The sequence below is a fragment of the Streptomyces sp. NPDC057249 genome, from assembly GCF_042669245.1.
In the GTDB taxonomy this organism is placed as follows: domain Bacteria; phylum Actinomycetota; class Actinomycetes; order Streptomycetales; family Streptomycetaceae; genus Streptomyces.
The window spans coordinates 1-56,154 of the sequence record NZ_JBHUXS010000011.1 but is presented as its reverse complement, the minus strand read 5'-3'; the positions used below and the strand labels follow the sequence as shown (position 1 = coordinate 56,154).

Below are 56,154 nucleotides of genomic sequence, written 5' to 3'. Positions count from 1 at the left end.
AGTTGGACCACCGGCAACAGATCAGGAGTTCCCACGATGACGAGGAGAATCCGCAGCACGACCGGTGCCGCGATCGGCTTGTGCGTCGCACTCGCCGCTGCCGGCTGCGCGGGCGGCGGCGACGACGGCAGCGGTACGTCCGACGGGCACGCCACGGTGACCGTCTGGACGAATGCCATGGAGGGCCGGGGGGCCAAGTACTGGAAGGACGCCGCGAAGGCGTACCAGGCCCTGCACAAGGACGTGACGGTCAAGATCCAGTCGGTCCAGAACGAGGACCTCGACGGCAAGCTGCAGAACGCGCTGAACTCGAACTCCGCGCCGAGCATCTTCCTCCAGCGCGGCGGCGGGAAGATGCAGGCCATGGTCGACGCCGGGCAGATCCGGGCCCTGGACCTGACGGACGCCGACCGGGCGAATGTGGGCGAGGCGGCCCTGCAAGGCGTATCGATCGACGGCAAGGTCTACGCGATGCCGCTCGACACGCAGCCCGAAGGCATCTACTACAGCAAGGACCTGTTCAAGAAGGCCGGCATCACCGCGCCGCCCACGACGATGGACGAGCTCACGGACGCCATCGCCAAGCTGAAGACGGTCAAGGTCGCGCCGATCGCCGTCGGCGCCAAGGACGCCTGGCCGGCCGCCCACTGGTACTACAACTTCGTTCTGCGTGAGTGCAGCCAGGAGACCATGCAGGAGGCCGCCAAGTCGCTCACGTTCGACGACCCGTGCTGGAACAAGGCCGGCGAGGACCTGGCAGGTCTGCTGGGGCACGCCCCCTTCCAAAAGGGCTTCCTGACGGCGACGTCGCAGCAGGGAGCCGGATCGTCGGCCGGCATGCTCGCCAACCGCAAGGCCGCCATGGAGCTCATGGGCAACTGGGACCCCGGTGTGATCGCCGACCTGACGCCCGACAAGAAGCAGCTGCCCGATCTGGGATGGTTCCCCTTCCCCTCGGTCCCCGGCGGCAAGGGCGACCCGACCGCCATCATGGGCGGCGCCGGGGGCTACTCCCTCGCCAAGAACGCGCCGAAGGCGGCAGCGGACTTCCTCCGGTTCGTCGTGACCAAGGAGCAGCAGGAAGCGTACGGGAAGGCGTTCGACACCATTCCGGTGAACAAGGCCGCCCAGGGGGTCGTCACCGAGACGTACAACATCTCGGCGCTGCAGGCGTTCAACAAGGCGGCGTACTCCATGCAGTTCCTCGACACCGTGTACGGCCAGAACGTCGGCAACGCCATGAACATCGCCGTCGTGAACCTGATGGCGGGCAAGGGCACGGCCGACGACATCGTGAAGGACGTCAAAGCCGCCGCCGAGAAGGGCTGAGTAAGCAGACATGAGCGACACCCTGGGCGCTGACCCGGCCCACGGCCGGCAGTCGCAGGGCTCGCGAGGAGCCAGGGGTGTGGCGAAGTCCGCGACCCCGGCTCCGCCGCGAGCGGCTGCCCGCCGCCGAGGCCGTGCCAGGATGCGACTGGAGATCACGGTCCTGTCCGCGCCGGCGATCATCATGTTCCTGGCGTTCGTGATCTTCCCGATCGTGCTCGCCGCGTACTACGGGTTCTACCGGTGGAAGGGCTACGGAGACCCCACCGACTGGGTCGGCATGGGCAACTACAAGCTGATCCTCACCGATCCCGCGTTCCACGACGTCCTGTGGCACAACGGTCTGCTGCTCGTCCTGTCCCTGGTCATCCAGGGCCCGATAGCGATCGCCCTCGCGCTGCTGCTCAACCAGAAGATCCGCGGCCGCTCGGCGATCCGCGTCCTGATCTTCGTGCCCTACATCGTGTCCGAGATCATCGTCGGCATCGGCTGGGGCCTGATCCTGCAGAGCAACGGAGCCGCCAACGGCCTGCTGGAACGGATCGGCCTGGGCTCCCTGGCGGCCGACTGGATCGCCGACCCGGACCTGGCCATCTGGACGCTGATCGCCATCATCACGTGGAAGTACATCGGGTTCGCGGTGATCCTGATGCTGGCCGGCCTCCAGTCGATCCCCGAGGAGATCTTCGAGGCCGCACAGATCGACGGTGCCACCTACTGGCAGATCCAACGCCGCATCACGCTGCCGCTGCTGGGGCCGACGATCCGCATCTGGGCCTTCCTGTCGATCATCGGCTCACTGCAGTTGTTCGACCTCGTCTACATCATCTGGGGTCCGTACGTCTCGGGCACGACCGGCACCTCGACGATGGCGATCTACATGCTCGCCCAGGGCCGCAACGCGGGCAACTACGGCTACGGCAGCGCCGTCGCGGTGGTCATGTTCGTCATCTCGCTCGTCGTCGCCCTGATCTACCAGCGCTTCGTCCTGCGCCGCGACCTCCGGGGCGCCGTCACCGAAGGGACCGTGTGATGAGCGTGACGACCACCGTCTCCCGGACGTCCTCCGCGCCGGAGCCGGCGGCACCCGCCGGCCGCCGCGACGCCCCGCAGAAGTGGGGCAGCCCCGTCGTCTACTTCGTCGCACTGCTCTTCGTCGGCGTCTGCGTCGCACCGGTGCTCTACATCGTGCTGGGCGGATTCCGCTCCAACTCGCAGATCACCACGGACCCGGCCGGCCTGCCGAACCCCTGGGTGATCGGCAACTACACCGGCATCCTCACGTCGAACGTCTTCTGGGGCGAGTTCGCCAACTCCCTCATCGTCGCGATCGCCAGCACCGTCGGCATCGTCGCCGCGGGGATGATGGTGAGCTTCGTCATCGCCCGCTACGACTTCAAGCTCAAGGGGGCGATGTACTCCCTGTTCGCCGCCGGCTTGATGTTCCCCATGGTCATCGCGATCACTCCGCTGTACCTCGTCATCAAGGACCTCGGACTCGTCGACAGCCTGCTCGGCGTGATCATCCCGCAGATCGCCTTCGGCCTGCCGACGACCGTCATCATCCTCGTGCCGTTCCTCAGGGCCATCCCCAACGAGATCGAGGAGGCCGCCGCGATCGACGGGCTGGGCCGGCTCGGTTTCTTCTTCCGCATGGTGCTGCCGCTCTCGCTGCCCGGGGTGGTGACCGTCGGCATCCTCGGATTCGTCGGCAGCTGGAACAACTACATCCTGCCCCTGTACATCCTCAACACGCAGGCGAACTACACCCTGCCGCTCGGCGTCCAGGTCTTCACCTCCCAGTACTCCACGGACACCGCGAAGGTCCTCGCCTTCACCTCACTCGCCATGCTGCCCGCACTGATCTTCTTCTCGGTATTCGAGAGGCGCATCGTCGGTGGCCTCACCGGCGCCGTGAAGGGCTGACGCGGGCATCCGGCACGCCGGACCCTCCCCCTGCCCTGCCCCTGCCGCACATCCCGGCGGGGGCGGGCCGCTGCCCGATGCCGACGCCCGGCACGCGCCATCACCGCGAAAGGACCGCCGCATTGCCCCGCGCCCACATCGAACTCGACAGGCAGGCCGTCGTCGCCCCTGTCCAGCGCCGCACCTTCGGCTCGTTCGTCGAGCACCTCGGCCGTTGTGTGTACACCGGTCTCTACGAACCGGGTCACCCGAGCGCGAACGCGGACGGGTTCCGCATGGACGTCGTCGATCTCGTCCGGGAACTCGGCAGCACGACCATCCGCTACCCGGGCGGCAACTTCGTCTCCGGGTTCCGCTGGGAGGACTCGGTCGGCCCGCGCGAGAAGCGGCCGGTGCGCCGCGACCTGGCCTGGCGTTCACTCGAATCCAACCAGGTGGGTCTGGACGAGTTCGCCCGATGGCTCAGGCTCACCGGCTCCGAGCTGATGCTGGCGGTCAACGTCGCCACCCGGGGCATCCTGCCCGCACTCGACCTGCTGGAGTACGCCAACCACCCGTCCGGCACGACGTTGTCGGACCTGCGCGTCGCCCATGGCACTCCGGAACCGCACGGCGTACGCATGTGGTGCCTCGGCAACGAGATGGACGGGCCCTGGCAGACCGGGTTCATGACGGCGGACGACTACGGCAAGCTGGCCGCCCGCACCGCCGCCGCCATGAAGCGGGCCGACAAGGACCTCGAACTCGTCGTCTGCGGCTCCTCCGGATCGGCCATGCCGACCTTCGGCGACTGGGAGCGCACCGTACTGGAGCACGCCTACGACCACGTCGACTACGTCTCCTGCCACGCGTACTACCAGGAGCACGACGGCGACCTCGGCTCCTTCCTCGCCTCGGCGACCGACATGGACTACTTCATCGACACCGTCGTCGCGACCGCCGACCACGTGGGGCACAAGAAGCGCTCGTCCAAGAAGATCGGCGTGTCCTTCGACGAGTGGAACGTCTGGTACCTCAAGGAGCACCAGGAATCCGACAGGATCCAGGAGGAGTGGCAGCACGCACCCCGTCTCCTGGAGGACACCTACACCGTGGCGGACGCCGTGGTCGTCGGCAACCTGCTGATGACACTTCTGCGCCGCAGCGACCGCGTCACCTCGGCGTCCCTGGCCCAGCTCGTCAACGTGATCGCACCGATCATGACGGAACCCGGCGGCCCGGCCTGGCGGCAGACCACCTTCTATCCGTTCTCGATCACGAGCCGGCTGGCCACCGGCGAGGTGCTCCGCCCCCTGATCGACGCGCCGACGTACGAAACGGCCCGCTACGGTGAGGCGCCCGTCGTCGACGCCGTCGCGACCGCCGGCGAGGACCGGGCCGCGATCTTCCTCGTCAACCGCGACATCGCGGAGGCGGCCCAGGTCACGGTGAACGTGCGCGGCCTCGGCCACTCACGCGTCACCGAGGCGGTGACCCTCGCCGACTCCGACGTGTACGCGAGGAACACGCTCGCCCACCCGGACCGCGTGACCCCGGTCGCGAACACCGGCGCGGCGCTCGCCGACGGCCTGCTCACCATCGAGCTGCCGCCGACCTCCTGGACGGCGGTCGCCCTGCGGTGAGCGACGGCACGAGCGCGGCTCGGGGGCGGACCGGTCCCCGGGACAGCGGCCCCGCGGACGAGCCGGCGGGCCGGATCGCCGAACGCCGCGAGACGACTTGCACGTTGCGCGACGGGACGCGTCTGCGCACCCTGCTGCTCGTCCCGCACGGACCTGGGCCGTGGCCCGCTCTGCTGACCCGTCACCCGTACGACGTCGGCCGCGAGGAACGCGACGGAATGCTCGACGTCGGGCGACTCGTCGCGGCCGGATACCTCGTGGCGCTCCAGGACGTCCGGGGCCGCTTCGGCTCCGAGGGGGTGTTCGTCCCCTGTGCGCAGGAGGTGGACGACGGCGCGGACGCCGTGGCGTGGCTCGCGGCGCTTCCCGAATGCGACGGCACCGTCGGGATGTGGGGCGCCTCCTACGCCTCGGACACCCAGTTCGCCGCCCTGCTCGGCGGCGCACCGGCGCTGCGGGCGGTCGCCCCGGCCATGACACCGGCGCTGTCGGCGCTCGACGGTTTCCGGTTCCGCGGCGGGGTGCCGGAGATCGGCAGCACCCTGGCGTGGACCCACTACGCGATCGCCCCGGACCTGATCGCGCGCATCGGTTCCGTACCGGAGCGGGCAGCCGAGACCGAGCGGTGGGAGGCCACCGAGCGGGCGCTCACGGACCGTTCGGCGTTCCGGGCCGGGGCCCCGCACGCCGGGCAGGACGCCGAGGCGATCGTCGCGTGGGGCCTGGAGCTGCTGCGGGAGCCGCTCGGGTCGGAGCGTCATCGGGAGGGGAAGGTCGTCGACCGGATCGACGCGGTCGACGTACCGGTCCTCCTGATCGGCGGATGGTTCGACGTCTTCCTCGGCCCGACCCTCGAACTCCACCGGCGCCTGCTGCGCCGCGCGAAGGACACCGGCGGGCCGGCCCCCCGCCTGCTGGTCGGCCCCTGGACGCACGACGACTTCTCGGGCCGGGCCGCCGGAGCGGACTTCGGACCGGGGGCGTCCGCCGACGATCTCGGCGGCCACGGGGACCTCACCACCCAGCACGTGCTGTGGTTCGACGCCACTCTGCGCGCTGCCACGGCGGACGTGCCGCCGGTGCGGGTGTTCCTCATGGGCACGAACCGGTGGATCGGGCTGGAGGAGTTCCCTCCGCCCGGCACCCGGACGCTGGAGCTGTACCTGAACGCGGAAGGCACGCTGACGACGGAGGCGGCGGCCGGGTCCGGCGAACGGCGGCTGACGAGCGACCCGGCGTCCCCCGTGCCCACGTGCGGCGGACCGGTGCTCCTCTTCGGGCCGTTCGGAGCCGGGCCCGCCGATCAGACGGCGATCGAGGCGCGGGAGGACGTGCTCTCCTGGCGCACCGCACCGCTCACCGGAGAGCTCACCGTGATGGGCGCGGTCCGCGCCGTCGTGCACCTCACGACCACGGGGAATGACGCGGACGTGGTCGTACGACTGTGCGACGAGGGCCCGGACGGGGTCAGCCGCGTCGTCGCCGACGGGGTGCAGCGCGGGTCGGCACGGTCCGTGGACCCGGTCACGGGCGTGGGCGAGAGACGGCCGTTGGAGCCGGGCCGGGATCACGAGTTCGTCATCGATCTCTGGTCCACGGCGCACACGTTCTCGCCGGGCCACCGGGTGCGCGTCGATGTCGCACCGAGTTCGTCACCGCGCTGGGGCGTCGGAGGAAACGTCTTCGATCCGGCCGGGCGGGCGGAGCCCGTCGTCGCGGTGTACACGATCCGTCATGGCGCGGCCCGTCCGAGCCGCCTCGTCCTCCAGGTCGTGCTGCCTGCACCGTCCTGAGCGGACGGGGACGTGGACGGGGACGCGCGCCGGACCCGGCTGCCCGTCCGGGTCAGCGGGGCGACGGCGCGACGGCCGGGACGGGACCGGTGGAGGCCCGGACGACCAGCTCCGTGGCCAGCTCCATGCGTGCCGGTGATCGCGCGCCCCCGTCCTCGCCCCGGGAGAGCTCGATGAGCAGCTTCACGGCTGCGGCGCCCAATGCGGTACTCGGCTGCCGGACGGTCGTCAGGCCCGGGGTGATGTACTGCGCCTCGGGCAGGTCGTCGAAGCCGATGACGCTGATGTCCTCCGGGATGCGCAGACCACGGGCCGCCAGTGCGTCGTAGACGCCGAGTGCCATGGAGTCGGCGCAGGCGAAGATCCCGGTGATCCCCGGGTCGCCGTCGAGCAGGGCATGGGTGGCGGTCGCCGCCTTCGCCCGGTTCCACGCACCGTGGGCCACCGAGACCGTGGCACTGCCGGCGGTGGTGGTGTCGGCGGCGGCGCGGAAACCGTCGACGCGCGCCCTGCTGAAGAGATGGCGGGCATGGCCGGCGACCACGCCCATCCGCTCGTGCCCGAGCGACAGGAGGTGTTCGCCCGCCATGCGGCCACCTTCCCAGTTGGCCACTCCGACACTCGCCACCCCGGAGGGGGGTGTGCTCATGGGATCGATCAGTACGACCGGAACGCCTGCGGCGAAGAGTGCGCCGAACTGCTGGGACGCGGGGTCGACCAGCGTCCCGATCACTCCGATGGTGCGCCTTCGCAGCAGCCGTGACACCCAGTCGCCCTGCGGCTGCGCGAGGGTCAGGACGACGTCGAGCCCCGCTGCCGCCGCCTCCCGTCCGACACCGGCGATCAGCAGGTTCGCCCACGATCCCTCGAAGTGGGTGACCACCAGGTCGAGTACGTGGGACAGACCGCCGCTGTCGTCCCGCCCCTTCTCGCTCTTGGACCCGGCCCGGCGGGTGTAGCCGACGGCCCGCACGGCCTCCATGACCTTCGCGCGGGTCTCCGCCGAGACGTCCGTGCCGCCTCGCAGCACCTTGGACACCGTCGGGACGCTCGTACCGGCGGTCTTGGCCACCGAGGCCAGGGTGGGGCGCGATCCGGCTGGTCGAGGCGGCATGGGAAAAGGTTAGCCCAACCCGCCCGGGGGTCCTCGGCGGGCCGAAGGCCGCTGCGGGCGGCGCGCGGGGCTCATGCGGACGGCGGCGGGTCCGGGACGTACTCGTACCAGTCGAAGGCGACCGAGCCCCGGGTGGCGTACATGCCGATCACCCGGCCGGTGAAACCGCAGGCGACCTCGGTGGACAGGTAGCGCCCGTCCAGTTCGGCGAGCGGCCGGGCGTCCGGCGCTTCGGGATCGCCGAGCCAGAAGGCGATGGTGTCGGGGCCCGTGGTGCCGCCGTCCGTGAGGTGGGGCGACGCGGGAACGAGGTCGTGGGTACGGATCGTCACGGTGAGGGGCAGTGGCCCGGCGGCGGGCCTGCGGGCCAGGGTCTGGCGCAGGGGTCCGATGCGGGCGATGACGGAGACCTCGCCGTCGCCGGCCTCCACCTCGTAGTGGTGGGCCTCGTCCAGGCGCACGCAGAGACCGCCACGGCCGGTGCCGGGGTCGATCAGGGCGGTGACCCGGCAGTCGTGGTGCTGCTGGCGACGGCCCACGAAGGTGTACCCGGGGCGGTCGAGGGTGGGGCCGGTGGCCCTGAGGACGAGCAGGCCGGGGCGCTCGGCGAGGGACCAGGACGCCTGGGGGCGGGCGAACGGCGAGATCCAGTGGGGTGCCAGAGCGGGCCCGTCGAAGTCGTCGCGGGCGGGCGGGGGCGGGACGGGGTGCCAGGCGCCGGCCGGGGCCGCGTGGCTCTCCGGGACGGGGGCGACCACGGGCCAGCCCTCGTCGTCCCACTCCACGGGCGTCAGGTACGTCTCGCGGCCGAGCACGTGCACGTCGGGGGTGAAGCCACGTGGGCGGACGCCGAGCAGCACCATCCACCAACTGCCGTCCGGAGCCTCCACCAGGTCCCCGTGGCCGGTGTTCTGAATGGCGCGGGCGGTCCCGCTGTGGGACAGCAGCGGGTTGGCGGGTGCGCCCTCCCAGGGGCCGCGCGGCGAGCGGCTGCGGGCGACGGACACGCTGTGGCCGCGTTCCGTGCCGCCTTCCGCGATCAGCAGGTACCACCAGTCGCCGATGCGGTAGAGGTGCGGTGCCTCGGGGAACTTGAGCCCGCTGCCCGACCAGGTGGGGAAGGGCCCCTCCAGCACCTCGCCCGTGACCGGGTCGACGCGGGCCATGTTGATGCCCCCGGCGGGGCCGGAGAAGGCGCACCAGCAGGTGCCGTCCTCCTCCCACGCGAGGTCGGGGTCGATCCCGGTCAGGTCCATCCACACCGGGTCGCTCCACGGCCCCTCGGGCCGCTGCGCGGAGACGACGAAGTTGCCGCCGCCGTCGATGTTGGTGTTGACGACCCAGTAGCGGCCCCCGTGGTGCCGGATGGTGGGGGCGTACAGGCCGCCGGACGCCTTGGCTCCGGGGAGGGGCAACGGGAGTTGACCGGGCCGGTCGAGGACGTTGCCGATGTGCTCCCAGTGCACCAGGTCCTTGCTGTGGTGGAGCGGCAGCCCGGGGAAGTACTCGAAGCTGGAACACACCAGGTAGTAGTCGTCGCCGACCCGGCAGACGCTCGGATCGGGGTGGAACCCGCTGATGACCGGGTTGTGGTACGTGTGCACGTGCGAGGTCTTCCCTTCGACCGCTCCGGAGCCGTGCGCGGGCCGCCGCCGAGACGGCGGCGGCCCTCTGGACGGTCAGCGCTGTCCCGGCCGGGGAGGAGGACAGCGGCGGACCGGGTCAGGACGACAGCGTCCAGCGCTGGTTGCTGCCGTTCGCGCAGGAGTAGAGCTGGAGCTGCGTACCGTTGGCGGTGCCGGCGCCCACGGCGTCGAGGCAGAGTCCGGACTGCACGCCGACGATGGTCCCGTCGGAGTTGAGGCGCCACTTCTGGTTGTCGCCGCCCCAGCAGCTGTAGATCTGGATCTTGGCACCGTTGCCGCTGCCCGCGGCGTCCAGGCACTTGTTGCCGTAGACCCGCAGCTCACCGGCGGAGGTGCGCTCCCACTTCTGGTTGGTGGCGTTGTGGCAGTCGTAGAGCTGGACCGTGGTGCCGTCCGACGTACTGGAGTTGGGCACGTCCACGCAGCGGCCGGAGCCGACGCCCTTGAGCTGTCCGCTCTGCCCGCCCTCTTCGCCGCCGTCACCGTCGCCGTCGCCGTCACCGGGGTCGGTGGACGAGCCGCTGTTGAGTGCGTTCAGGACGGAGGTGTAGGCGGCCTTCTTGCTGCCGTCGTTGTTGAACAGCAGCGGGGTGTCGCCGGACCGCCAGGAGTCGCTGTCGCGTACGCCCCAGACGGTGATGCCGAGGCAGCGCGAGACGGCCAGGCAGTCGTTGACGACGCTGGCGTAGGTCGAACCCGAGGCTCCCTGGATGTCGAGTTCGGTGATGGCGACGTCCACGCCGAGGGCGGCGAAGTTCTGCAGGGTGGTGCGGAAGTTGCTGTTGTACGGGCTGCCGCTGTTGAAGTGCGACTGGAAGCCGACGCAGTCGATCGGCACGCCGCGCTGCTTGAAGTCCTTGACCATGTTGTACATCGCCTGGGTCTTCGCCCAGGTCCAGTTCTCGACGTTGTAGTCGTTGTAACAGAGCTTGGCGCTCGGGTCGGCGGCGCGCGCGGCGCGGAAGGCCACCTCGATCCAGTCGTTGCCGGTGCGCTGGAGGTTGGAGTCCCGGCGGGCGCCCGAACTGCCGTCGGCGAACGCCTCGTTCACGACGTCCCACTGGGCGATCTTGCCCTTGTAGTGGCCCATCACACCGTTGATGTGGTCGACCATCGCCTGGCGCAGGGTGCTGCCGCTGAGGCTCTGCATCCAGCCGGGCTGCTGGGAGTGCCAGGCCAGGGTGTGGCCGCGCACCTTCTTGCCGTTCTGCACCGCCCAGTTGTACACGCGGTCGGCCGAGCTGAAGTTGAACTGACCCCGCTGGGGCTCGGTCGCGTCGATCTTCATCTCGTTCTCGGCGGTCACCATGTTGAACTCGCGGGAGGCGATGGAGGTGTACGCCGAGTCGCCGAGCTTGCCCGAGGCGATGGCGGTGCCGAAGTAGCGCCCGCTCTGCGCAGCGGCGGCACCGAGCGTGTTCTCGGCGGCGTGCGCGTCCGACGGTGCGACCAGCGCGGCGGACGCGCCCAGGACGCCGACGAGCAGTGCCGGGAGCAGTGCGCGGAGTGGCCGGCTGAGAGCGGATCTCGGAAGGGCGTAGGAGCCCATGGCTGTGCCTCCTCGGTAGGGGAAACGCGGAAGGACCGGAGCGCGGCGGACCGCATGGCCCGCTCAGGAACGGATGATTGAGGGTTTGACAGTGGATCGTCAATACCTCGCACCAAGAATGTTTCTGAGGAACGATCGAAATATTTCGAAAGCGACGAAGTCGATTTCCTGGCGAGAGAATCCGCCGAACACCTTGACTGTGAGCGTTAACATTTCTAGCTTGTGGCACCACGCACAGGGCCATGTTCGAAATGTTTCGGCGCTGCCCTGCGCTCTCGCATCCCTGCTCCCAGGAGGTCCCCCAGATGCGGTTCCGCCTTCCCTTCCCCTTCCGTCGAGGACGCCTCCTGGCCGTCCTGGCACCCTTGTTGCTCGTCGCCACCTTCATCGGCGCCGAGCCGGCGGCCGCCGCGACCGTCGACTCCAACGCCTCGTACGTCCTGGTCAACCGCAACAGCGGCAAGGCCCTGGACGTGTACAACCTGGCGACCGGCGACGGTGCGCGCATCACCCAGTGGTCCCGGAACGACCAGGCCCAGCAGCAGTGGCAGTTCGTCGATTCCGGCGACGGCTACTACCGCGTCAGGTCCCGCCACTCGGGCAAGGTGCTGGACGTCTACAACTGGTCGACCGCGAACGGCGGCTCGATCGTCCAGTGGTCGGACCTGAACGCCGCCAACCAGCAGTGGCGGCTGGCCGACAGCAGTGACGGCTACGTGCGGCTGATCTCGCGCCACAGCGGCAAGGCCCTCGAAGTGCAGGGCGCCTCCACCGCGGACGGCGCGAACATCGTGCAGTACGACGACTGGGGCGGCGCCAACCAGCAGTGGAAGCTGGTGAAGGTCGGCGACGAGAACCCCGGCACCGGTACCTGTGAGCTCCCGTCCTCGTACCGCTGGAGCTCCACGGGCGCACTGGCGCAGCCCCGGTCGGGCTGGGCCTCGCTGAAGGACTTCACCGTCGTCCCGTACAACGGCAAGCAGCTCGTCTACGCGACCACGCACGACCTGGGGTCGAGCTGGGGGTCCATGAACTTCAGCCTGTTCGACGACTGGCCGGACATGGCGTCGGCCGGGCAGAACGCGATGTCCTCCGCGACCGTCGCGCCCACGCTCTTCTACTTCGCGCCGAAGAACATCTGGGTGCTCACCTACCAGTGGGGCGCGACCGCCTTCTCGTACCGGACGTCGAACGACCCCGCCAACGCCAACGGCTGGTCGGCCCCGCAGACGCTCTTCTCCGGGAGCATCAGCGGCTCCGGAACGGGACCCATCGACCAGACGCTCATCGGTGACGGGTCGAACATGTACCTGTTCTTCGCCGGTGACAACGGGAAGATCTACCGGGCGAGCATGCCGATCGGGAACTTCCCGGGCAGCTTCGGCTCGTCGTCGACCGTGATCATGAGCGACTCGACGAACAACCTGTTCGAGGCCCCGCAGGTGTACAAGCTGAAGGGCCAGAACCGCTACCTCATGATCGTCGAGGCGATCGGCTCCCAGGGCCGCTACTTCCGTTCGTTCACGGCCACCAGCCTCAACGGCACGTGGACTCCGCAGGCCGCGACCGAGAGCAACCCCTTCGCCGGCAAGGCCAACAGCGGTGCCACCTGGACCAACGACATCAGTCACGGCGAACTGATCCGCACCGGCCCCGACCAGACCATGACCGTCGACCCCTGCAACCTGCAACTGCTCTACCAGGGCCGCAGCCCCCAGTCCGGCGGTGACTACGGCCTCCTGCCCTACCGCCCCGGCCTGCTGACGCTGAGGCGCTGAGCCGTACGGCAACGGACCGGCCCTCCCGCGGCGGACTCGCGGGAGGGCCGGTGGCGTCAGCGGGTGACGACGTGGCGTTCGTCGGGGACGCAGTGGGTCATGGTCAGACCGGTGACGTCGCGCGGCGGGTTGTCGCCGAGGCGGGAGAGGCGCAGCCGGTCCTCGTCGGTGAGGGTCTGGCCGGGCAGCGGCTCCAGGCCCTTGACGTCGGCGGGAGTGATGCGGAGACCTTCGCCGATCTTGAGGCCGAGTTCGTTCTCCACGAGCAGGAAGTGCCAGACCATCCGCTCCTGGACCGGCCGGTCGCACTGCGAGAGCAGGTTGACGAGGTTGTGCACGAGGTCGTCGCGCTCCCACTGCTCCATCAGGAGGTAGCGCTGCCCGGCCTGGAGGTAGTCGTTGGTCCGGGGGATGCGCTTGCGGGTGAGCCGGCCGCGCACCTCGGGCCCCACCTCGTCGTGCGTGGGGTACTGCGCCTCCCGCAGACCGCCCGTGATGGACGGCTCGTAGTTGACGATCGGGTTCCCGCCGCCGCCGTCCACGTGGTAGGTCATCAGACCGTCGCGCTGGTTGGTGCGCACGGGGGCGTTCTTGGCCTGGTTGACCGGCAGTTGCAGGTAGTTGGGGCCGACGCGGTAGCGCTGGGTGTCGCTGTACGAGAAGGTCCGGCCCACCAGCATCTTGTCGTCGGAGAAGTCGAGCCCGTCCACCAGCACACCGGTGCCGAAGGAGATCTGGTCGTTCTCGGCGAAGTAGTTCTCCGGCATCCGGTCGAGGACCATCCGGCCGACCGCCTTGGGCGGGAAGTCCTGCTCGGGCCAGGTCTTGGTGTCGTCCAGCGGGTCGAAGTCCAGCTCCGGATGGTCGTGGTCGTCCATCAGCTGGACGAGCAGCTCCCACTCCGGATGGGCGCCGCGCCCCACCGCCTCGTACAGGTCCTTCGTGGCGTGGCCGAGGCTGTCGGCCTGTACATTGGCCGCGTCCTCCTCGGTCATGCTGCGCACGCCCGCCTTGGGCATCCAGTGGTACTTCACGAGGAACGACTCGCCGGACTCGTTGACCCACTTGTACGTGTTGACCCCGAAGCCCTGCATGTGGCGGTAGTCCGCCGGGATGCCGCGCGGGCTGAACAGGTTGACCAGCATGTGCATGGACTCGGGCGTCTGCGACATGAAGTCGAAGATGCGCCGCGGCTGCTGCTCGAACGTGACGGGGTCCGGCTTGAGCGCGTGGATCACGTCCGGGAACTTGATCGCGTCCCGGATGAAGAAGATCCCCAGGTTGTTGCCGACGAGATCCCAGTTGCCGTCTTCGGTGTAGAACTTCACCGCGAAACCGCGCGGGTCGCGCGCCGCCTCGGAGGAGTCCCGGCCGCCGATGACGGTGGAGAAGCGCACCGCGACATCCGTGCGCTTGCCGCGCTCCTGGAAGAGCCTGGCGCGGGTGAAGCGGGCGATGGGCTCGTCGCCGAAGGCGCCGTACGCCTCGAAGTATCCGTACGCGGTCACGCCCCGGGCGTGCACGACGCGCTCGGGAATCCGCTCGCGGTCGAAGTGGCTGATCTTCTCCAGGAACTGGTAGTTCTCCAGCGTGGCCGGGCCGCGGGCGCCGACGGTGCGCTGGTTCTGGTTGTCGTGGACGGGATGGCCCTGCCGGTTGGTGAGCGTCTCCCGCCCGTCCCCGGCAGCGGGGCCCCTGCTCGATACGTCCGTCACGTGCGTCGACTCCTTCGGAACGTGTACGTATGCGCCTTTTCACCAAGTTATGCGAGGTTTGCGCACCCGGCAGGGCGGGCCGCCGGTGCGGGCGCACGGACACGGCCTCCCCGCTCCGCGCGGGTTCGGCCGTTCGGGTCGCCCCTCCCCCGGGCGTTCGGGTCGCCCCTCCCCCGGGCGTTCGGGTCGCCCCTCCCCCGGCCGTTCGGGTCGCCCCTCCCCCGGGTCAGAGCAGCAGGATGATGGCGTACACCAGGAAGAACGCCGCGATGAGGAGCGTCACGCCGATGATCAGGGCCATCGGGACCTTGGCCCAGCCCTTCGGCGGGTTGTAGGTGGTGTCCTGGGGCCCCGCCCCCGACAGGCCGCTCTCGGCGGGCGGGGTCTCTCCGGGCGGCACTCCGCCGCCCGGTTCCAGTCCTGTGGTCTCACGGGGTTCCGGATCCGGGTCCGGGGTCTGCGAAGGAGTCATGTGATCCACGTTCCCCGATGACCGCCCGGTTCGCCCGCTCACGGCGGGCGCCGGTGGTCCGGCGCCCGCCGTCTCCCTCGCCGCGGCGCGGCGTCAGCCCGGCCAGCTGCCGGTGAGGCGGCGGGTGGTCACCGCGCCGGAACGCTCTATCGCCGCCTTGACCACGGCGAAGATCGCGCCCTGAACGGCCGCGGCGAGCAGGATCTCCCGCCACCGGCGGTCCTCGTCCATGGCGTCCGGGGCGTCGCCCTCGCCCTCGATGACCTTCCAGACCTGCTTGAACGCCATCCCCGCGAGCATGCCGCCGGCGGCGCCGAGCACGAGCGCGACGGGCTTGTACGCGATCTTGGCCGCGTTCACCGGCGGTGGCCCCGGCTGCGGCGGACCAGGAGGACGGCGGCGATCAGCGCACCGGCCGCGAGGAGCGGGGTGCGGTTGGCGCGGGCCGCGGTGGCCGCCTGGCCGGCGGTCTCCCGCAGGGGCTCGGGCGCCTTGTCCGCCGCGTACTGTCCGGCCTTGACCGCGCTCTCGCGTACCTGGGCGGCGGCCTGGAGCGTCTTCTCCAGGACGGGGTCCGGGGTGCGCTCCTTGAGCTGCTGGGCGACGAGTGCCGCCTTGTCGCGCACCTGGCCGGTGGCCAGGGCGGCCTTCTCCGCGGTCTGCTGCTTCACAGCGGCCGTCCTCTCCTTCGCCTGCGCCTTGACGTCGGCCTTGGCGGCCAGCGCCTCGACGGTCATCCCGAGTTCGTCACGGGTGTGCTCGACCTGCCTGCGCAGGTCGTCGGGGGTGGGGTTTTCGTTGTCGGTCCGGTGTGTGTCGCTCATCGGTGTGCCTTTTCCTTGATCTCTGCCACATCGGCCTTGACGCTGTCGATGGTCTGCTCGGGTGCCGGCGTCCCGGCCTCGGTGATCTGCCGCTTCCCTGCCAGGGCGGCGACGGCGGCCGCGGCCGCCAGCACCGCCGTGACGACGAGGGCCGCCGCCCACACCGGCAGCACCAGTGCGAGGGCGACGATGCACGTCGCCACCAGGGCCTGGGCCGTCAGGAAGCCCAGCAGGCCGGCTGCGCCGAAGAGGCCGCCGCCCTTGCCGTACCGCTTGCCCTTCTCGGTCATTTCCGCCCGGGCGAGCCGCATCTCCTCCCGGACCAGCTCCGAGATCTGCTGCGAGGCACGCGAGACCAGCACGTTCACCGACTCGTCGGTGCCGTGGGCCTGACGCTCCATGGTGCGCATACGAGGTCACCTTGCCTTCCTCGATCGTCCGAATCGCGGGCCGCGCCCATCCGTCCGGCGCAGCGGCGCGTGTGTCGGTCCCGGCACGCGTACCCGGTGATCGGCGGAACACCCCCGGTCAATCCTCCATCCGGCGGCGCTCCTCCTCGCTCCAGGCACGGGTGTCGCGGGGCGCCACGTACGGCTCCTCGTCCTCGGGCAGACCGCCGGCGATGGCGCGCCGGCGGGCCATCTCGGCGTCGAATTCCAGGCCGAGCAGGATCGCGAGGTTGGTGATCCACAGCCATACGAGGAACACGACGACGCCCGCAAGGGCGCCGTAGGTCCTGCTGTACGAGGCGAAGTTCGTGACGTAGAACGCGAAGCCGGCGGAGGCGGCCAGCCAGATGAGCATCGCCAGCAGACTGCCGGGGGTGATCCACCGGAAGCCGTGCCCCTTGGCGTTGGGGGCGGCCCAGTACAGGAGCGCGATCATGAGGATGACCAGAAGGACCAGGACCGGCCATTTGGCGATGGACCACACGGTCAGCGCGGTGTCGCCGATTCCGAGGGCGGTGCCCGCCTGCCGGGCGAGGGCACCCGAGAAGACGACGATGAGGGCGCTGGCGCAGGCGAGGACCATCAGCGTGACGGTGAGCGCGAGGCGCAGGGGCAGGATCTTCCAGACCGGCCGGCCCTCGGGCAGGTCGTAGACGGCGTTCGAGGTGCGGATGAACGCGGCGATGTAGCCGGAGGCGGACCAGACGGCCACCACCAGGCCGACGACGGCCATGACGGACCCGACTCCGGCGTGGTCCTGAAGCCGGCTCACCGCGTCGGTGAGGATGTCGCGGGCCGAGCCGGGCGCCAGTTCGCGGAGGTTGTCCAGGACCCGCCGGGTGGCGGACTCCCCCGCGATGCCCAGTAGGGACACCAGGACCAGCAGCGCCGGGAATTGCGACAGGACTCCGTAGTACGTGAGCGCGGCGGCCCGGTCGGCCAGTTCGTCGTCCTTGAACTCCCGCGCGGTGGCGCGCAGTACGGCGAGCCAGGACCGGCCGCTCAGCTGGCTGGGCTCGTCGGGGGCCCGCTCCTCCACCTCCTCGCCGGGGCCCGTCTCCGGTGCGGGTCCGTCGCCGCCGTGGTGGTGTTCTTCCCTGCCGGTGCCGGGGTGTGGTGTCCGTTTCATACGGTGCGGATTGCCCGCCGGGCGGTACTCATGTGTGGAGGGCCGGTCGGGGGAGGGTGTGCTCCCCGGACCGGCCCGGCTGTGCGGGAGGGGCCGCTATCCGGCGTACGTCTCGAACTCGGCGATCCTCGGAGTGCCGCTGGCCGAGGTGATCTCGAAGGTGATCTTGCGCAGCGAGGTGGCCGGGATGGCGATCGCACCGGCTCCGCTGCCGGTCTTGAGGACCGCGCCGGTGTCGGCGTCCAGCAGCCGCCAGGAACCGATGACGCCCTGGGCGCCCGCCGCCTCGCGGATGTCGACAGCGGAGACGGTGGTGGCCGAGCCCCACTTGATGGAGACGGAGCCGGTGGTGCCGGCGGGTGACCAGTAGGTGCTCAGGTCACCGTCGCGCACGTTGCCGTAGCTGGTTCCGCTCGCCTTGCTGGAGCCGTCCGAGCCCGCGCCGAGGCTGAGGTTGGTGCCGGTGGGCGTGGTCGGGTCGGTCGGGTCCGGCGTCGGGTCGGTCGGGTCCGGGGTGGGGTCGGTCGGGTCCGGCGTCGGGGTCGTGGTGGAGCAGTCGCCGTCCGAGACCTTGAGCCCCTTGCCGGCTCCGGCCGTGCTGGTCACGATGGCCGGCACGCAGGAGGAGTCGTCGAGGGTGTACGCGTAGGGGATGCTGATCGAGGTGTTGGACTGCGGGTTGGGGCCGGCCGGGTGGTTCTCCTCGCCGGGCTCGGACCAGGTGATGTTGTCGAAGGTGTTGCCGCTGACCTGCCAGTACCCGGCGGCGTCGGTGTAGAAGGTGCCCAGGACGTCCTTGGAGTCCTTGAAGTAGTTGTTGTCCACCTTGGCGTGGGCGCCGGCCCGGGAGTTGATCCCGGACTTGTTCAGCTTCACGTAGTAGTTGTTGTAGATGTGGGCGGTGCCGCCGCGCAGCAGCGGTGTGCGGGAGTCGACGTTCTCGTACAGGTTGTGGTGGAACGTGACGTAGCCGTTGTCGAGCTGGGTCTCGCTGGAACCGATGAGGCCGCCGCGGCCGGAGTTGCGCAGGGTGCTGTAGGACAGCGTCACGTACTGGGTGTTGTCCTTCATGTCGAAGAGGCCGTCGAACCCGTCGTCCTCGCCACCGGACGCCTCCAGGGTGGCGTGGTCGACCCAGACGTTGCGGACGTCGCTCTCCATGCCGATGGCGTCGCCGCCGTTGGACGTGGGCGAGCCGGACTTCTTGACGTTCTTGACGGTCACGTTCTGGATGATGATGTTGCTCGACTGGCGTATGTGGATGCCCAGTTGGTCGAAGACGGCCCCGCTTCCGACGCCGACGAGGGTGACGTTGCTGATCTGTTTGAGCTCGATGACGCCGGCCGCCGTGTTGCAGCTGTCGCCGGACACCTTGGCGGTGTTGGCGTGGTTGATGGTGCCCTCGACCTCGATGATGATCGGGTGCTGCTGCTGGCCCGGCCGCACAGGGCCTGGTGGATCTGGGTCCCGGTGGTGGCCCGGACGGTCTGCCCGCCCGCGCCGCCGGTGGTGCCGCCGTTCTGGCTCGCGTAGCCGGTGGCGCCGCCCGCGACGGCGGCGGATGCCTCGGGCATCGTCAGGACCGCTCCGGCCGCGGCCGCCAGGGCCATCGTGGACAGCGCCGCAGACAGTCTCAGTGCGACTGGTCGCCTCATGTTCGTTCCCATTCGTCGAAGAGAGATGGAAAGCGCTTTCTGGTTGGCGAGGATAGGGGCGCCAAGACTGCGAGTACAAGGATGTGAACGCGGAAAGACGACGCTTTCTTGATTTGGGCACGTCAACACTGGGGCGTTCCCGGCCCAATCGTGCCGTAACGGCCGGGAGGCCCTTCCCCGGCCGGGCAGCCAGCTGGACAAGGACCTCGGATGCGGACGGATGACGGGCGTTCACCCGCGCGCGGGCGGCTCAGAGCACCGCCGCGAGGACCCCCGCCGTCACCAGGGCGACGGCGCAGCCGGCCCCGATCACCAGTTCCCTGACCCGGCGGACCCCGAAGGAGGGCACTCGGGCGGTCGCGGACTCGGGCGCGCCGGCGGCGTAGTACACGGTCACGGCATCGCCCTCCGCGATGTCGATTCGGCTTCGATGCTCCTCGAAGACGACGGTCCGGCCGGCCTCCGTGCGGAACTCCAGGGTGGCGTACGAGAGGACGACCGGGGCCCCCTCGGCGTCCCGCGCCTCCTCCGTGCGCACCCCCGCGCACCGCCCCTCGGCGGTGCGCCCGGCCCACGCGGCCCTCAGCCGGGGCCCCTCCGCCTGCCGGTCGAGAGCCCTGGCGAAGACCACGGCCGCGATCGCGGCGGCGACGAAGTAGACGGCGGCGATGACCATGACGCTCCCCGAGGTCGGCGGGCCGGGGCGGCGGCGCCGGGCCGCGGCAGACCGCCATCGTCCCCCGGCCCCGATTCCCGGACAAGGCCCCGCGGCGTCCCGCGCCGGCCCCACGGGCGCGCCCGTCCCGTGGAGAGAACGCACATATTTCCTACGCGGGGGTAGTGAGCGCGCGCCTCTTGCTATACCTTCCGTCTAACAGCTTGCTAGACGCCGCGTCTAACAAGCGAGGGCGGCGTCCGAGGCCGGCGATCTCATCGGGCCGGTACGCGATGAGGGCCGGACGGCGCCGGGTCGATCTCTCAGTCAAGGAGCCGCAGCATGGCAAGCAGCACCGTTCGGCCGGAGGACCAGGACCGGGCCGCCGAGCAGGACGTCGCCCGGCGCCTGCTCGATTCGTCCGCGAAGCTCTCCTACGACCCCGCCACCGAGGTGGACTGGAACACCCCCCTGGACACGGACCACCACGGCGCGAGCCCCGAGTGGAGCACGCTCTACGGAACCGCATACTGGGGCGAGTTGACGGAAAGTCAGCGCAAGGCGCTGACCCGCCAGGAGGCCGCATCGGTCGCCAGCACCGGCATCTGGTTCGAGATGATCCTCCAGCAGATGGTGCTGCGCGACATGTACGCCAAGGACCCGACCGACCCGCGCTTCCAGTGGGCCCTGACCGAGGTCGCCGACGAGTGCCGGCACTCGATCATGTTCGCCCGGGGCGCGGCGAAGCTGGGCGCGCCGGCGTACCGGCCGCGCCGCCCGGTGCTCGAACTGGGCCGCGCCTTCAAGACCCTGGCCTTCGGCGAAGCGGCGTACGCGGCGATCCTCGTGGCGGAGGAGGTACTCGACGTGATGCAGCGCGACTGGATGCGCGACGAGCGCGTCGCGCCGTTCGTCCGCACGATCAACAACATCCACGTGGTGGAGGAGTCCCGCCACATGAAGTTCGCCCGCGACGAGACGCGCAAGCGCCTGCGCGACGCGGGCCCGGTGCGCCGCCACCTCAACGCGCTCGTCGTCGCCATCGCCTCGTACTACATCGTCACCAGCATGGTGAACCGGGACGTCTACGTGAACGCCGGCCTGGACGGCGCCCGGGCGCGGGCCGAGGCGAAGACCAACGAGCACCACAAGTCCCTGATGCGGTCGAGCTGTTCGGGACTGATGGAGTTCCTGTCGTCGGCCCGTCTGCTGACGAAGCCGGCCCTGTTCTTCTACCAGCGCGCCCACCTGATCTGACCCGAGCCGAGAGCCCGAGCCGACCATGACCTACGCCATCACCCAGACCTGCTGCAACGACGCCACCTGTGTCGCCGTGTGCCCCGTCAACTGCATCCACCCGACGCCGGAGGAACCGGACTTCGGCCGTACGGAGATGCTGTACGTCGATCCGGAGACCTGCATCGACTGCGGGGCGTGCGCCGACGCCTGCCCGGTGGACGCGATCTTCCCGGTGGACAGCCTCTTCGGGGCGCGCCAGGAGTACGCCGCCATCAACGCGGCCTACTATGCCGACCGGCGACCGGAGGCCGCCACCGGGCCCAACTTCCATGCCTGGGGCGCTCCTTCGTTCACGCGCAGCCTGCCGTCCGACTTCGCCCCGATCCGGGTCGCGGTCGTCGGCACCGGGCCCGCCGGGATGTACGCGGCGGAGGACCTGCTGCTGCACACCAACGCCGAGGTGACCCTGATCGACCGGCTTCCGGTGGCCGGCGGGCTCGTCCGGTACGGCGTGGCGCCGGACCACCCGGGGACGAAGGGGGTCGGCGAGACCTTCGCACGGTTCCACGCCCACCCCAGGGTGCGGATGCACCTCAACGTCGAGGTCGGCACGCACATCTCCGCCGAGGAGCTGGCCGCGCACCACGACGCGGTGATCTACGCGGTCGGGGCCGGCGCCGACCGCCGGCTCTCGGTCCCCGGCGAGGACCTGCCGTCGAGCATCGCGGCGACCTCGTTCGTCGCCTGGTACAACGCGCACCCCGAAGTGGCGCCGGACGCCGTGGACCTGTCCCGGGCCGAGCGGGTGGTCGTCGCGGGGAACGGCAACGTGGCGCTCGACGTGGCGCGCGTCCTCGTCGCGGACCCGGCGGAGCTCGCGGGCACCGACATCGCCGACCACGCCCTGGCCGCGCTGCGCGGCTCCGGGGTGCGCGAGGTCGTGCTGCTCGGGCGGCGCGGTCCTGAGGACGCCGCGTGCACGTCGTCCGAACTGCTCGCGCTCAGACATCTGCCGGGGGTGGAGCTGGTGGTCGACGACCACGATCCACGCATCGGCCCGGCGATCGAGGATGCCGGGTCCGGCAGCGCGGCCGCCGTGCTGCGGGGGGTCCGCCGCGAGCGCGTGGACTGGTCGGGCCCGCCCGCCGAGGGGCGGCGCATCGTGCTCCGCTTCCACTCGGCGCCCGTGGAGGTGACCGGCCGCGACGACGTGACGGGCGTCCGGGTCACGGCGGACGACGGCGAATCCGCGATACCGGCGCAGCTGTTCCTGCGGGCCATCGGCTACCGGGGCCTGGCCCTCCCCGGTCTGCCCTTCGACGAGGCGAGCGGCACGGTGCCGCACGAGGCCGGCCGGGTGACGGGAATGCCCGGCACCTATGTCGTCGGCTGGATCAAGCGGGGGCCCTCCGGGGGCATCGGCGCCAACCGCACCTGCGCCGCCGAGACGGTCGGCACGCTGCTCGCGGACGCGGTCGCCGGCGCTCTCCCGTCCCCCGTCCACCCGGCGCGGGCGTTCGGCCGCCTGGTCCGGGGCCGCGCCCGCCAGGTGGTCGACGCCCGGGGCCTGGCCGCGATCGACCGCGCCGAGCGGGCCCGGGGGCGGGACGGCGGACGCCCCCGGGTGAAGTTCGGCACGGTCCCGGAACTGGTCGCGGCGTCGAAGGGGCGCCGCTGAGGGGCACTCCTCAGAACTCCTCCGGCTCCGGCACCTGTGCCCGGGCGCGGCGTCCCACCACCGCCGCGGCCGCCGCCGCGCTGCCCGCGAACGCCAGGGCAACCATCCACGGCTGGTTGAACGCGTGCCCGGTCGCGTGGTCGACGGAGTAGCGGCCGGGGCCGGTCAGGCCGATCGCGGCGGCGGCGAAGCCGAGGAACGCCGGGTACTCGTAGCCGCCGCCCTGCGCGAAGAAGCCCGCGGGGGCATGGACGGCCACCGCGCCCGCCATCGCACCGGCCGCCGCCGCACCGGCGGCCGGGGTGGCCAGGCCCAGGGCGAGCAGTACGCCGCCGCCCGCCTCGCCGAGCCCGGCGGCGAGCGCGCTGTGCTTCGGCGGATGGAAGCCCATCGCCTCCATCGCGGCGGTGGTCCCCTCGATTCCCCCGCCGCCGAACCAGCCGAGGAGCTTCTGGGCTCCGTGCGCGGCGAGTACCGCGCCGGTGCCGGCGCGCAGGACGAGCAGACCGAGATCGTGACGGTTGACGCAGCAGCCCATGGGGGTCTCCGGTGGAGTTCCGGGCCCCGCCCGGACGGCGCGGGCCCCTCGTTTCCGTACGTCACTACTTTCCGCGTCCCACGGAGCACGCGGACCGTGCTGTTGCTCCATCCGGGCGAGTCACGTCGGGGCGTGAGCCGTGACACAGTGCGACGAACGCCATTGTGCAACTTGTTGCACAATGGCGCGGCGGTGGTTTAGAACTGGGGCGACGCCACAGCGAGGAGCCGCCGCATGAGCCCGTATCCGCACCTTCTGAGCCCGCTCGACCTCGGGTTCACCACCCTGCCGAACAGGGTCCTGATGGGGTCGATGCACGTCGGCCTGGAGGAGGTCGAGAACGGCTTCGAGCGCATGGCGGCCTTCTACGCCGAGCGCGCCCGGGGCGGCGTCGGCCTCATGGTCACCGGCGGCATCGCGCCCAACGAGCGCGGCTGCTCGTTCCCCGGCGGGGCGAAGATGACCACCGAGGCGGAGGCGGCGGAGCACGCCCGGGTGACCTCGGCGGTGCACGAGGCGGGTGGCCGGATAGCCCTGCAGATCCTGCATTTCGGCCGGTACGCGCACCACCCGGACTTGGTTGCGCCCAGCGCGCTCCAGGCGCCGATCAGCGCGTTCACCCCGCACGCCCTCACCGACGACGAGGTCGAGGCGACGATCGAGGACTTCGCGACGGCGGCGGCGCTGGCCCGGAGCGCGGGGTACGACGGCGTCGAGATCATGGGCTCCGAGGGCTATCTGATCAACGAGTTCATCGCCTCGGCGACCAATCACCGCGAGGACCGCTGGGGCGGCTCGTACGAGAACCGCATCCGCTTCCCCGTCGAGATCGTGCGCCGGGTCCGCGAGCGGGTCGGCGACGACTTCATCATCATCTACCGGCTCTCGATGCTGGACCTGGTGCCCGGCGGCTCGTCCCTGGAGGAGGTCGTGCACCTGGCCCGGGAGGTCGAGGCGGCCGGTGCGACGATCATCAACACGGGCATCGGCTGGCACGAGGCCCGCATCCCGACCATCGCGACCTCGGTGCCCCGGGCCGCGTTCACCTGGGTGACCGAGAAGGTGCGCGGGGCGGTCTCCGTACCGCTGGTGACGAGCAACCGCATCAACACCCCCGAGGTGGCCGAGCAGGTCCTCGCGTCGGGCCGTGCGGACATGGTGTCGATGGCCCGTCCGTTCCTCGCCGACCCCGATTTCGTCGCGAAGGCGGCGGCGGGCCGCGCGGACGCGATCAACACCTGCATCGGCTGCAACCAGGCGTGCCTGGACCACATCTTCAGCGGCAAGGTCACCTCCTGCCTGGTCAACCCGCGCGCCTGCCACGAGACCGAACTCGTCCTGTCGCCGACCCGCACCCGCAAGCGCGTCGCCGTCGTCGGCGCCGGACCCGCCGGACTCGCCTGCGCGGTCACGGCCGCCGAGCGCGGCCACGAGGTGACGCTCTTCGACGCGGCCGACGAGATCGGCGGTCAGCTGAACGTGGCCCGCCGGGTGCCCGGCAAGGAAGAGTTCGACGAGACGCTCCGCTACTTCCGCACCCGGCTCGCGGAGGAGAAGGTGGGCCTGCGGCTGGGCACTCCGGTGGGCGCCGGGGATCTCGACGGCTACGACGAGGTCGTGCTCGCCACCGGGGTCACCCCCCGGACCCCCGCGATCCCCGGCATCGACCACCCGAGCGTCGTCAGCTACCTCGACGTGCTGCGCCACGGCGCACCGGTCGGCGACCGGGTCGCGCTCGTCGGGGCGGGCGGGATCGGCTTCGACGTGGCGGAGTTCCTGACGGACGGCGGCGACGGGGCGAGCCTCGACCCGGAGGTGTTCTTCCGGCAGTGGGGCGTCGACACGGAGTACCGCGAGCGGGGCGGCCTCGCGGCCCCGGAGCGCCCGAAGACCACGCGCACCGTCCACCTCCTCCAGCGCAAGACGAGCAAGGTCGGCGCGGGCCTCGGCAAGACGACCGGCTGGATCCACCGCACCGAACTGCGCCACCGCGGGGTCACGATGACCGCGGGCGTCACGTACGACCGGATCGACGACGAGGGCCTGCACATCACGGTGGGCGAGGAGCGGCACGTACTGCCGGTCGACACGATCGTGCTCTGCGCCGGGCAGGACCCGCGCCGGGACCTGTACGAGGAACTGCGCGCCGCCGGCCGCGAGGCGCACCTGATCGGGGGCGCCGACGTCGCGGCCGAGCTGGACGCCAAGCGGGCGATCCGGCAGGGCACGGAGCTCGCGGCCGCCCTCTGAACCGGACGGCCGGGCCCGCCCGGCCGTCCCTAGGATGCACCTCATGTCACTGCCGCACGCGATCCTCACCGCCCTGCTGGAGAAACCCTCGTCCGGGCTCGAACTGACCCGCAGGTTCGACCGGTCGATCGGCTACTTCTGGTCGGCGACGCACCAGCAGATCTACCGCGAGCTGGGCAAGCTGGAGCAGGCCGGGCAGATCAGGGCGCTGGAGTCCGCGCAGCCGGCCAGGGGGCAGAAGAAGGAGTACGAGGTGCTGCCGGCCGGCCGCGAGGCGCTGTCCGCGTGGGTCGCCCGGCGGGAGGACCCCAAGCAGGTCCGCGATCCGCTGCTGCTGCGGATGCGGGCGGCGGCGGTCGTCGGGGCGCCCGGCCTCGACGCGGAGCTGCGCCGGCACCTCGCACTGCACCGGCGGCAGCTCGCGGAGTACCAGGAGATCGAGGTCCGGGACTTCCCGCCGGAGCGGGACGCCCCCGGGGACCGGCTGCGGCACCTGGTGCTGCGCGGCGGCATCGACCTGGAGAACTTCTGGATCGGGTGGCTGACCCGGGCACTGGAGGACTATCCGGAGCCGGTGTAGGGAGCAGCGCCACGGCTGAAGGCGCCCCGCGACTCGTACGGCGTACGGATTCGGTGACGCGGTGACTCGTACGGCGTACGGATTCAGTGGTGCCCCGCGCCGACCCGGCGGCGCTGCTCCCGGCGCGCGGCGCGGGGGCTGCTGATGACCACCCGCGAGGGGACGGCCGACGCGGCCCCGGCCACCGCGGGCGCGGTCTGCGCCTGGGCGCGGGTGAGCAGGACCACGCCCCGGACCGCCGCCACCGTGCCGAGCAGCGCCGGGACCAGTCCGGCCGGCCCGCCCTGGAACCGCTCCCCGAGCAGCGCCAGCCCGATGACCGCGGCGGCGACCGGGTTGGCCAGGGTGACGACGGCGAGCGGGGCGCCGAGCCCGCCCCGGTAGGCGGTCTGGGAGAGCAGCAGCCCGCCCATCGCGAAGGCGGAGACCAGCACGGCGACGACCACCAGGCGTGCGTCGAGCAGCGGCCCGGTGCGGTCGGTCACCGCGACGGTGAGGGTCTGGGTGAGCGCGGAGGCGACACCGGACGTGATGCCCGACGCCGCCGCGTGCCGCAGCCCGGGGCGGGCGCCGGGGCGGCTGAGCCCGGCGACGAGCGCCATCGTCCCGGCTCCCACGGCCAGCGCCTCGGTCATGGTCAGGGTCTCGTGCGGGGCGGCGCCGCCCGCCGTCACGAGCAGGGCGCCGAGGCCGAGCAGGGTGAGGAGCGTGCCGCGCCACTCGGTCACCGTGACCCGGCGGCCCGCGGCCCGGGCGCCGAGCGGGACGGCCGCGACCAGGGTCAGCGCGCCGAGCGGCTGGACCAGGGTGAGCGGGCCGTACTTCAGGGCGGCCACGTGCAGCAGCGCACCGCCCGCGTTCAGGCCGACCGCGCACCACCAGGCGCCACGCCCGAGGAGCCGGAGCGTGCCGGTGCCGGGTGCGGTGCGACCGGCCAGCCGGGCCTGGGCGACCGCCGCGGCGGCGTAGGCGGCGGCGGAGACGAGGGAGAGCGCGACGGCGGCGAGGGTGGCGTTCACCGGTGCGCCCCGGGGGCGGCGTACGCGGCGGCGTGCTCCCGCTGCCGTACGACGGACGGCCACGGCTGCGGCGGGCGGACCGGTTCGGCGCGCGGGAGGCGGAGCGCGGCGAGCGTCACGGAGAGCAGCGCGGCCACCACGATCGAGTCGAGCCAGTAGTGGTTGGCGGTGGCGACGATCACGAACAGGGTGATCGCCGGGTGCAGCAGCCACAGCCAGCGCCACCGGGAACGGGTGGCGACGACCAGGCCGACGCCGACCATGACGGCCCAGCCGAAGTGCAGCGAGGGCATCGCGGCGAACTGGTTGGCCATGGAGTCGGCGGCCGGCTGGGCACCGTACACCGAAGGGCCGTACACCCGGCCGGTGTCCACGAGGTGGGTGGCGGCGAGCAGACGCGGCGGGGCGAGCGGGAAGAGCAGGTGCAGGGCGAGCGCGGCGCCGGTGAGCGCGGCGAGGACCCGGCGCGCCCAGACGTAGTGGCGGGGGCTGCGCCAGTAGAGCCAGACCAGGAAGAGCAGCGTGGCCGGGAAGTGCACGGTCGCGTAGTAGGTGTTCGCCAGATGGATCAGCGTCTCGTCGTGCAGCAGCAGACCCTGGACGGCGCCTTCGCCGGGCAGGTGCGCGGCGCGCTCGGCGTCCCAGACGTGGCCCGCGTTGCGGAACGCCTCGTCCACATGGCCGTTGGCCGCCTGGCGGCCGAGCTTGTAGACCAGGAAGAGCCCGACGACGAGAAGAAGCTCGCGGACCAGGGGCGGGCGGGCGAAGGTGTCCGGCTTCCGATCGGCGGGCGTGTTGCCGGTGTCGTTCACCCGGTGCCCCTTTGCTGACGCGTTTCGGCGGACGCCCGCCCTCATCGATACGCCAGTGTACCGATACGGCGGCGTATCGGTACACACGCGTATCGGTACACTGGCGTATCGATGGACCTCGTCGCAGAGTCGCAGAGAGGGAAGGCACATGTCGCCGCAGCAGACCGAGCAGGAGCAGCCCCCCGCGCAGCGCCGGTCGAAGATCACGCCGGAGCGGGCCCAGGAGCTCTACACCGCCGTGCTCGACATGCTGAGGGAGAACGGCTACGAATCGCTGACCATGGAGGGGGTCGCCGCCCGGTCCCGCTGCGGCAAGTCCACGCTCTACCGCCAGTGGGGCTCGAAGCCCGAGCTGGTGGTGGCCGCCCTGCACGGCACCCGGCGCGGCGCCCTGCGCGAGATCGACACCGGTTCGCTGGCGGGTGACCTGGTGGAGGCGGCGCGGGCGATCGGCGAGGGCGCGGGCCGGGACACGCCGCTGATGCTGGCGCTGAGCCATGCGGCGCTGCAGAGCCCGGAGCTGCTGTGCGCCCTGCGCGAGTCGCTGATCCTGCCCGAGCTGGCCGCGATCGACGCGCTCGTCCGGCGGGGAGTGGAGCGCGGCGAGGTGGCGCCGGACAACCCGGCGGCGGAGTTCGTCGCCGCGCAGCTGCTCGGTGTGATGCGGGCCCGCCCGATGCTGGCGGGGGCGCATGCGGACGAGACCTATCTGGTCCGCTTCGTGCGGGGCGCGGTCCTGCCCGCACTCGGCCTGGACGCCCCGGCGCCCGGGTCCTGACAGACGTGGGCCGTCGTCCGAGCGGATGGCGGCGGCCTGCCCGCGCCGCACCGTGGGGACGGGGGCGGCGCGCAACCCGGCCGGCCGGTGACTTCTCCGAAGTCACCGGCCGTTCGTGTACCCGCACCCCCCTTTATTCGTCCTCTTGACGATAAGCCGGGACTCCATTATCGTCGTCATGACGAAAAAGAGATCAGGGGGTCCCCCATGGCCGACATCACCCGCCGCTTCGGCTGGCGCCATCTCCGCTCCGCGCCCACCGCGCACATCCGCCACCACAAGCGCGGCCGGCTCGCCCACGACGGCGCCGGACTGAGCTTCTGGTACCGGTCGCTGAGCGCCGCGCTCTCCGAGGTGCCGGTCAACGACCGCGAGCTGGCCATGGCGTTCCACGCGCGCACCTCCGACTTCCAGGACGTCACGGTCCAGGCCACCGTCACCTACCGCATCAGCGACCCGGCCGAGGCCGCCGCCCGCCTCGACTTCTCCGTCGACCCGGACACCGGCGCCTGGCGCGGCGCACCCCTCGAACAGATCGCCACCCTCCTCACCGAGACCGCCCAGCAGCACACCCTGGACGTGCTGGCCCGCACCCCGCTGGCGGGCGCCCTGGTGGACGGCGTCGCCGCCGTCCGCGAGCGTGTGGCGGCCGGTCTCGCCGCCGAACCGAGGCTGCCCGCCACCGGCATCGACGTGGTGGCCGTGCGCGTCGTCGCCATCCGCCCCGAGGCCGAGGTGGAGCGCGCCCTGCGCACCCCTGCCCGCGAGCAGATCCAGCAGGAGGCCGACCGGGCCACGTACGAACGGCGCGCCGTGGCCGTCGAGCGCGAGCGGACCATCGCCGAGAACGAGCTCGCCAGCCAGATCGAGCTCGCCCGGCGCGAGGAACAGCTGGTCGAGCAGCGCGGCACCAACGCCCGCCGCGAGGCCGAGGAGAGCGCCGCCGCCGACGGGGTGCGCGCCGAGGCGGAGGCCGCCCGCACGGTGCGGCTGGCGGGCGCCGAGGCCGAGGCGGCCCGGCAGGTGGGCGCGGCACGCGCCGAGGCCCAGGCGGCCTGGCTGCGGGCGCACGGCGAGGTGGAGGCCGCGACGCTGCACGCCCTGGCGGCCACCCGGCTCGCCGAGAACCTGCCGCACATCGACAGCCTCACCCTGTCACCGGACGTCCTCACGGGCCTGCTCAGCAAGCTGGGCCGGCCGGAGACCGGGGCATGAGCCTGGCCCCGCGGGCGGTCCTGGTCCACCGCACCACGGAGTACGAGGAGCTGCTCGCCCGCCACGGCACGCACGGTCAGGCCGCGTTCGTCCTGGCCGCGCGGGGCCGGTCCATCGAGGAGGTGGCCCGCCGGCACGAGCGGACCCGGCAGGCCCTGGCGGAGGTGGCGGCGGCCGTCCCGCTCACCTGGCGGCACTGCCGGGTGGAGCGGGCCGACCTGGACCGGTTCCTGTTCGCGCCCGAGGACGTGGTGGTGGTCGTCGGGCAGGACGGCCTCGTCGCCAACGCCGCGAAGTACCTCGCCGGTCAGCCGGTCATCGGCATCGACACCGATCCGGGCCGCAACCCCGGCGTCCTGGTGCGCCACCGGCCGGCCGACGCGGGGGCGCTGATGCGGGCGGCCGTGGCGCCGGACGGGCGGGCCGACGCGCTGACGATGGTGGAGGCGGTGGCCGACGACACACAGCGGCTGCTCGCCCTGAACGAGGTCTACCTCGGCCCGCCGGGCCACCAGACGGCCCGCTACCGGCTCGGGCCCGACACGGCGGACTCCCCCGCCGAGCCGCAGGCGTCCTCCGGCGTTCTCGTCGGCACCGGCACCGGGGCGACCGGCTGGCTGCGCTCGCTCTGGCAGGAGCGCCGCAGCACCCTCCCGCTGCCCGGGCCCGCCGATCCCCGGCTGCTCTGGTTCGTCCGGGAGGCGTGGCCCTCGCCGTCGACCGGTACGTCGTTCGTCTCGGGCGAGCTGGGGCCCGGGCAGGGGCTGCGGCTGACCGTGGAGTCGGACCGCGTGGTGGTGTTCGGCGACGGCATGGAGGCGGACGCGCTGGAGCTGACCTGGGGGCAGAGCGTACGGCTCGGCGTCTCGGAGACCGCGCTGCGGCTGGCGGTCTGAGCGCGGGGGCGGACGCGGCACCCCCGTAGGCTCGGACGCCCGAACGCCCTCCGGAGGAGCCTCATGACCGCCGAGAACCCGCTCGCCCCCTCCCGTAACACCCGGCCGCCCCAGGCCCAGGCCGCGCTGGGAGTCGGCGTCGTCGTACAGGACGCGCAGGGCCGGATTCTGCTCGGCCGGCACCACAGCGGCACCTGGGAACTGCCCGGCGGCAAGGTCGACCCGGTGCCGGAGTCCGTCGCGGCGGCGGCCGTGCGGGAACTGCGCGAGGAGACCGGGCTGGCCGTCCCCGAGGAGGAGGTCACCGTCTTCGCCATGCTCCACGACGCCCTCGGCGGGATCAACCGCGTGACGATGGCCGCCTTGGTGCGCGTGGACACCGGTACGGCGCGGGTGACCGAACCGCACCTGATCAGCACCTGGGAGTGGACCCCGCTCGACGCGCTCCCGTCGCCGCTCTTCGACCCGTCCGCGCAGATCCTCGCGACCTGGCGACCGGACCTCGGCATCCCGCACCCGCCCGTGCACCGGCTCCCCCTCGCGCCGAAGATCCCCAGGTGAGCACCTAACCGAATTAATCGTTTGCCTAGAGGGCATAGGCAGAGTTAGCTTCGTGGGCATGAAGGCCCTGACCGAGCAGGACATCCGCTCATCGTTCGTGAATTGCTCCAAGGGGGAAGCCAAGCGTCTGCCGCTCCCCCGCGACTTCGAGGAGCTGCCGTGGGACGACCTCGACTTCCTCGGCTGGCGCGACCTGTCCGCGCCGGGACGCAGCTACATCGTCACCGAGCACGCGGGCGAACCCGCCGGGATCTCACTGCGCTTCCCGTCCCAGCAGCGCGGCTTCCTGCACCGGAGCATGTGCTCGCTCTGCCTGACCACGCACCCGGGCAGCGGGGTCTCCCTGATGACCGCCCGCAAGACCGGCCCCGCCGGGCGTGACGGCAATTCGGTCGGCCTGTACATGTGCACCGACCTGGCCTGCTCGCTGTACGTGCGCGGGAAGAAGGCGGTGGCCTCGGGGGCTCGGTTCAAGGAGAGCCTGAGCACGGAGGAGCAGATCGCCCGCACGGTCGACAACCTCCACGCGTTCGTGACGAAGCTCTTCAGCTGAGCCGGACCGGCCCCCGCGACGACGACATCGCGCGGGCCGGCGCTATTCTGGCCGCCACACCGGACACGGGGTGCCCCGTACGAGGGCTGAGATCACACCCGTCGAACCTGAACCAGTTAGCACTGGCGGAGGGATGTCTCCATGTCGTTGCCGCATGCCCAGGACGAGCGCGCCGCTTTCGGCGGGCGCATGCCCACCGCCGCCGGCGATCTGCGCATCGAGGCGCATGGCATAGCCCCGGTCCCCGAGGACCGCCGTTACGGCCGGGCGGGCCGGCTGTTCACCGTCTGGTTCGCCCCCAACCTGACCATGACCGGAGTCTTCACCGGCACCGTCGGCATCGCGCTCGGCCTGGACTTCGCGACGGCCCTCGCCGCCGTCGTGCTGGGCACCCTCGTCGGGGCCGCGCCGACCGCGTATCTGGGCACCTGGGGCAGCCGCACCGGCTCCGGCCAGCTGCCGCTCGCCCGGCTGGCGTTCGGGCCGGGCGTGGTCCTGCCGGGCGCGCTGCAATGGCTGTCGTCCATCGCCTGGGACGCCCTGATCGGCCTGTTCGGCGGGGACGCGCTGGCGCAGCTGTGCGGCTGGCCGTTCTGGCTGGGTGTCCTGGTCATGATGGCCGCTCAGGGCGCGCTCGGGGTGCTGGGTTACGAGGTGATCCACCGGCTCCAGACCGTGATGACGTTCGCGCTGGCCACGGCCTTCGCGGTGCTCGCCACGAAGCTCCTGCGCGGGGTGGACCCGGTGACCACCTCGACCGCGCACGGCGCGGACCGGGCCGGGGCGTTCGTCCTGACCTGCACCATCGCCCTGAGTCTGGCGCTGTCCTGGGCGCCCTACGCGAGTGACTTCAGCCGCTACCTGCCGCGCGACACGTCCCGGGCGCGCATGTTCTGGTGCACGCTGGGCGGGGTCAGCACGTCCTTCGTGGCGGTCCAGACGATCGGGCTGTGGGGGGCCTCGGTCTTCACGGACCAGACCGCGCGCGGCGTGGACTCACTGCTCGGCGGGGGCGCGCTCGGGGCGTTCGGGCTGCTCGCGGTGGCGCTGGCCGCGCTGTGCAGCAACGCGATGAACGACTACAGCGGTTCGCTCGCGTTGCAGACGATGGGGGTGCGCCTGCCGCGCCCGGTGGCCGCCGCGCTCGCCGCCGCCCTGGGGTTCCCGCTGGTGCTGTGGATGCACGCGGCGGACACGACGGCCCGCTTCCAGAACGTGCTGCTTCTCGTCGGCTACTGGATTCCCGGCTTCGTGGCGATCGTGTCCGTGGACTGGCTGGTCCGCGCCCGGGCCCGGCGGGGCGCCCCCGTCGACCTCGCGGCCGAGCACGCCCGGCCGCGCCCGTGGTGGCCGGCGCTCGCCGCGTTCGCCGCGGCCTTCGCGGCGGCGGTGCCGTTCATGAGCACCGGCCTGTACGTGGGCCCGGTGGCCGAGGCGCTGCACGGGGCGGACCTGGCCTACGGGGTGGCGTTCCTCGCGGCGCTCGTGGTGTACGCCCCGCTGCGGACGCGCGGGGCGCGCTGACCCTCCCGCCGGTCCGCACCGGGCCTCAACCGCCTTGCCCGTCAGCGGTATTGACCCCGATGAAACACTTCAATAGTTTCAGTATCTTCGACTCACACGGTACTCCCGCGAAATGGGGCCCCGATGACCGACGACACTGCGACCGCCACTTTCACCACGCGCGCCCCGGCGACCGGCGAGCGCATCGCCGAGCATCCGGTGGACGGGCCGGGCCGGGTCGGCGGGGCCGTCGCCCGCGCACGGGAAGCACAGCGGTCCTGGGCCGCACTGCCCGCCGCCCGGCGCCGCGCCCATCTGCTCCGCTGGAAGAGGGAGATCGCGGCCGAGCTGGAGACGGTGGCCCGCGCCATCTCCGAGGAGACCGGGAAACCGGCCGGCGACGCGGCGCTGGAGGTGGTGCTCACGCTGGAGCACCTGGCCTGGGCCGCTCGCAACGCGGAACGCGTGCTGCGCCGGCGGAAGGTGGGCACCGGGGTGTTCACGGTGCACCAGCGGGCGACGCTGGCGCACCGGCCGCTCGGGGTGATCGGGGTCATCGGCCCCTGGAACTACCCCCTGTACACGCCGATGGGCTCCGTCGCCTACGCCCTGGCGGCCGGGAACGCGGTGGTCCTCAAGCCGTCCGAACTGACCCCGGGCACCGGTCTCCTGATGTCCCGGCTGTTCGACGCGGCCGTACCCGCCCATGCCGGGCTGCTCACCGTCGTCACCGGTCCGGGCTCCACCGGGGACGCCCTCGCCAGGTCCGGGGTGGACAAGCTGGCGTTCACCGGGTCGCCGGGGACGGCCCGGAAGGTGATGGCGGTCTGCGCGGAGACGCTGACGCCGTTCCTCGCCGAGTGCGGCGGGAAGGACGCGGTGATCGTGACGGCGGACGCCGATCTGGACGCCGCCGCCGGCGCCATCGTCTGGGGCGCCTTCAGCAACGCGGGGCAGACCTGCGCCGGGGTGGAGCGCGTGTACGCGGTGCGCGAGATCCACGCCGCGCTGTGCGAGCGCGTGGCCGAGCGGGCGGGGCGGCTGCGCCCGGGCGCCGGGGCGGAGGCGGCGTACGGACCGATGACCCTGCCGGGCCAGGTGGACGTCGTCGAACGGCATGTGGCCGGGGCGTTGGAGGCGGGTGCGCGGGCCGTGGCGGGCGGCCCGGAGTCGGTGCGCGCCCCGTTCATCGCGCCGGTCGTGCTGACGGGCGTACCGGAGGACGCGGCGGCGATGACGGAGGAGACGTTCGGGCCGGTGGTGGCGGTCAACGCGGTGTCCGGCGTGGACGAGGCGGTGGAGCGGGCCAACGCCTCGCGGTACGCGCTGGGCGCGGCGGTGTTCTGCGGCAGCGGGCGCTCCGGGGCGGCGATCGCGGCGCGGCTGCGGGCAGGGGCGGTGTCGGTGAACTCGGTGCTGGGCTTCGCCGCGGTGCCGGCGCTGCCGTTCGGCGGTTCGGCGGACTCCGGGTTCGGGCGCGTACACGGCGAGGAGGGGTTGCGCGCGTTCACCTCCGCCCAGTCGATGACGGTTCAGCGGTTCGCGCCCTTGATCGCGCTGACCTCGTTCGAGGTGCCGGCCGCCGCCCGGGAGCGCGCGGTCCGGCTGGCCCGGGCGCTGCACCGGCGCCGCTAGGGCCTGTCAGGCGTCCAGCAGCGGGGCCAGGTAGCGGCGGGCGAAGGCGCGGGCCTGGTCCTCGTCGTCCATCTCGATGCAGCCGGCGGGGTTGAGGAGGAAGGACACGGCGACGCGGACCATGAGTTCGGCGACGGGGCGCGGATCGTCGCCGGGCCGGCCCTCGGCCTGCTGGGCGCGGCGCAGATGGCCCGTCAGGTAGGTCACCGTGGCGGAGAGCGTGGAGCCCCCCCTTACGGTCATGTACGGGAGGACCACCTCGGGTTCGAGGCGCAGCAGGCCGCCGAAGAGCGGGTGGGCGCGGGTGTACCGGAGGGCCGCGACGAAGCCCTCGACGACCCGGTCCTCCATGGCGGGCAGCCCGGCCACCGCCGCGTCCAACTGCTGGAAGAACCGGCCGTGTTCCCGCAGCAGGGTGGCCATGACCAGCTTGTCCTTGGTCTGGAAGCGCCGGAACACGGTGACCCGGGAGACGCCGGCCCGCTTGGCCACGTCGTCCACGGAGGAGCGCCGCAGACCCAGCAGCGTGAACTGCTCCAGGGCGGCGTCGAGAATGCGCCTCGCGGTGGGGTCCTCCGTCTCCGACGCGGCGATGGCCCGGGTCAGCGCCGAGTCGTTCGTGTCAGTGCTCATGCCGCTCACGATACCGGCGCGACCCTCCCGGTGAAGCGATGAGACGGATAACATCACTTCGTATCAACTCTCCGACTCAGGGGGTCCTCCCGATGCGCAGTCGCCTCACCGAGGAACAGACCGGATTCGTCGCGGCCATCCGTGATTTCGCCCAGCGGGAGTGCGGTACCCGGGAGCAGCGCGACGCGCTGACCTCCGGCGGCCGCGAGGCCCACAACCCGGAGCTGTACGCCAGGCTCGCCGCCCTGGGCTGGCTCGGGGTGTGCCTGCCCGAGGAATACGGGGGCGCCGGCGGAGGGGTGGCCGACGCCTGCCTCTTCCTGGAGGAGACCTCGTACGGGATGGTCCCGGCCGGGGGCTTCATCACCACGGTCATCGCGGCGAAGGCGTACGAGTCCTTCGGCAGCGAGGAGCAGCGGCGGACGGTGCTGTCCGGCGTCGCGAACGGGGACGTGCTGTCGATCGCCATGTCGGAGCCGGACGCGGGGTCGGACGTGGGCGCGCTGCGCTGCCGGGCCCGGCGGGACGCGGGCGGCGACTGGGTGATCGACGGCCAGAAGACGTGGATCTCCAACGCGCACTGCGCCCGGCACATCCTTCTGGTGGCCCGCACCGGCGAGGACAAGCACGGCGGCCTGACCATGTTCCATCTGCCCGCCGGCACCGCGGGCGTGGAGATCCGGCGCATCGACACCATGGGCGGCCGCGAGGTCAACGACGTCTTCCTGACCGGGGTGCGGCTGCCGGCGGACGCGGTCGTCGGGCAGGTGGACGGCGGCTGGCGGCAGCTGATGGCCGGGCTGAACCACGAGCGGCTCTTCCTGGCGTCGAACATGCTCGGCCTGGCGCGCCGCGCCTTCGACGACGCGGTCGGATTCGTGCGCGAGCGCGAGCAGTTCGGCCGGCCCGTGGGTTCCTTCCAGGCGCTGCGGCACCGGATCGCGGACCTGGCCACCGAGATCGAGTGCACCCGGCTCCTGGTCCGCGAGGTGGCGCTGCGGTGCGACGAGCGGCCGGGCGAGCTGTTCCCGCGCGAGGCGTCCATGGCGAAGCTCAAGGCGACCGAGACCGCGAAGCGGACCGCCCTGGAGGGCATGCAGATGATGGGCGGGTACGGCTACACCACGGAGTTCGACATGGAACGGCATCTGCGGGCCGCGGTGGTCTCCACGGTCTACGGCGGCACGAGCGAGATCCAGCGGGACGTCATCGGCAGGACGTTCGGGCTCTGACGCGGCCCGGGGCGCGGCGGGCGAACGCCCTGCCGCGCTCCGGGCCCCGCTCAGTCCCGGTAGAGCCCGGAGAGCGCGTCGGCGTACCGGTCGCGGATGGCCCGGCGCCGCATCTTCAGCGAGGGCGTCAGCTCACCGGTCGCCGGCCCCCACTCCTCGGCGAGCAGCTCGTACCGCTTGACCTGTTCGCTGCGGTTGAGGCGCGTGTTGGCGGCGGCGACCGCCCGGTCCACTTCGGCCAGCACGGCGGGGTGCCGGGCCAGCTCCGCCGGTCCCCCGGCCGCCGGAACGCCGTTGGCCTCGGCCCAGGCGGGCGCGGCCTCCGCGTCGAGCACCAGCAGGGCGACCAGGTAGGAGCGGTTGTCACCGTGCACCATCGCCTGCCCGATCAGCGGGTGCTCCTTCAGCGCGTTCTCGACCAGGGCCGGTGACACGTTCTTGCCGGTGGAGGTGACGATCATCTCCTTCTTGCGGTCGGTCAGCCACAGGTAGCCGTCCTCGTCCATCCGGCCGATGTCGCCGGTGGCCAGCCAGCCGTCCGCGTCCACGGCGGGCAGCACCGAGCCGTCCGGCCGGAGGTAGCCCGAGCAGACGGACGCGCCGCGGACCAGGATCTCCCCGTCCTCGGCGACCCGGACCTCGACGGACCGCACCGGGCGTCCCACCGAACCGAGCCGGAAGCCGCCCCTGGGGCTGTTGCTGGTGGCGACACCGGTGGTCTCGGTCAGCCCCCAGGCGTCCATGATGACGATCCCGAAGCCGGCCCAGAACCTCACGACGTCCACGGACATCGGCGCCGACGCGCTCGCCGACCAGGTCACCCGGTCCAGGCCGCCCGCCGCCAGCATCGGCAGCAGCACCTCCTCGCGTGCCCGCGCGTACCGCTTCTCCAGCTCGGCGGGCGGCGCCTCCCCCCGCTCCCGGTGTCCGACGTGCTCGCGCCCCACCTCGAACGCCTCCTCGATGACCGCCCGCTGGTCGGCCGGCATCAGCGCGAGGATGCCGCGCACGGTGGCGGACAGCTTCTCCCAGATCCTCGGCACTCCGAAGAACTGCGCGGGGCGCACCTCGCGGACCACGGCGGCCACCCCCGCCGGGTCGGCGCAGAGGTAGACGTGCGAGGCGCGGTGGCAGGGCAGATAGATGCCGAGCATCCGTTCGGCGATGTGCGCGAAGGGCAGATAGCAGATGTGCTCGACGTGCGGGGGCAACTCCACCACGGCGTCGAGCGCGAGGGCGTTGGACAGCACCTGATGGTGGGTCAGGACGACCCCCTTGGGCTCGCCGCTGGTGCCGGACGTGTAGACGACGGTCAGGGTGTCCTCGGCGCGTGCCGCGTCCAGTTCACCGTCCAAGCCGTCCGGCATCGGCCCGGCGAGCAGCGCGGCGTACGGCGTGTGGCCCGCCTCCGCGCCCGGTTCGGCCACCACCAGGTGCTCCAGGGGGGTGCCGGCGTCGGTCAGCAGCGGCTCCCACACCGCCACCTCGGGTGCGCCGTGGACCACGGCGATCCGTGCCCGGCAGTTGCGGGCGATATGGGTGATCTGCTCGGGCGCGGCGGTGCCGTAGACGCTGACCGGGACGGCGCCGAGACGGACGAGCGCCAGGTCGGACAGCCAGTGCTCGGGGCGGTTGGGCATCATCAGCAGCACGCGGTCGCCGCGGCCCACCCCGCGGGCCCGGTAGCCGGCGGCGAGGATGCGGGTGTGCTCCTCGACCTCCGCCCAGGTGTACGTGGACCAGCCGCCGTCCTGCCCGGCCGGACGCCAGGAGAGCGCGGGGAGCGCACCGTACTGCTCTGCGTTGCGGGCCAGCAGGCGGGGCAGCGTGTCCTCGGCCGGAGCGTCACCTGTGGTGCGGATCATCGGGTCCTCCTTGCGAACGGCGGATGACGGACGGCGGACCCCGGGGGTTGCCGCGGCGCTCACAGCCAGTTCCTCACGCGCTCGATCAGCCGGGCGGGGTCGGGACCGACGGGGGTCACGTTGAGCATGGTCACGCCCGACTCGCGGAAGACCTCGACGCGGTCGCGGACATAGCCCTCGGGGCCGGCCAGGCACAGGCGTTCCAGCAGTTCGGCGGGGACGGCCGCCTCCGCCTCCTTCTTCCGGCCGGCGAGGTAGTGCTCCTGGACGGCCGCCGCCTCGGCCTCGTAGCCGTAGGAGCGGACAAGGTCGTGGTAGAAGTTGCGTCCGGGCGCGCCCATCCCGCCGACGTACAGGGCGACGGTGGGCCGCATGAGGTCACGGACGTCCTCGGCGCCGTCCCCGATGGCCAGCAGGCCGCCCGCCACGACCTGGAGCGGTCCGAGCGCGGGGTCGCGGATGGCGGCTCCCTCGGCCAGGGCGTCCCCCCAGACGTCGGCGGCCCGCTCGGGGACGTACAGGAACGGCAGCCAGCCGTCCGCGATCCCGGCCGTCATCCGGACGTTGGCCGGACCCAGTGCCGCGACGTAGACCGGGATGGTGGCGCGTACCGGGTGGTTCAACAGCTTGAGGGGCTTGCCGAGGGTGCCGCCCTTCTCGGGGGGCAGCGGCAGATCGGTGATTCCGTGGTGCTCGATGACCTCGCGCCGCCAGATCCGCCGGGACAGCTCGATCACCTCGCGGGTGCGGCCGAGCGGACGGTCGTAGCGGCGGCCGTGCCAGCCCTCCACGACCTGGGGGCCGGACGCTCCGACGCCGAGAAGGGCGCGGCCCCCGCTGACCGCGTCGAGACCGGCGGCGGTCTGGGCGATCAGGGCGGGGGTGCGCGAGTAGACGTTGACGATGGCCGAACCGATCCGCATCCGGTCGGTCTTCGCCGCCAGGTACCCCATGACGGTCGGGGAGTCGAAGCCGTACGCCTCCGCGACCCAGACGGCGTCGAGGCCCGCGGACTCCAGGGCGGCGGCCCGGTCGGCGGCGGCGCGCGGATCGCCCGCGTACGTCAGGGGTGAGGACAGTTCCATGGATTCCTCTCTCGGCGCGCGACGGCCCGCCTCCGCTCGATCACGTCCTACTGAGCGTTCGCTAAGAACCTAGAAGTGCTCCGTCGGACGGTCAACTCCCGTGCAGTGCAGACTTTTTCGCGCCTCTACCGGTGCACCGGGGCAGGAAGTACCCTGTCGGCGAGAGGCCCCTGAACGATCGCTAAGTGGCTGGACCGGGCGAGGGGCGTCGACCGCACCGAGGAGAGCAGTTGACCACGCACACCCGCCAGGACGCCGCGCCGCCGGTGGAGCACTGGCGCTCCTACGGGCCGCTTGGCCTCCATCCGATCCTGCTGCACGCCATGGAGGCGTTCAACGAGCACGGCTACCACGGCACTTCGGTCCGGGACATCGCCCGGCGGGTCGGCGTGACCGTACCCGCGCTCTACTACCACTACGCGAACAAGCAGGCACTGCTCGCCACGTTGCTGGAGACGTCCATCAAGGACGTGCTCGACCGCTGCCGTGCGGCCGCCGCCGAAGCCGGTGACGATCCGCCGGCCCGGTTCTGCCGGATGGTCGAGTCGATCGTGCTGTCCATGGCCCACCGGCGCCGACTGGCGTTCCTGGACACGGAAATCAGAAGCCTCGAACCGGAGAACCGGGCCCGTTACGTGGCGTTGCGCGACTACCTGGAGCACATGCTCCTGGACACGGTGGAGGCGGGGCGCGCCCAGGGCGTCTTCACCACGCCGATCCCCGCGGACGCGGTGCGCGCGGTGCTCATCATGTGCCAGGGGGTCGCCAACTGGTTCCGCGCCGACGGCCCGCTCACCGCCGAGGAGGTGGCCGAGCGGCACGTCCTGCTGAGCCTGGGCACGGTCGGCCACCGCCCGCCGGACACACCCGGAACGCCGCCCCGACGAGAGGACACCGTATGAACGCGCTCGAAGCCCGCGCCCGGTTCCAGGAGCTGCGCGAGCGGGACCGCCCGGTCCCGGCCGGCGAGCTGGACGCCATCTGGGCGGAACTGGACACCGTACGCCCGCAGGACATCCTCGGTGCGTGGAAGGGCGGCGAGTTCCGTACCGGCCATCCCCTGGAAGGGATGCTGGCCAAGGCCGGCTGGTACGGCAAGACGTTCGTGTCCGTGCACGACGCCAAGCCGCTGATCTGCCGCGACGCGGCGGGCGAGCTGTACTCCAACCAGGAGCTGGGCCAGGGCGAGGCCAGCCTGTGGACCGTCGAGTTCCGCGGCGAGGCGACCGCCACCATGGTCTACGACGGGCGCCCCGTCCTCGACCACTTCAAGCGGGTGGACGAGGTCACCCTCATGGGCATCATGAACGCCAAGGGAACCCCCGCGGAGGGCCCGTACTACTACTTCTTCCTGGAGCGGGCGCCGGAGGCCGGGCCGGCGGGCCGGCACGCGTGAGGCGGGTCCGCGCGGCGGTCGCCGAGGCCCCGGGCGCCCCGTTCACCGTCCGGGACGCGGTCCTCGACGACCCGCGCCACGACGAGGTGCTGGTACGGATGACGGCGGCCGGCCTGTGCCACACCGATCTCGGGATGCGCGACACCTGGCCCCGGCGGCGCACCCCGATGGTCTTCGGCCACGAGGGCGCCGGTGTCGTGGAGGCGGTGGGCGCGGACGTGACCGGTCTCACGGCGGGCGACCACGTCTGCCTCACCTTCGCCAGCTGCGGCGGCTGCGAACAGTGCGCGGCGGACCACCCGGCCTACTGCCTCGACGCACCCGTCCTGAACCTCTCCGGGGGCCGCGCGGACGGCACCACTCCCCTGTCCATGGGCGGCGCGCCCCTGTACGCCGGATTCTTCGGGCAGTCCAGCTTCGCCACGTACGCCGTCGTCAGGGCCCGCGGCGTGGTGAAGGTGCCTCCGGAGCTGCCGGCCACGGTCGCCGCCCCGCTCGGCTGCGGCGGCCAGACCGGGGCCGGCACGGTGCTGAACCGGCTGCGGCCCCCGGCGGGTTCGGCGCTCGTCGTCGTGGGCGCCGGCGGCGTCGGGCTGAGCGCGCTGATGGCCGCGGTGGCCGTCGGCTGCGACCCGGTGGTGGCCGTCGACCCGGTCGCCTCCCGCCTGGCCCTGGCCACGGAGCTCGGCGCGACGGCCGTCCTGGCCCCCGGGGACGGACTCGTGGGGACGCTGCGCGAGCTGACCGGTGGCGGCGCCCACCACGTCGTCGAGACCACCGGGCGGCCGGAGATGATCCGCCGGGCCGTGGGCGCGCTGCGCCCGCGCGGCGAGCTCGCGCTGCTCGGCCTCGGGGGCGAGGTGTCCTTCGACGTGAGAGGACTGCTCGCCAAGGGCGTCCGGGTGCACGGGGTGATCGAGGGCGACTCCGATCCCGGCCGCTTCATTCCCGAACTGGTCGCGCTGCACCAGCGGGGGCGCTTCCCGGTCGACCGGCTGGTCACCGCCTTCCCGTTCGAGGAGATCGGCGCGGCCGAGGCCGCCATGCGGAACGGGAGCGTGGTCAAGCCGGTGCTCGCCTTCGACTGACCGGCCCGGCCCGCTGACCCTGTGTGATTGACTGATCGGCATGGTCCCAGCCCCTCGCTCCGCCCGCCCGGCCGCGGCCGGGCGGGCCGCCGCGACCCGGCCGCGCAACCGCAGACAGCTCGTCGTCGAGGCGGCCGGGCGGGTCTTCAGCGAGCGCGGGTATTACGCGGCGTCCATGGAGGAGGTCGCCGCGAAGGTGGGCATCACCGCCGCCGCGCTCTACCGGCACTTCCCGAACAAGTACGCCCTGTTCGCCGAGTGCGCCGACGTCATGGTGGACGGGCTGGTCTCCGCGCTCGACGAGGTGCCGCCCGGGGCACCTCTGCCCGATGTGCTCCTGCCCCTCACCCGGATCACCGTCGCCCATCGCGCGTCGGGCGGTGTGTACCGCTGGGAGGCCCGCTATCTGCGCCGTGAGGACCGGCGGCGCCTCGCGGCCTCGTTCGGCCGCCTCGTCGCGCGGGTCGACGAAGCGGTGCGGCGCGAACACCCGCTGCCGGAGGCGCGGCTGCGGGCCGTGGCGGCGCTCGGCGCGATCGGCTCCATCACCATGCACCACACCTCCATCGCGCAGCGGCGCGCCGAGGACCTCCTGCTGACGTCGGCGCTCGGCGTCGCCGCCTGCGACCCGGCGGCCGGGCGGCGGGCCTCGCGCCCCGTCGAGCTGCCCGCCCATCCGGTGCCCCGCACCCGGCGCGCGGAGATCCTGGCGGCCGCCGTGCCGCTGTTCGCCCGGGACGGCTTCGCGCAGGTGACGAACGGAGACATCGCCCGGGCCGTGGGGCTCACGCCGTCCGCGCTGTACCGGCACTACCCCGGCAAGATCGACATCCTGGCCGCGGCGTGTCTCCAGGCCGCGGGACTGCTCGCCCAGGGGGTGGAACAGAACCTGCGCGGAGTGACCGACCCGCACGAGGCCGTCGTCACACTGGCGGCGACGTACGTGGCATACAGCTTCGAGCACACCGAGCTGAACAGCGTGGCGGAGGCGGAGGTCGTCGGCCAGCCGGCAGCCATGCGGCGTCCCCTCGCCCTCGCCCAGCGGGAGCACATCGCCGTCTGGGAGCAGCAGTTGCGGCTGGCGCGCCCGGAGTTGGACCCGCGGCAGGCCCGGGTCCTGGCGCACGCGGGCTTCGGGGTCGCGGTCGAGGCCGGGCGCGGACTGCGGTGGCGGGACAGCCCGGCTCACCGCGCGGCCGTGACCGCGCTGGTGGTGAGCGCCCTGGGCCTCTGACCGCCCGGGGCCTTCGGACTCCGCCCGGCGGTGTTCAGCCGGCCCGGTTGCCGGTGGGGATGGTGATGGGCGTGGTGGTCCCGGAGGAGCCCTTGTTGAGGAAGAGCATCGCGAGGCCGCGCACCATCTGGTCGATCGCGTAGAAGGTCCCCGGCATGACGGGCGAGAGCCCTTCGCGGAACAGGATGTAGGCGGGCCAGGCGGTACGGACCAGGGCCGCCGACACGTAGTCGCGTTTCAGGCCGAGCCAGTCACCGACGTCGTCGCTGAGGACGTAGCGCACGAACTCGTTGAGGAAGCCCCGGGTCACGCCCAGGTCGATCTGCGCGGTCAGGCCCAGCAGTTCCTCGGCCAGCGCGATGCCCTCGGTCGTCGGGGTGAGGATCGGGGTGAGCACCTGCGCCGACTGTGCCTCGGCCTGCGCCCAGCTCTGCGGGATGTGCTCGTCCGGTACGCCGAGGAGGTGGATGGCCACCTGCCACGAGTGCAGGAACGCCTCCTGGTCGGCGGCGGAGAAGGGGACCCTCCAGTCGAGCAGCTTGCGGTGCACGTAGGTGCCCAGGCTGTGGAAGGTGACCAGGATGTCGGCGGCACTGATCGGTACGGACTCGTCGGCGACGGCCCGCCAGTGCGGTGACTGCGGGAGCAGATGCCGCACCGCCGCGTGCACCACCCGCGTCTTGTTGGCGGTGACGACGAACTGCCCCTGCGGCCGGAACGCCCCGAGCTGGGCCAGGTCGTACCCGAAGGTGAACGTCTTGGCCGCCCGGTCCTGCATCTGGGCACCGCCCGCGGACCAGTAGACGCTGCGGGCTTCGCGCGGGATGACGGTGCTCATGATGCCGCTGCCGAGCCCGTACAGCATGAACAGATAGGTGTCCTTGCGGCGGTTGAAGTCGGCCGCCCGGTCCAGTGTGGTCTGGTCGGCCCAGGAGGGCAGCCGGTTCACCCGGCTCAGGTAGGCGCTGAACTCGGCGGGAAGCCCAAGGGGCAGCGGGTCGTTGTTGTCGACCCACGCGCCCCACGCGCGGTTGATGGCGGGGACGTGGCCGTTCTCCAGCATCTTCACCATCAGTGGGTCCGCCAGATCGTCCCAGATCCACTGCGGCCCGGTCCCGTCGGCGGCCGCGGCCGCCGGGCCCGTGGCCGCCCATGCCGGGGCCGGGACTGCCGCACCCGCGAGTCCGAGTGCCGCACCGAGCGTCAGTAGTTTGCGCCTGCTGAGATTCTCCATTGACTTACCTGCTTCCCTGATGGACCGGACGGTTTCAGGTGCCCTCGCGGACATGCTGTCCGAGCACCTGATGCGCTGCGGATCGCGTCGAGCAGAGGTGATGTCACATGTGATTTCCGATTAACATAGCGAGGCGCGACGCTGCCGACAATGGGGGTGACGGAAGCGGTTTGACGGTGCGTCGCGCGCACTGCCCTCCGGTCCGGGCGCGCTACGGCCGTCAGGACACCCCGCAACGCCGAGGGGCGGCTCCGGACCTTCCCGGAACCGCCCCTCGAAGACCCGTGGCGACGGGTCGGCGCGCGCTCAGTGGTGACCGTGGGCGGTGCTCGACGCACCGCTGAACAGCCGGGCGACGGCCCGGAACGGCAGCGTGACCACCGTGGCGATGGCGCTCCCGATGGAACGGAACACATCCGCGATCGCCTTCAGCATGGCTACTCCTCTGTTCGGTCGCACCCCTCCGCCGGAGTGCCGCGGTCCTCTGTCCGCGACCGCGTACCCGGGCTCACGGCGGAAAAACGTCGGGGTCCGGCGCCGGAGAACGACCGAGGGCCGGTTTCGGATGTCTCCGAAACCGGCCCTGATCTGCGACTGCATCCAGTCGGGACGACAGGATTTGAACCTGCGACCCCTTGACCCCCAGTCAAGTGCGCTACCAAGCTGCGCCACGTCCCGCTGCCCCATACCCGGTCCGGCCGGGTGGCGGCTGCAGGGAAAACATTACCTCACTCGGTGGACCGGATCGACGCGCGTGCCTGCTGGGCGCGGGCGGCCAGTCCTTCCGCGCCGCAGGCCGTGGCCAGTTTGTGGCCGCGGGCCAGTTCGCGGGGCGAGCGGGCGGCGATGCCGTAGTCGACGAGCGCCTGGGCGAACTCGTAGCCGGAGGGTGACGCCTCCAGGTGGCGGACCGCCTCGCCGAGGAGGTGTACGGACTCCTCCGGGCGTGCGAAGAGGGCCACGCAGCGCAGGGCCTCGCCGATGGCGGTGTCCGTGCCGAACCGCTCCGCGTGGACCCGCGCGGTGTTGGCGAGCTGGGCCGCCCGGCCCGGGTCCTCGTCGGCGAGGGCGCGGGCCAGGTCGCCGGCCCAGGGGCCCCAGATGCCGTTGAACCGGCCGCGCGGTTCCAGCGAGCGGCCGGCCGCCTCCAGCTCGGTCACCGCTTCCTTCGTACGGCCTTCGGCCAGCAGCAGGCGGCCCCGGACGCACGGGGCGTCCGGCAGCACCATGGCACTGGGGTAGGGCAGACCGAAGTCGTACTGGTCGGCGACCTTGCGGGCCTCGGGGACCTTGCCCCGGGCGAGCAGGGTGTCGATGAGCAGGCAGGCCGCGTCCCAGTGGACGGGGAGCCCGCTGCCGACGCGGTCCGCGAGGCGCAGTCCCTCGCGCAGGAAGCCCTCCGCCTCGGCCAGGCGGCCCCGGCGGCGGTGGACCAGGCCGAGCAGGGTGTGCGCGAAGGCCAGGTGGGCGCCGCTCCAGCCGGAGATCTCGAAGGCCCGGACCGCCTCGCCGAACAGCTCCTCGGCGCGGTCGAGCCGGTCCGTGAAGGCATAGGTGATCCCGACCATGGCGGGGAGCTCGAAGCCCCACTCGGAATCGGTCCAGCCGAGTCCGCGTGCGGGGTGGCCGTTCACGAGGGCGCGCTCGCAGAAGTCGACGATGATCTCGGCGTTCTCGCCGCGCAGCATGGCGTCGAAGGCGCGGAGGGTGAGCAGGGCGCGTTCGGCGTTGTCCCGGCCGGTGAGGTGGTCGGCGTTGGCCGCGAGCCGGCGTGAGCGGCCGGGGCCGTCCTCCTCGGTGGCCTGCATCCCCTCCCAGAGGAAGTGGGCGGCCTGGAGCCGCATCAGGCCGGGACCGGGTGCCGTGCGCTCGGCCTCGGCGGCCAGGGCGAGGGCCGCCTCCTTGAGCTGGTTGTTGTGCGACAGCGCGGCGGCGAGCCGGAACGTGGCGTCCACCCGCAGCTCGTCCACGAGGCCGGGCATGTCCAGGGCGGCCCGCAGGTGCTGCACGGTGGTGGCCGGGGAGCTGAGCAGCGTCGCGCAGCCCAGCTCGTAGAGCAGGGTGGCGCGTACGTCGTGGCGCGGCGGCTCGTCGAGCGCGCGCTCCAGGCAGCGCCGGGCGGCCTCGGGGGCGCCGACGGCAAGGTGCTGCTTGGCGGCGGCCCGCAGCTGCTCCACGAGTTCCTGGTCGTCGTCCGGGTGGACTTCGAGCAGGTGGCGGGAGGCCGCGGCGGGGCCGAGTCCGGCGTTGGTGATGGCCCAGGCGGCCCGGCCGTGCATGGCGGTGCGGGTGGCGGGCGGGATGGAGCGGTAGACGGCCGAGGCGATCAGCGGGTGCACGAACTCCAGCGGGTCGAAACCGCTGACGATACGGGCCTCGCGCAGCCGGGCCGTGCAGTCCGCGGCCTCCGCGGAGCTCATCCCGGCCAGGGTCGCGGCGAGGTCCTGGGAGATGTCGGTGCCGAGGACGGCGGCCGCCCAGGCGAACCGGTTGGCGTTGGTGCCGAGCCGTTCGAGGCGGGCGACGAGGCCGCTGCCCCGGGCGGAGGCTCCGAGTTCGCGCAGGAGTCCGGCGGACTCCTCCAGCGGGGCCAGCTCCTTGTCCTGGACCTTGGCGACGAGCTCGACCGCCTCGTACGGGTTACCGCCGGTGACCGCCCAGACCTCGCGGCAGAACGGGTCGTCGGCGTGCTCGCCGAGGGTGGCGCGGACCAGTTCGGCGGTGGCGTCCGGGGTGAGGGCGCGCAGCGCGACCCGGATCTGCGCGGGGTGGCCGTCGGCCGCGTTGCGCGCGGCCTCGCGGGCGGCCAGCTCCTCGGGCCGGTGCGCCTGGACGACCAGTACGCGCAGGTCGCCGAGGCGGGCGGTGAACGAGGAGAGCCAGGCGAGGGATTCGCCGTCCGCCCAGTGGGCGTCGTCGATGACGAGGAGCAGCGGGCGGTGGCTGAGCCGGGACGCGAGCCGCTTCACGACGTAGTCGAGGCCGTCGCGCACACCCTGCGGATCGGGCTGCGGGCCGGAGGGCTCGGCCAGCCCCAGGGCCGGGGCGGCGATGTCGAACCAGGGGCCGAACAGGGCCCGCACGTCGTCGGGCGGGAACTGGCCCAGGGCCGGCTGGAGCAGCTGCCGTACGACGTGGAACGGCACCGAGGTGACCGTCTCACCGCCGCGCGCCGACCAGATCGTGCACCGGTCCGCCGCCATGGCCTGGATCTCCTCCAGGAGCGCGGTCTTGCCGATGCCTGCCTCGCCGCTGTAGATCAGCAGCCCGCCGGTGGCCTGTGCCCCGCACAGCGCGTCGATGGCTTGTGCGGCAGTGGCGAGTTCCGGTTCGCGCTCATAAAGCGGCCGGGACGGCTTCATGCCTACCCTCCCCCAAAGTGGTGACCATGGTGGTCGAGCCTAGTCGCGCGCGGCGTTCCACGGACAGTGGTTCGGACAGTTCGCCGCAGGTGCGGGGCACAATCGGGGGCGTGAACGAGACACGCAGGGACCGGAACTCCGAGGGACGGGCGCTCAACGCGCGCCCCCGTGACGGGCTGGGACGCCCGCTGCCGTACGGGACGCCGGGGGTGGAGCGCCAGCCGGAGGGCGTCGAACGCACCGCCGGTGAGACCGTGCGCGAAGCGCAGCGGCTGCTGGACGCGGGCATGCCGTTCCACGCGCACGAGGTCTTCGAGGACGCGTGGAAGACGGGCCCGGACGGGGAACGGGAGTTGTGGCGCGGGCTCGCCCAGCTGGCCGTGGGCCTGACCCACGCGGCCCGGGGCAACGCGACGGGCGGGGCGCGGCTGCTGCGGCGCGGTGCGGCGGCGCTGGAGGCGTACGGGACCGGTGAGGCCCACGGGATGGGGCTCGGGGAGCTCACCGGCTGGGCGCGGGAGCTGGCGGTGCGGGTGGAACGCACGGGCGCGGAGCCGGTGGACGCGGCGGCGGAGGCACCGAGGCTGCGGGCGGACCGGCCGTGAGGCACAAGTCGGCCGGGTTTCGACGGTGTTGTTTGACAACGGCGAACGGGCCGGGGCCGAACCATTACGATCCCGCGTCATGAGCACTTCTGACCAGGACCGAGCCGTGGACGCCCCGATAGCCGAGGACACCGCCGAAACCACCGTCGAGGACCACGACGAGGACGTCGCGGACGGTCTCGCGGAGAACGGGGACGGCGGTGGGCGCCGGCTGACCCCGCGGCAGGCGAGACGGGTGCGTATCGTGCTCTCCTCGGTCGGGATGGCGGCGATGGCGGTGGTGCTCGGGCTGCGGCTCGCGAGCCGCGCCTCCGTCCTGGTGGTCGGGGTGTACGGGCTGGCGCTGATCCTCTGCGGGATCGTGATCGAGCTGAGCCGGAACGGACGCACCCGGCTGGGGAGTTGGCTGCTGGCCGTCGGGCTGGTCGCCGCGATCGGCTCGGACTGGCTGCTGATCCCCTGAGCGGCCGACTCCCGCTCAGCCGATCCGGAGGCGCACCGTGCCGCCCTCCGGGTCGACGCGGGCCAGCCAGTCGGCGGTGAGCGGGAAGGAGCGGCCCGGCGCGACGCATCGCGCCACGCGTTCGCGGTGCAGCAGTGTCCCGTCCTGACGGACGACGAGCAGCGGTACGGTCAGCCGCCTGCCGGTCCGCAGCAGGAGCCGGCGCCCGCCGGGCCCGGTGAGGTTGGGGGCGATCCATTCCAGGGGCGCGTCGACGGCGAGGGGCGGCCCGCTCGCCGGCCAGGTCCCGGCGGCGAGGTGGGCCAGCACGGGTCCGGTGACGGCCCGGCCCTCGCGGGCGGCGGTGGCCGCGCTCTCCCCGCCGTGCAGGAGGTTCCCGACGGCGAAGACCCCCGGCCGTCCGGTGCGGTGGGCGGGATCATACGCGGGTCCCCGCGTACCGGGGTCCAGCGGGAGGCCGCCGCGCCGGGCGAGTTCGTGGTCCGGTATCCAGTCGGCCGTGAAGACCACGGTGTCGCAGGCCAGGGTGGCGGTCCGGCCGTCCGCGTGGCGCACCTGGACGCCGGTCAGGCGGGGGCGGCCGGTGAGGGCGGTCACGGTGGTGCGGGTGAGCAGGGGCGCGCCGCCGGCCGCCCGCACGGCCGAGAGGGGGCGGGGCGGGTGCTCCGTGACGCGGGCGACGAGGTGGACTCCGGCGGTGCGCAGGGTGCCGGCCGCCGCGAGGCTCACCGGCTCGTCGCCGACGACCACGGCGCGGGTACCGACGGGCTGGTGGTGGAGGTGGACGGCCTGTTGGAGTTCGCCCGTGGTGTAGACGCCGGCCGGACGGGTGCCGGGGACCAGCCGGGCGGCGCGGGGGCGTTCCCGGGCGCCGGTGGCGAGGACGACGGCCCGGGCGGTGACGCGTTCCAGTCCGCCGGGGCCGGTGGCGTCGAGCGTGCGGGGCCCGGCCCAGCCGGTGACCGTGATGCCGGTGCGGAGCGCGGCGCCGGCCGCGCGTGCCTCGGCCGCGCAGCGCAGGGCGTACACGGGGCCGCTGAGATCGCCGCTCGCGCGCGTGCCGAATCCGCCGTGGGCGCAGTGCCTGGGGATGCCGCCCAGCGCCTGGTCGCGCTCCAGGACTTCCACGCGCCGCACCCCGGCGGCGGCGAGACCGGCGGCCGCGGCGAGGCCGGCCGGTCCGGCGCCGACGACGAGCACGTCGACGTGGCGTTCCTGGCGGATCATGGGCGGCCCCTCTCGATGCGGGCGCGGAGCGCGGGCCCGCAGTGGAAGCCCTGGCAGCGTCCGTTGCCGGCCCGGGTCCTGCGGGCGAGCCCGTCGGTCGAGCGCGGCGGGAGCACCGAGGCGAGGGCGTCGCGGATCTCGCCCTCGGTGACGCGTTCGCAGTGGCAGACGATGGTGCCGTACGCGGGATCGCGCGCGATCGACTCGGCGTCGAGATACGGGCGGACGGACCCTTCGCCCAGGTCGGGCATGGCGGGGGGCACGGGTGCGACGGGCTCTCCCGGGTCGAGTCCGGCGTCGGGGAGGAGGGAGACGACGTACTCGGCGATGGCCATGGATGCGGTGAGTCCGGTGGAACGGATGCCGCCGACGGTGACGAGGGCCCGGTCCGGGTGGGCCGTGATCCGGTAGTCCTCCTGACCGGTGGCGGCCCGCAGTCCCGCGTAGACGGCGGTGACGTCTTCATCGAGCAGCCGGGGCAGCACGCGGCGTCCCTTCTCGCGCAGCAGGGCGAGCCCTTCGGCGGTGGACCCGGTGTCCTGCTTGTCGTCCAGGTCCTCGGCGGTGGGGCCGAGGAGGACGTTGCCGAAGACGGTCGGCGCGACCAGGACGCCCTTGCCGGCGGCGGTGGGGACGGGCAGCAGGATGTGGCGGACCAGGTCGCGGGCGAGCTTGTCGAAGACGATGAGCTGGCCTCGGCGCGGGCGCACGGTGAAGGTGTCGAGGCCGAGCAGCCGGTCGATCGCGTCGGCGTGCAGCCCGGCGGCGTTGATCAGCAGGCGGGTGCGCAGGGTGCCCCGGCCGGTGGTGAGGGTGTGCAGCCCGGGGGCGTACGCGATGTCCTGGACGGGGCAGTCCAGGTGGAGGTGGACCCCGGCCCGGACCGCTTCGGTGGCGTAGGCGAGCGGGGTGGTCCAGGGGCAGATGACGGCTTCGTCGGGGATCTCCAGGGCGCCGAGCGCACCGGGCCCGAGGTGCGGTTCGCGGGCGGCGGTCTCCCGGGCGTCCAGCAGCCGGGCCGCGTGGTAACCGTTGCGCCCGGCCTTGGCCAGCAGGCCGGGCAGGGCGTCGAGTTGGTCCCGGTCCCAGGCGACGAGGAGGGCGCCGACACGTTCGACGGGGATGCCCGTGCGGGTGGCGTACCCGGAGAGCAGGTGCCGCCCCTCGCGGACGAGGCGGGCTTCCAGGGTGCCGGGGACCGCGTCGAATCCGGTGTGCAGGATCGCGGTGTTGGCCTTGGAGGTGCCGTTGGCGATGTCGTCGGTGGCCTCGACGAGGGCGGTGCGCAGGGGGCGGCGGGCCAGTTCGCGGGCGATGGCGGTGCCGACGACTCCGGCGCCGATGACCGTGACGTCGTAGGGCGGGCCGTCGGGGAGCGGGTGCCCGGCGCGGGTGACGGTGGGCGTGGCCGCTACCACGTCGGGCCCGTCCGGCGGGCGGCGCTCGCGCTCACGCCCGCTCCAGCAGCCCGCGCACGGCGGTCCGGAACGTGTCGAGGCGTTCGGCCGCCTCGTCCGGGCCGATGCGTGGCGCGTAGACGGCGGCCGGTTTCCAGTCCGGGACGGCCCGGTCGAGCGGCAGCGCGGGGTCGGCGCCCATGCGGGCCACGGCTCCGACGCCGAGCGCGGTGACGTCGGGGAGCGCGGACACCTCGACCGGGCGTTGCAGAAGGTCGGCCTGGGTCTGCATGAGGAGGGCGGAGCGGGTGAGGCCGCCGTCGACGCGCAGGACGGACAGCGGGGTGCCCCGGTCGGCGGTGACCGCGGCGGCCAGCTCGGCGACCTGGGCGGCGATCCCTTCGCACAGGGCGCGCACCAGGTGCCCGGCCGAGGTGTCCAGGCCGAGCCCGGTGACCGAGCCGCGCAGGTCGCTCCGCCACCAGGGGGCGGCGAGCCCGGCGAGCGCGGGGACGAAGGTGACGCCGCCGGTGTCGGGGACGGTGGCGCCGACCGGGTCGAGGTCGGTGGCGCCGGCGATCACCCCGAGGTCCGTGAGCCAGCGCACCGCGGAGGCCGCCGTGTACACCTGGCCGTCCAGGCAGTAGCTGGTGCGCCCGTCGAGCCGCCAGGCGACGCAGCTGACCAGTCCGCCGGTGCTGCGGCGCGGGGTGGCGCCGGTCCCGGCGAGGAGGAACGCGCCGGTGCCGTAGGTGCACTTGGCGACGGACGGGTCCAGGGCGCTCTGGGCCAGCAGGGCCGCCTGCTGGTCGACCAGGAGGCCGGTGAGCGGGACGTCGCCGCCGAACACCCCTGTCGTACCGAAGGTTCCCGCGGCGTCGGTCACGGCCGGCAGCCGCTCGTCGCCGAGGCCGTAGGCGTCGAGCGCCCGGGGCGACCAGGCGACGCGGTCCAGGTCGAGGAGCTGGGTGCGTCCGGCGGTGGCGGCGTCCGTGACGAAGGCGCCGGTGAGCTGGTGGACCAGCCAGACGTCGCTGGTGGTGACGACGCCCTCGCGGGTCCGTTCGCGGCGGAGCCAGGCCATTTTCGGGGCGGCGAAGTAGGGGTCGAGAGGGAGTCCGGTGAGGTGGTGCAGCTCTTCGCCGCGGGGCGCGAGTTCCGCGCAGACGCCCGCTGCGCGGCGGTCCTGCCACACGATCGCCTCGGTGAGCGGACGCCCGGTGTCGGGGTCCCAGGCGAGGACCGTCTCGCCCTGGTTGGCGAGCCCGACGGCGTCGACGGTGCCGCCCGATTCGGCCAGGGCCCGCCGGCCGGCCGCGACGACCGACGCGAGTAATTCGGCCGGGTCCGTCTCGACGGCTCCGCCGGGTCCATACCGGGGCCGCACGGGGGCGGAACCGGAACCGACGACGCCGCGCTCGGGACAGATCACCAGCGCTTTCGTTCCCGATGTGCCCTGGTCGATTGCCAGCACCGGGCCTGCCATGGTTCTCCAGCGGTACGCGGGCCCGGGGGCTCGAATGGAATGGTGATCTTCGGTCGCGGCCCCCACAGTGGTGCAGCCCAGCAGCTACGTCAAGCATGCGCCGCCCCTATGTCCGGAACCGTTCGGAGGCGGCGGGAAGATGCCAACACGAGTAACCGGCAAGCGACTTGGACGGAATCGAGGATTCGTCCGAGAGTTCCGCGCAAACGGCTCTACACTCACCGCCGAACAGCAACCGGAAGCCGATGAGCAGTTCGTACTTCAACTGTTTCTATGCCGCAATAATCCCTGAGGATCGATGAATTCAGCACCCCGTCCCGAGCGCGTCCATGGCCAACGGTGAATTCCGGCCGGTTTACCATCCGGCCGGCCACGACAACGAACTCCGCGCGGCGTTACAGGACTTGCGCACCGGACGCTGGATCGCCATGCGCGACCTGCTGGCGCGCACCCCGGACTGGGCGCTGTGGACCCAGCGCACCCAGGTCCTCGGCGCGGTCGCGGCGGGCACGGACGCGATACGGACCTGGCTGACCGAGGAGCCGGAGAGCACCGCCGCGGCCGTGATGCGCGCCCGGGTCGCCGTGGAGCGGGCCGTCCGGGCCAACCGCTCCGGCCACCCCAGCGGCCGGGAGCTCTGGCAGGAGGCCTGGGAGGCGTGCCGCTCGGCGGCGCACGCCGCACCGGCCGACCCGGTGCCCTGGGTGTGTCTGCTCGCCCTGTCCCAGCTGGACGCCGGCCAGCGCCTCGCCGAGCACCGGCTCCCCCCGCCCGGGCCCATGCTGTTCCCCGGCCCGTGGGGGCTGCTGGCCGAGGCCGACCGGCGCGACCCGCACAACCGCGAGGCGTACCACCGGATGCTCCAGTTCGTGTACGCGCGCAGCGCCGGCGGCACGCTCTCCGAGGCGGTCAACCTCGTCCAGTGGGCGTCGTCCACGGCGCCCGAGGGCTCGGCCCTCCATGTGCTCCCGCTGTACGTCCGGGTCGAGCGCTACCGCCGCGAGCACGACCACGACAAGGCCCTCGACCTGCACTGGGTCACCGAGGACGCCGAGCGCGAGGCCCTGCGCGCACTGGAGGTCTGGTACCGGCGCTCCCCCGCCGCCGGCCGCGCCCTGCCCGACCTCAACCACCTGGCGCACGCGCTGTGGGGGGCGCTCCGGTTCGCCGACGCGGCCGAGGTGTTCCGCGAGCTGGGCCCGTACTTCACCTCGCTGCCCTGGGCGTGCCGTTCCCGTGCGCCCGACGACCCCGGCGGTGCCGAGGAGGTCTTCGTGCGCGCCCGCGCCCGGGCGCTGGCCGCGGACCCCGGCTGAGCACCCCCGCCCCTTTTTCGCGTTGCCCATCCACCCCCCAGGAGGTCCCCCATGTCCGTGTCCACCTCGCCCCGCAAGGGGACCAGTGCGCCGAAGGACGAGGAGCAACGGCTCCGCGAACTCGGCTACCAACCGGTCCTGGCCCGCCGCATGGGCGGGTTCGGCAACTTCGCCATCAGCTTCTCCGTCATCTCGATCCTGTCGGGATGCATGACCCTGTACGGCTTCGGCATGTCCACGGGCGGGCCCGCGGTGATGCTCTGGGGCTGGGCCGGGGTCGGCCTGTTCGTGCTGTGCGTCGGGATGGCGCTCGCCGAGGTGACGAGCGCGTATCCGACGTCGGGGGCGCTGTACTACATGGCGGACCGGCTGGGCGGCCGCAAGTGGGGCTGGTACACCGGCTGGCTGAATCTGCTCGGACTGCTCGGCGCCATCGCGGGCATCGACTACGGCGCCGCGCTGTTCACGGGCGCGCTGATGAAGCTCCAGTGGGGCTTCGCGCCCACCCCCGGCAAGACGATGATCATCTTTGTCTGCATCCTGCTGCTGCACGCCGTCATCAACCTGTTCGGGGTGCGGCTGGTGAGCATCCTCAACTCGGTCAGCGTGTGGTGGCACCTGGCCGGTGTGGCGGTGATCGTCTCCGTACTGGCGATCGTCCCCTCGCACCACCAGTCGCCCTCGTTCGTGTTCACCGAGTTCGTCAACGACACCGGCTGGCACAACCCGTTGTACGTGGCGGCGATCGGGCTGCTGCTCGCGCAGTACACGTTCTGCGGCTACGACGCCTCGGCCCATCTGTCGGAGGAGACCTCGAACGCCTCGGTCTCGGCGGCGCGCGGCATCGTCCGGGCGATCTGGGTGTCATGGGTGGCCGGTTTCGTCCTGCTGGCCGGGCTCACCTTCGCCATCCAGGACTACGCGGGCACGCAGAACACCGAGACCGGTGTGCCGCCCGCGCAGATCCTGATCGATGCGCTGGGCACCTCGGGCGCCACGGCGATGCTGCTGATCGTGATCGCGGCGCAGCTGTTCTGCGGCAACGCGGAGGTCGCCGCCGCCAGCCGGATGGTGTTCGCCTTCAGCCGGGACAACGCACTGCCCGGCTCCTCGCTCTGGCGGAAGGTGAGCGCGCGGACGCAGACGCCGGTGCCCGCGGTGTGGCTGTCGGTGATCGTCGCCGGGGTACTGGCCCTGCCGTCGCTGTACTCGGCGACCGCGTACGGGGCGGTGACCGCGATCAACGTCATCGGGATCACGCCCGCCTACGCGATTCCGATCTTCCTGAAGCTGCGTGCCGGGGGCCGTTTCCAGCGCGGGCCGTGGCACCTGGGCCGCTGGTCGAAGCCGGTCGGCTGGATCGCGGTGGTGTGGGTGGCGATCGTGACCGTGCTGTTCCTGCTGCCCCAGTCCTCGCCGGTGACGATCAGCTCGATGAACTACGCGTCGATCGCTCTGGTAGCCGTGCTGGTCCTGGCCACGGTGTGGTGGTTCGTCGCGCGGCGCTCGTACGGCACGCCGTCGGCGTACGGGAACGCGCGCGAGCAGGCGGAGATCGAGGAGGGCATCATCTGACCGCCCTTCGCCCGGCCGGCGGCCCCCGCGCACACGTGTGCGC

The 56,154-nt window shown here is 72.4% G+C and carries 48 protein-coding genes, 1 tRNA gene, 1 pseudogene and 1 riboswitch; of the genes and pseudogenes, 26 read left to right on the top strand and 24 right to left on the bottom strand.

Translation table 11 applies throughout. The features are described from left to right. Window positions 1-36 precede the first annotated feature (36 nt). The 5 genes from ACFUJY_RS21270 to ACFUJY_RS21250 all read left to right on the top strand — a co-directional run bounded on the left by ACFUJY_RS21270 (window position 37) and on the right by ACFUJY_RS21250 (window position 6,670). Window positions 37-1,329, top strand: a complete 1,293-nt coding sequence (locus ACFUJY_RS21270) for an ABC transporter substrate-binding protein (protein WP_383301815.1) — start codon at window positions 37-39, stop codon at window positions 1,327-1,329. Between the two features lie 10 nt (window positions 1,330-1,339). Further along, entirely contained in the window at window positions 1,340-2,362 is a 1,023-nt protein-coding gene (locus ACFUJY_RS21265) for a carbohydrate ABC transporter permease (protein WP_383301812.1), read from the top strand. After that, entirely contained in the window at window positions 2,362-3,255 is an 894-nt protein-coding gene (locus ACFUJY_RS21260) for a carbohydrate ABC transporter permease (RefSeq protein ID WP_383301810.1), read from the top strand. Before ACFUJY_RS21265 ends, ACFUJY_RS21260 begins: the two co-directional genes overlap by 1 nt. A 122-nt stretch (window positions 3,256-3,377) precedes the next feature. After that, window positions 3,378-4,877 (top strand): alpha-N-arabinofuranosidase, encoded by a 1,500-nt coding sequence (locus ACFUJY_RS21255; RefSeq protein ID WP_383301807.1) that lies wholly within the window; start codon window positions 3,378-3,380, stop codon window positions 4,875-4,877. Further along, a complete protein-coding gene (locus ACFUJY_RS21250) occupies window positions 4,874-6,670 on the top strand; it encodes a CocE/NonD family hydrolase (RefSeq protein ID WP_383301805.1) in 1,797 nt (598 codons plus the stop codon). The genes ACFUJY_RS21255 and ACFUJY_RS21250 overlap by 4 nt, the downstream gene beginning before the upstream one ends. A gap of 52 nt (window positions 6,671-6,722) precedes the next feature. Here the strand turns inward: ACFUJY_RS21250 and ACFUJY_RS21245 are convergent, their stop codons facing one another. The 3 genes from ACFUJY_RS21245 to ACFUJY_RS21235 all read right to left on the bottom strand — a co-directional run bounded on the left by ACFUJY_RS21245 (window position 6,723) and on the right by ACFUJY_RS21235 (window position 10,979). Further along, on the bottom strand, window positions 6,723-7,784 hold the full coding sequence (locus ACFUJY_RS21245) for a LacI family DNA-binding transcriptional regulator (protein WP_383301802.1): 1,062 nt from the start codon (window positions 7,782-7,784) through the stop codon (window positions 6,723-6,725). A 71-nt stretch (window positions 7,785-7,855) separates the two neighbouring features. After that, window positions 7,856-9,388: a glycoside hydrolase family 43 protein gene (locus ACFUJY_RS21240; protein WP_383301799.1), complete on the bottom strand. Its 1,533-nt coding sequence runs from the start codon at window positions 9,386-9,388 to the stop codon at window positions 7,856-7,858. 118 nt (window positions 9,389-9,506) lie between these two features. Next, entirely contained in the window at window positions 9,507-10,979 is a 1,473-nt protein-coding gene (locus ACFUJY_RS21235; protein ID WP_383301798.1) for an endo-1,4-beta-xylanase, read from the bottom strand. A gap of 305 nt (window positions 10,980-11,284) precedes the next feature. On the opposite strand from ACFUJY_RS21235, the gene ACFUJY_RS21230 reads away from it, so the two are divergent. Beyond that, window positions 11,285-12,757 carry a non-reducing end alpha-L-arabinofuranosidase family hydrolase gene (locus tag ACFUJY_RS21230; RefSeq protein WP_383301796.1) on the top strand — a complete coding sequence of 491 codons (1,473 nt, stop codon included), beginning with the start codon at window positions 11,285-11,287 and terminating at the stop codon, window positions 12,755-12,757. A gap of 56 nt (window positions 12,758-12,813) precedes the next feature. On the opposite strand, the gene ACFUJY_RS21225 is transcribed toward ACFUJY_RS21230, so the two are convergent. From ACFUJY_RS21225 to ACFUJY_RS21190, 8 genes and pseudogenes are all read right to left on the bottom strand, one after another. Continuing rightward, a complete protein-coding gene (locus ACFUJY_RS21225) occupies window positions 12,814-14,472 on the bottom strand; it encodes a catalase (RefSeq protein ID WP_383301794.1) in 1,659 nt (552 codons plus the stop codon). Window positions 14,473-14,698: 226 nt separating this feature from the next. Beyond that, window positions 14,699-14,944, bottom strand: coding sequence for a DUF6480 family protein (locus tag ACFUJY_RS21220; RefSeq protein ID WP_383301792.1), 246 nt, complete (start codon window positions 14,942-14,944; stop codon window positions 14,699-14,701). A 93-nt stretch (window positions 14,945-15,037) separates the two neighbouring features. Beyond that, on the bottom strand, window positions 15,038-15,304 hold the full coding sequence (locus ACFUJY_RS21215) for a DUF4235 domain-containing protein (protein WP_383301789.1): 267 nt from the start codon (window positions 15,302-15,304) through the stop codon (window positions 15,038-15,040). Further along, a complete protein-coding gene (locus tag ACFUJY_RS21210; RefSeq protein WP_383301787.1) occupies window positions 15,301-15,768 on the bottom strand; it encodes a DUF3618 domain-containing protein in 468 nt (155 codons plus the stop codon). The genes ACFUJY_RS21215 and ACFUJY_RS21210 overlap by 4 nt, the downstream gene beginning before the upstream one ends. Beyond that, a complete protein-coding gene (locus tag ACFUJY_RS21205; RefSeq protein ID WP_383301786.1) occupies window positions 15,765-16,178 on the bottom strand; it encodes a phage holin family protein in 414 nt (137 codons plus the stop codon). Before ACFUJY_RS21205 ends, ACFUJY_RS21210 begins: the two co-directional genes overlap by 4 nt. Window positions 16,179-16,296: 118 nt before the next feature. Next, entirely contained in the window at window positions 16,297-17,346 is a 1,050-nt protein-coding gene (locus ACFUJY_RS21200) for a YihY/virulence factor BrkB family protein (protein ID WP_383301783.1), read from the bottom strand. 96 nt (window positions 17,347-17,442) lie between these two features. After that, a pseudogene (locus ACFUJY_RS21195) lies at window positions 17,443-19,001 on the bottom strand (polysaccharide lyase family 1 protein). Between the two features lie 250 nt (window positions 19,002-19,251). Beyond that, a complete protein-coding gene (locus tag ACFUJY_RS21190) occupies window positions 19,252-19,677 on the bottom strand; it encodes a DUF3592 domain-containing protein (protein WP_383301780.1) in 426 nt (141 codons plus the stop codon). 321 nt (window positions 19,678-19,998) lie between these two features. Between ACFUJY_RS21190 and ACFUJY_RS21185 the strand changes: the two genes are divergently transcribed. Then, window positions 19,999-20,913, top strand: coding sequence for a diiron oxygenase (locus ACFUJY_RS21185; protein ID WP_383301777.1), 915 nt, complete (start codon window positions 19,999-20,001; stop codon window positions 20,911-20,913). 25 nt (window positions 20,914-20,938) lie between these two features. After that, window positions 20,939-22,573, top strand: a complete 1,635-nt coding sequence (locus ACFUJY_RS21180) for an FAD-dependent oxidoreductase (protein WP_383301774.1) — start codon at window positions 20,939-20,941, stop codon at window positions 22,571-22,573. 10 nt (window positions 22,574-22,583) lie between these two features. Here the strand turns inward: ACFUJY_RS21180 and ACFUJY_RS21175 are convergent, their stop codons facing one another. Further along, window positions 22,584-23,111, bottom strand: a complete 528-nt coding sequence (locus ACFUJY_RS21175; RefSeq protein WP_383301772.1) for a DoxX family protein — start codon at window positions 23,109-23,111, stop codon at window positions 22,584-22,586. A gap of 234 nt (window positions 23,112-23,345) precedes the next feature. On the opposite strand from ACFUJY_RS21175, the gene ACFUJY_RS21170 reads away from it, so the two are divergent. Further along, window positions 23,346-25,361, top strand: coding sequence for an FAD-dependent oxidoreductase (locus ACFUJY_RS21170; RefSeq protein ID WP_383301770.1), 2,016 nt, complete (start codon window positions 23,346-23,348; stop codon window positions 25,359-25,361). A gap of 43 nt (window positions 25,362-25,404) precedes the next feature. After that, entirely contained in the window at window positions 25,405-25,941 is a 537-nt protein-coding gene (locus tag ACFUJY_RS21165) for a PadR family transcriptional regulator (protein ID WP_383301768.1), read from the top strand. 83 nt (window positions 25,942-26,024) lie between these two features. Here ACFUJY_RS21165 and ACFUJY_RS21160 read toward each other — a convergent pair whose 3' ends face one another. Continuing rightward, entirely contained in the window at window positions 26,025-26,960 is a 936-nt protein-coding gene (locus ACFUJY_RS21160) for a hypothetical protein (protein ID WP_383301766.1), read from the bottom strand. After that, window positions 26,957-27,817 (bottom strand): phosphatase PAP2 family protein, encoded by an 861-nt coding sequence (locus ACFUJY_RS21155; RefSeq protein ID WP_383301763.1) that lies wholly within the window; start codon window positions 27,815-27,817, stop codon window positions 26,957-26,959. Before ACFUJY_RS21155 ends, ACFUJY_RS21160 begins: the two co-directional genes overlap by 4 nt. Window positions 27,818-27,920: 103 nt before the next feature. Here ACFUJY_RS21155 and ACFUJY_RS21150 point away from each other — a divergent pair, with 103 nt between their 5' ends. The 7 genes from ACFUJY_RS21150 (at window position 27,921) to ACFUJY_RS21120 (ending at window position 34,913) form a co-directional block, all read left to right on the top strand. Continuing rightward, complete coding sequence (locus tag ACFUJY_RS21150) at window positions 27,921-28,550, top strand: TetR/AcrR family transcriptional regulator (RefSeq protein ID WP_383301760.1); 630 nt, start codon at window positions 27,921-27,923, stop codon at window positions 28,548-28,550. A gap of 207 nt (window positions 28,551-28,757) precedes the next feature. Next, window positions 28,758-29,765 (top strand): SPFH domain-containing protein, encoded by a 1,008-nt coding sequence (locus tag ACFUJY_RS21145; RefSeq protein WP_383301759.1) that lies wholly within the window; start codon window positions 28,758-28,760, stop codon window positions 29,763-29,765. Then, window positions 29,762-30,661 (top strand): hypothetical protein, encoded by a 900-nt coding sequence (locus ACFUJY_RS21140; protein WP_383301756.1) that lies wholly within the window; start codon window positions 29,762-29,764, stop codon window positions 30,659-30,661. The genes ACFUJY_RS21145 and ACFUJY_RS21140 overlap by 4 nt, the downstream gene beginning before the upstream one ends. Window positions 30,662-30,724: 63 nt before the next feature. Continuing rightward, window positions 30,725-31,222: an NUDIX hydrolase gene (locus ACFUJY_RS21135; protein WP_383301753.1), complete on the top strand. Its 498-nt coding sequence runs from the start codon at window positions 30,725-30,727 to the stop codon at window positions 31,220-31,222. 58 nt (window positions 31,223-31,280) lie between these two features. Next, a complete protein-coding gene (locus ACFUJY_RS21130; RefSeq protein WP_383301751.1) occupies window positions 31,281-31,775 on the top strand; it encodes an FBP domain-containing protein in 495 nt (164 codons plus the stop codon). 56 nt (window positions 31,776-31,831) lie between these two features. Then, a riboswitch (TPP riboswitch) is annotated at window positions 31,832-31,926 on the top strand. Beyond that, window positions 31,917-33,299, top strand: coding sequence for a purine-cytosine permease family protein (locus ACFUJY_RS21125; RefSeq protein WP_383301749.1), 1,383 nt, complete (start codon window positions 31,917-31,919; stop codon window positions 33,297-33,299). (Overlaps the previous riboswitch by 10 nt.) A gap of 123 nt (window positions 33,300-33,422) precedes the next feature. Then, entirely contained in the window at window positions 33,423-34,913 is a 1,491-nt protein-coding gene (locus tag ACFUJY_RS21120) for an aldehyde dehydrogenase family protein (protein WP_383301746.1), read from the top strand. A 6-nt stretch (window positions 34,914-34,919) separates the two neighbouring features. On the opposite strand, the gene ACFUJY_RS21115 is transcribed toward ACFUJY_RS21120, so the two are convergent. Further along, window positions 34,920-35,546 (bottom strand): TetR/AcrR family transcriptional regulator, encoded by a 627-nt coding sequence (locus ACFUJY_RS21115; protein WP_383301743.1) that lies wholly within the window; start codon window positions 35,544-35,546, stop codon window positions 34,920-34,922. A gap of 92 nt (window positions 35,547-35,638) precedes the next feature. On the opposite strand from ACFUJY_RS21115, the gene ACFUJY_RS21110 reads away from it, so the two are divergent. Further along, window positions 35,639-36,778, top strand: a complete 1,140-nt coding sequence (locus tag ACFUJY_RS21110; protein ID WP_383301740.1) for an acyl-CoA dehydrogenase family protein — start codon at window positions 35,639-35,641, stop codon at window positions 36,776-36,778. A 50-nt stretch (window positions 36,779-36,828) separates the two neighbouring features. Here the strand turns inward: ACFUJY_RS21110 and ACFUJY_RS21105 are convergent, their stop codons facing one another. Continuing rightward, window positions 36,829-38,643 (bottom strand): AMP-dependent synthetase/ligase, encoded by a 1,815-nt coding sequence (locus tag ACFUJY_RS21105; protein WP_383301737.1) that lies wholly within the window; start codon window positions 38,641-38,643, stop codon window positions 36,829-36,831. A 59-nt stretch (window positions 38,644-38,702) separates the two neighbouring features. Then, window positions 38,703-39,728, bottom strand: coding sequence for an LLM class F420-dependent oxidoreductase (locus ACFUJY_RS21100; protein WP_383301734.1), 1,026 nt, complete (start codon window positions 39,726-39,728; stop codon window positions 38,703-38,705). Between the two features lie 230 nt (window positions 39,729-39,958). Between ACFUJY_RS21100 and ACFUJY_RS21095 the strand changes: the two genes are divergently transcribed. Genes ACFUJY_RS21095 through ACFUJY_RS21080 form a run of 4 tightly spaced genes read left to right on the top strand, consistent with a single transcriptional unit; the run spans window position 39,959 to window position 43,446 of the window. Further along, complete coding sequence (locus ACFUJY_RS21095) at window positions 39,959-40,630, top strand: TetR/AcrR family transcriptional regulator (RefSeq protein WP_383301731.1); 672 nt, start codon at window positions 39,959-39,961, stop codon at window positions 40,628-40,630. Next, window positions 40,627-41,124, top strand: coding sequence for a DUF4334 domain-containing protein (locus ACFUJY_RS21090; RefSeq protein ID WP_383301728.1), 498 nt, complete (start codon window positions 40,627-40,629; stop codon window positions 41,122-41,124). The genes ACFUJY_RS21095 and ACFUJY_RS21090 overlap by 4 nt, the downstream gene beginning before the upstream one ends. After that, window positions 41,121-42,212, top strand: coding sequence for an NAD(P)-dependent alcohol dehydrogenase (locus tag ACFUJY_RS21085; RefSeq protein WP_383301725.1), 1,092 nt, complete (start codon window positions 41,121-41,123; stop codon window positions 42,210-42,212). The genes ACFUJY_RS21090 and ACFUJY_RS21085 overlap by 4 nt, the downstream gene beginning before the upstream one ends. Before the next feature lie 40 nt (window positions 42,213-42,252). After that, window positions 42,253-43,446: a TetR/AcrR family transcriptional regulator gene (locus ACFUJY_RS21080; RefSeq protein ID WP_383301722.1), complete on the top strand. Its 1,194-nt coding sequence runs from the start codon at window positions 42,253-42,255 to the stop codon at window positions 43,444-43,446. Between the two features lie 34 nt (window positions 43,447-43,480). Here the strand turns inward: ACFUJY_RS21080 and ACFUJY_RS21075 are convergent, their stop codons facing one another. The 4 genes from ACFUJY_RS21075 to ACFUJY_RS21060 all read right to left on the bottom strand — a co-directional run bounded on the left by ACFUJY_RS21075 (window position 43,481) and on the right by ACFUJY_RS21060 (window position 48,042). Beyond that, window positions 43,481-44,680 (bottom strand): oxygenase MpaB family protein, encoded by a 1,200-nt coding sequence (locus ACFUJY_RS21075; protein ID WP_383301720.1) that lies wholly within the window; start codon window positions 44,678-44,680, stop codon window positions 43,481-43,483. Window positions 44,681-44,986: 306 nt separating this feature from the next. Continuing rightward, window positions 44,987-45,115 carry an LPFR motif small protein gene (locus tag ACFUJY_RS21070; RefSeq protein WP_383301718.1) on the bottom strand — a complete coding sequence of 43 codons (129 nt, stop codon included), beginning with the start codon at window positions 45,113-45,115 and terminating at the stop codon, window positions 44,987-44,989. Window positions 45,116-45,284: 169 nt separating this feature from the next. Continuing rightward, window positions 45,285-45,358 (bottom strand) — tRNA-Pro (locus ACFUJY_RS21065). 50 nt (window positions 45,359-45,408) lie between these two features. Continuing rightward, on the bottom strand, window positions 45,409-48,042 hold the full coding sequence (locus ACFUJY_RS21060; protein WP_383301715.1) for an ATP-binding protein: 2,634 nt from the start codon (window positions 48,040-48,042) through the stop codon (window positions 45,409-45,411). 110 nt (window positions 48,043-48,152) lie between these two features. On the opposite strand from ACFUJY_RS21060, the gene ACFUJY_RS21055 reads away from it, so the two are divergent. Further along, window positions 48,153-48,647: a DUF309 domain-containing protein gene (locus ACFUJY_RS21055; protein WP_383301712.1), complete on the top strand. Its 495-nt coding sequence runs from the start codon at window positions 48,153-48,155 to the stop codon at window positions 48,645-48,647. Window positions 48,648-48,726: 79 nt separating this feature from the next. Then, a complete protein-coding gene (locus tag ACFUJY_RS21050; protein WP_383301710.1) occupies window positions 48,727-49,110 on the top strand; it encodes a hypothetical protein in 384 nt (127 codons plus the stop codon). 15 nt (window positions 49,111-49,125) lie between these two features. On the opposite strand, the gene ACFUJY_RS21045 is transcribed toward ACFUJY_RS21050, so the two are convergent. Genes ACFUJY_RS21045 through ACFUJY_RS21035 form a run of 3 tightly spaced genes read right to left on the bottom strand, consistent with a single transcriptional unit; the run spans window position 49,126 to window position 53,220 of the window. Next, entirely contained in the window at window positions 49,126-50,337 is a 1,212-nt protein-coding gene (locus ACFUJY_RS21045; protein WP_383301707.1) for an FAD-dependent oxidoreductase, read from the bottom strand. Further along, window positions 50,334-51,755 (bottom strand): NAD(P)/FAD-dependent oxidoreductase, encoded by a 1,422-nt coding sequence (locus ACFUJY_RS21040; RefSeq protein ID WP_383301704.1) that lies wholly within the window; start codon window positions 51,753-51,755, stop codon window positions 50,334-50,336. Before ACFUJY_RS21040 ends, ACFUJY_RS21045 begins: the two co-directional genes overlap by 4 nt. Before the next feature lie 31 nt (window positions 51,756-51,786). Further along, window positions 51,787-53,220, bottom strand: coding sequence for an FGGY family carbohydrate kinase (locus ACFUJY_RS21035; protein ID WP_383301702.1), 1,434 nt, complete (start codon window positions 53,218-53,220; stop codon window positions 51,787-51,789). A 329-nt stretch (window positions 53,221-53,549) separates the two neighbouring features. Between ACFUJY_RS21035 and ACFUJY_RS21030 the strand changes: the two genes are divergently transcribed. Both ACFUJY_RS21030 and ACFUJY_RS21025 read left to right on the top strand, forming a co-directional pair. Further along, window positions 53,550-54,536 (top strand): hypothetical protein, encoded by a 987-nt coding sequence (locus tag ACFUJY_RS21030; protein ID WP_383301700.1) that lies wholly within the window; start codon window positions 53,550-53,552, stop codon window positions 54,534-54,536. 51 nt (window positions 54,537-54,587) lie between these two features. Beyond that, a complete protein-coding gene (locus ACFUJY_RS21025) occupies window positions 54,588-56,111 on the top strand; it encodes an amino acid permease (RefSeq protein ID WP_383301697.1) in 1,524 nt (507 codons plus the stop codon). The last annotated feature ends 43 nt before the right edge of the window (window positions 56,112-56,154 follow it).

Bases quoted from the DNA above. Each gene is read 5' to 3' on its own strand.
- ACFUJY_RS21145 (WP_383301759.1), top strand. From the start codon at position 28,758: ATGGCCGACATCACCCGCCGCTTCGGCTGGCGCCATCTCCGCTCCGCG.
- ACFUJY_RS21235 (WP_383301798.1), bottom strand. From the start codon at position 10,979: ATGGGCTCCTACGCCCTTCCGAGATCCGCTCTCAGCCGGCCACTCCGC.
- ACFUJY_RS21245 (WP_383301802.1), bottom strand. From the start codon at position 7,784: ATGCCGCCTCGACCAGCCGGATCGCGCCCCACCCTGGCCTCGGTGGCC.
- ACFUJY_RS21045 (WP_383301707.1), bottom strand. From the start codon at position 50,337: ATGATCCGCCAGGAACGCCACGTCGACGTGCTCGTCGTCGGCGCCGGA.
- ACFUJY_RS21170 (WP_383301770.1), top strand. From the start codon at position 23,346: ATGAGCCCGTATCCGCACCTTCTGAGCCCGCTCGACCTCGGGTTCACC.
- ACFUJY_RS21185 (WP_383301777.1), top strand. From the start codon at position 19,999: ATGGCAAGCAGCACCGTTCGGCCGGAGGACCAGGACCGGGCCGCCGAG.
- ACFUJY_RS21200 (WP_383301783.1), bottom strand. From the start codon at position 17,346: ATGAAACGGACACCACACCCCGGCACCGGCAGGGAAGAACACCACCAC.
- ACFUJY_RS21150 (WP_383301760.1), top strand. From the start codon at position 27,921: ATGTCGCCGCAGCAGACCGAGCAGGAGCAGCCCCCCGCGCAGCGCCGG.
- ACFUJY_RS21070 (WP_383301718.1), bottom strand. From the start codon at position 45,115: ATGCTGAAGGCGATCGCGGATGTGTTCCGTTCCATCGGGAGCGCCATC.
- ACFUJY_RS21115 (WP_383301743.1), bottom strand. From the start codon at position 35,546: ATGAGCACTGACACGAACGACTCGGCGCTGACCCGGGCCATCGCCGCG.
- ACFUJY_RS21270 (WP_383301815.1), top strand. From the start codon at position 37: ATGACGAGGAGAATCCGCAGCACGACCGGTGCCGCGATCGGCTTGTGC.
- ACFUJY_RS21090 (WP_383301728.1), top strand. From the start codon at position 40,627: ATGAACGCGCTCGAAGCCCGCGCCCGGTTCCAGGAGCTGCGCGAGCGG.
- ACFUJY_RS21120 (WP_383301746.1), top strand. From the start codon at position 33,423: ATGACCGACGACACTGCGACCGCCACTTTCACCACGCGCGCCCCGGCG.
- ACFUJY_RS21125 (WP_383301749.1), top strand. From the start codon at position 31,917: ATGTCGTTGCCGCATGCCCAGGACGAGCGCGCCGCTTTCGGCGGGCGC.
- ACFUJY_RS21035 (WP_383301702.1), bottom strand. From the start codon at position 53,220: ATGGCAGGCCCGGTGCTGGCAATCGACCAGGGCACATCGGGAACGAAA.
- ACFUJY_RS21105 (WP_383301737.1), bottom strand. From the start codon at position 38,643: ATGATCCGCACCACAGGTGACGCTCCGGCCGAGGACACGCTGCCCCGC.
- ACFUJY_RS21025 (WP_383301697.1), top strand. From the start codon at position 54,588: ATGTCCGTGTCCACCTCGCCCCGCAAGGGGACCAGTGCGCCGAAGGAC.
- ACFUJY_RS21030 (WP_383301700.1), top strand. From the start codon at position 53,550: ATGGCCAACGGTGAATTCCGGCCGGTTTACCATCCGGCCGGCCACGAC.
- ACFUJY_RS21110 (WP_383301740.1), top strand. From the start codon at position 35,639: ATGCGCAGTCGCCTCACCGAGGAACAGACCGGATTCGTCGCGGCCATC.
- ACFUJY_RS21210 (WP_383301787.1), bottom strand. From the start codon at position 15,768: ATGAGCGACACACACCGGACCGACAACGAAAACCCCACCCCCGACGAC.
- ACFUJY_RS21060 (WP_383301715.1), bottom strand. From the start codon at position 48,042: ATGAAGCCGTCCCGGCCGCTTTATGAGCGCGAACCGGAACTCGCCACT.
- ACFUJY_RS21230 (WP_383301796.1), top strand. From the start codon at position 11,285: ATGCGGTTCCGCCTTCCCTTCCCCTTCCGTCGAGGACGCCTCCTGGCC.
- ACFUJY_RS21175 (WP_383301772.1), bottom strand. From the start codon at position 23,111: ATGGGCTGCTGCGTCAACCGTCACGATCTCGGTCTGCTCGTCCTGCGC.
- ACFUJY_RS21155 (WP_383301763.1), bottom strand. From the start codon at position 27,817: ATGAGGGCGGGCGTCCGCCGAAACGCGTCAGCAAAGGGGCACCGGGTG.
- ACFUJY_RS21135 (WP_383301753.1), top strand. From the start codon at position 30,725: ATGACCGCCGAGAACCCGCTCGCCCCCTCCCGTAACACCCGGCCGCCC.
- ACFUJY_RS21100 (WP_383301734.1), bottom strand. From the start codon at position 39,728: ATGGAACTGTCCTCACCCCTGACGTACGCGGGCGATCCGCGCGCCGCC.
- ACFUJY_RS21140 (WP_383301756.1), top strand. From the start codon at position 29,762: ATGAGCCTGGCCCCGCGGGCGGTCCTGGTCCACCGCACCACGGAGTAC.
- ACFUJY_RS21080 (WP_383301722.1), top strand. From the start codon at position 42,253: ATGGTCCCAGCCCCTCGCTCCGCCCGCCCGGCCGCGGCCGGGCGGGCC.
- ACFUJY_RS21265 (WP_383301812.1), top strand. From the start codon at position 1,340: ATGAGCGACACCCTGGGCGCTGACCCGGCCCACGGCCGGCAGTCGCAG.
- ACFUJY_RS21260 (WP_383301810.1), top strand. From the start codon at position 2,362: ATGAGCGTGACGACCACCGTCTCCCGGACGTCCTCCGCGCCGGAGCCG.
- ACFUJY_RS21050 (WP_383301710.1), top strand. From the start codon at position 48,727: ATGAGCACTTCTGACCAGGACCGAGCCGTGGACGCCCCGATAGCCGAG.
- ACFUJY_RS21205 (WP_383301786.1), bottom strand. From the start codon at position 16,178: ATGCGCACCATGGAGCGTCAGGCCCACGGCACCGACGAGTCGGTGAAC.
- ACFUJY_RS21220 (WP_383301792.1), bottom strand. From the start codon at position 14,944: ATGACTCCTTCGCAGACCCCGGACCCGGATCCGGAACCCCGTGAGACC.
- ACFUJY_RS21130 (WP_383301751.1), top strand. From the start codon at position 31,281: ATGAAGGCCCTGACCGAGCAGGACATCCGCTCATCGTTCGTGAATTGC.
- ACFUJY_RS21190 (WP_383301780.1), bottom strand. From the start codon at position 19,677: ATGGTCATCGCCGCCGTCTACTTCGTCGCCGCCGCGATCGCGGCCGTG.
- ACFUJY_RS21180 (WP_383301774.1), top strand. From the start codon at position 20,939: ATGACCTACGCCATCACCCAGACCTGCTGCAACGACGCCACCTGTGTC.
- ACFUJY_RS21075 (WP_383301720.1), bottom strand. From the start codon at position 44,680: ATGGAGAATCTCAGCAGGCGCAAACTACTGACGCTCGGTGCGGCACTC.
- ACFUJY_RS21165 (WP_383301768.1), top strand. From the start codon at position 25,405: ATGTCACTGCCGCACGCGATCCTCACCGCCCTGCTGGAGAAACCCTCG.